The sequence below is a fragment of the Parasegetibacter sp. NRK P23 genome (assembly GCF_023721715.1).
GTDB lineage: Bacteria > Bacteroidota > Bacteroidia > Chitinophagales > Chitinophagaceae > Parasegetibacter.
Genome location: NZ_JAMDLG010000017.1, coordinates 1 through 57,671, shown reverse-complemented (window position 1 = coordinate 57,671; position 57,671 = coordinate 1). Strand labels below are relative to the sequence as shown.

General features: G+C 49.3%; 41 protein-coding genes and 1 tRNA gene (1 of these 42 running past the window's edge). 36 read left to right on the top strand and 6 right to left on the bottom strand.

Going from position 1 to position 57,671, the window contains the following annotated elements:
* Positions 1 to 243: the 5' portion of a sterol desaturase family protein gene (locus tag M4J38_RS18015; protein WP_251761200.1), read on the bottom strand. The gene continues 534 nt to the left of window position 1, outside the view; the window shows 243 of its 777 coding nt (coding positions 1-243); the start codon lies at positions 241 to 243; the stop codon falls past the left edge of the window.
* 63 nt (positions 244 to 306) lie between these two features.
* Complete coding sequence (locus M4J38_RS18010) at positions 307 to 891, bottom strand: Crp/Fnr family transcriptional regulator (RefSeq protein WP_251761199.1); 585 nt, start codon at positions 889 to 891, stop codon at positions 307 to 309.
* Between the two features lie 182 nt (positions 892 to 1,073).
* Between M4J38_RS18010 and M4J38_RS18005 the strand changes: the two genes are divergently transcribed.
* From M4J38_RS18005 to M4J38_RS17950, 12 genes are all read left to right on the top strand, one after another.
* Positions 1,074 to 1,661, top strand: a complete 588-nt coding sequence (locus tag M4J38_RS18005) for an RNA polymerase sigma-70 factor (RefSeq protein ID WP_251761198.1) — start codon at positions 1,074 to 1,076, stop codon at positions 1,659 to 1,661.
* 64 nt (positions 1,662 to 1,725) lie between these two features.
* Positions 1,726 to 2,937, top strand: coding sequence for a FecR family protein (locus M4J38_RS18000; RefSeq protein WP_251761197.1), 1,212 nt, complete (start codon positions 1,726 to 1,728; stop codon positions 2,935 to 2,937).
* A 223-nt stretch (positions 2,938 to 3,160) separates the two neighbouring features.
* Positions 3,161 to 6,460, top strand: coding sequence for a SusC/RagA family TonB-linked outer membrane protein (locus M4J38_RS17995; RefSeq protein ID WP_251761196.1), 3,300 nt, complete (start codon positions 3,161 to 3,163; stop codon positions 6,458 to 6,460).
* 10 nt (positions 6,461 to 6,470) lie between these two features.
* Entirely contained in the window at positions 6,471 to 7,913 is a 1,443-nt protein-coding gene (locus M4J38_RS17990) for a RagB/SusD family nutrient uptake outer membrane protein (RefSeq protein WP_251761195.1), read from the top strand.
* 22 nt (positions 7,914 to 7,935) lie between these two features.
* Entirely contained in the window at positions 7,936 to 8,712 is a 777-nt protein-coding gene (locus M4J38_RS17985; protein WP_251761194.1) for a hypothetical protein, read from the top strand.
* A gap of 31 nt (positions 8,713 to 8,743) precedes the next feature.
* Positions 8,744 to 9,673, top strand: a complete 930-nt coding sequence (locus tag M4J38_RS17980; protein WP_251761193.1) for an ABC transporter ATP-binding protein — start codon at positions 8,744 to 8,746, stop codon at positions 9,671 to 9,673.
* Complete coding sequence (locus tag M4J38_RS17975) at positions 9,673 to 11,997, top strand: Gldg family protein (RefSeq protein ID WP_251761192.1); 2,325 nt, start codon at positions 9,673 to 9,675, stop codon at positions 11,995 to 11,997. The genes M4J38_RS17980 and M4J38_RS17975 overlap by 1 nt, the downstream gene beginning before the upstream one ends.
* 30 nt (positions 11,998 to 12,027) lie before the next feature.
* Positions 12,028 to 13,341 carry a DNA mismatch repair protein gene (locus M4J38_RS17970; protein WP_251761191.1) on the top strand — a complete coding sequence of 438 codons (1,314 nt, stop codon included), beginning with the start codon at positions 12,028 to 12,030 and terminating at the stop codon, positions 13,339 to 13,341.
* Positions 13,338 to 14,657 (top strand): DNA mismatch repair protein, encoded by a 1,320-nt coding sequence (locus tag M4J38_RS17965; protein ID WP_251761190.1) that lies wholly within the window; start codon positions 13,338 to 13,340, stop codon positions 14,655 to 14,657. Before M4J38_RS17970 ends, M4J38_RS17965 begins: the two co-directional genes overlap by 4 nt.
* A 65-nt stretch (positions 14,658 to 14,722) precedes the next feature.
* Entirely contained in the window at positions 14,723 to 16,204 is a 1,482-nt protein-coding gene (locus tag M4J38_RS17960; RefSeq protein ID WP_251761189.1) for a S41 family peptidase, read from the top strand.
* Between the two features lie 85 nt (positions 16,205 to 16,289).
* Complete coding sequence (locus tag M4J38_RS17955; RefSeq protein WP_251761188.1) at positions 16,290 to 17,294, top strand: aldo/keto reductase; 1,005 nt, start codon at positions 16,290 to 16,292, stop codon at positions 17,292 to 17,294.
* Between the two features lie 10 nt (positions 17,295 to 17,304).
* Positions 17,305 to 18,192 carry an AraC family transcriptional regulator gene (locus M4J38_RS17950; protein WP_251761187.1) on the top strand — a complete coding sequence of 296 codons (888 nt, stop codon included), beginning with the start codon at positions 17,305 to 17,307 and terminating at the stop codon, positions 18,190 to 18,192.
* Between the two features lie 70 nt (positions 18,193 to 18,262).
* Here the strand turns inward: M4J38_RS17950 and M4J38_RS17945 are convergent, their stop codons facing one another.
* The 3 genes from M4J38_RS17945 to M4J38_RS17935 all read right to left on the bottom strand — a co-directional run bounded on the left by M4J38_RS17945 (position 18,263) and on the right by M4J38_RS17935 (position 19,947).
* Positions 18,263 to 18,742 (bottom strand): DinB family protein, encoded by a 480-nt coding sequence (locus M4J38_RS17945; RefSeq protein ID WP_251761186.1) that lies wholly within the window; start codon positions 18,740 to 18,742, stop codon positions 18,263 to 18,265.
* Between the two features lie 32 nt (positions 18,743 to 18,774).
* Positions 18,775 to 19,278: a hypothetical protein gene (locus tag M4J38_RS17940; protein WP_251761185.1), complete on the bottom strand. Its 504-nt coding sequence runs from the start codon at positions 19,276 to 19,278 to the stop codon at positions 18,775 to 18,777.
* 597 nt (positions 19,279 to 19,875) lie between these two features.
* A tRNA-Glu gene (locus M4J38_RS17935) sits at positions 19,876 to 19,947 on the bottom strand.
* 175 nt (positions 19,948 to 20,122) lie between these two features.
* Between M4J38_RS17935 and gap the strand changes: the two genes are divergently transcribed.
* The 22 genes from gap to M4J38_RS17825 all read left to right on the top strand — a co-directional run bounded on the left by gap (position 20,123) and on the right by M4J38_RS17825 (position 51,860).
* Positions 20,123 to 21,136: a type I glyceraldehyde-3-phosphate dehydrogenase gene (gene gap, locus M4J38_RS17930; RefSeq protein ID WP_251761184.1), complete on the top strand. Its 1,014-nt coding sequence runs from the start codon at positions 20,123 to 20,125 to the stop codon at positions 21,134 to 21,136.
* 74 nt (positions 21,137 to 21,210) lie between these two features.
* Positions 21,211 to 22,410 carry a phosphoglycerate kinase gene (pgk, locus tag M4J38_RS17925; RefSeq protein WP_251761183.1) on the top strand — a complete coding sequence of 400 codons (1,200 nt, stop codon included), beginning with the start codon at positions 21,211 to 21,213 and terminating at the stop codon, positions 22,408 to 22,410.
* 317 nt (positions 22,411 to 22,727) lie between these two features.
* Positions 22,728 to 24,011, top strand: coding sequence for a DUF3472 domain-containing protein (locus M4J38_RS17920; protein ID WP_251761182.1), 1,284 nt, complete (start codon positions 22,728 to 22,730; stop codon positions 24,009 to 24,011).
* Positions 24,012 to 24,584: 573 nt separating this feature from the next.
* Complete coding sequence (locus M4J38_RS17915) at positions 24,585 to 25,586, top strand: type I glyceraldehyde-3-phosphate dehydrogenase (protein ID WP_251761181.1); 1,002 nt, start codon at positions 24,585 to 24,587, stop codon at positions 25,584 to 25,586.
* A gap of 32 nt (positions 25,587 to 25,618) precedes the next feature.
* Positions 25,619 to 26,209, top strand: a complete 591-nt coding sequence (locus M4J38_RS17910) for a LemA family protein (protein ID WP_251761180.1) — start codon at positions 25,619 to 25,621, stop codon at positions 26,207 to 26,209.
* A gap of 14 nt (positions 26,210 to 26,223) precedes the next feature.
* On the top strand, positions 26,224 to 26,685 hold the full coding sequence (locus tag M4J38_RS17905; protein ID WP_251761179.1) for a TPM domain-containing protein: 462 nt from the start codon (positions 26,224 to 26,226) through the stop codon (positions 26,683 to 26,685).
* A 5-nt stretch (positions 26,686 to 26,690) separates the two neighbouring features.
* Positions 26,691 to 27,476, top strand: coding sequence for a YgcG family protein (locus M4J38_RS17900; protein ID WP_251761178.1), 786 nt, complete (start codon positions 26,691 to 26,693; stop codon positions 27,474 to 27,476).
* 69 nt (positions 27,477 to 27,545) lie between these two features.
* On the top strand, positions 27,546 to 27,890 hold the full coding sequence (locus tag M4J38_RS17895) for a PadR family transcriptional regulator (RefSeq protein WP_251761177.1): 345 nt from the start codon (positions 27,546 to 27,548) through the stop codon (positions 27,888 to 27,890).
* Between the two features lie 14 nt (positions 27,891 to 27,904).
* The gene (glpK, locus tag M4J38_RS17890; protein WP_251761176.1) at positions 27,905 to 29,395 is read left to right on the top strand and encodes a glycerol kinase GlpK; all 1,491 of its coding nucleotides are present in this window, start codon (positions 27,905 to 27,907) and stop codon (positions 29,393 to 29,395) included.
* Positions 29,396 to 29,411: 16 nt separating this feature from the next.
* Positions 29,412 to 30,749: an MATE family efflux transporter gene (locus M4J38_RS17885; RefSeq protein ID WP_251761175.1), complete on the top strand. Its 1,338-nt coding sequence runs from the start codon at positions 29,412 to 29,414 to the stop codon at positions 30,747 to 30,749.
* Positions 30,750 to 31,557: 808 nt separating this feature from the next.
* Positions 31,558 to 34,782, top strand: a complete 3,225-nt coding sequence (locus tag M4J38_RS17880) for a SusC/RagA family TonB-linked outer membrane protein (RefSeq protein ID WP_251761174.1) — start codon at positions 31,558 to 31,560, stop codon at positions 34,780 to 34,782.
* 11 nt (positions 34,783 to 34,793) lie between these two features.
* Positions 34,794 to 36,368 carry a SusD/RagB family nutrient-binding outer membrane lipoprotein gene (locus tag M4J38_RS17875; RefSeq protein ID WP_251761173.1) on the top strand — a complete coding sequence of 525 codons (1,575 nt, stop codon included), beginning with the start codon at positions 34,794 to 34,796 and terminating at the stop codon, positions 36,366 to 36,368.
* An 18-nt stretch (positions 36,369 to 36,386) separates the two neighbouring features.
* Complete coding sequence (locus M4J38_RS17870; RefSeq protein WP_251761172.1) at positions 36,387 to 37,994, top strand: DUF5689 domain-containing protein; 1,608 nt, start codon at positions 36,387 to 36,389, stop codon at positions 37,992 to 37,994.
* A gap of 270 nt (positions 37,995 to 38,264) precedes the next feature.
* Positions 38,265 to 39,857: a glycerol-3-phosphate dehydrogenase/oxidase gene (locus M4J38_RS17865; RefSeq protein WP_251761171.1), complete on the top strand. Its 1,593-nt coding sequence runs from the start codon at positions 38,265 to 38,267 to the stop codon at positions 39,855 to 39,857.
* Positions 39,854 to 41,182: a glycerol-3-phosphate transporter gene (glpT, locus tag M4J38_RS17860; RefSeq protein WP_251761170.1), complete on the top strand. Its 1,329-nt coding sequence runs from the start codon at positions 39,854 to 39,856 to the stop codon at positions 41,180 to 41,182. Before M4J38_RS17865 ends, glpT begins: the two co-directional genes overlap by 4 nt.
* Positions 41,183 to 41,224: 42 nt before the next feature.
* Positions 41,225 to 44,437, top strand: coding sequence for a SusC/RagA family TonB-linked outer membrane protein (locus tag M4J38_RS17855; protein ID WP_251761169.1), 3,213 nt, complete (start codon positions 41,225 to 41,227; stop codon positions 44,435 to 44,437).
* A gap of 10 nt (positions 44,438 to 44,447) precedes the next feature.
* The gene (locus M4J38_RS17850; protein ID WP_251761168.1) at positions 44,448 to 45,977 is read left to right on the top strand and encodes a SusD/RagB family nutrient-binding outer membrane lipoprotein; all 1,530 of its coding nucleotides are present in this window, start codon (positions 44,448 to 44,450) and stop codon (positions 45,975 to 45,977) included.
* A 28-nt stretch (positions 45,978 to 46,005) separates the two neighbouring features.
* Positions 46,006 to 47,532 (top strand): DUF5689 domain-containing protein, encoded by a 1,527-nt coding sequence (locus M4J38_RS17845; RefSeq protein WP_251761167.1) that lies wholly within the window; start codon positions 46,006 to 46,008, stop codon positions 47,530 to 47,532.
* Between the two features lie 76 nt (positions 47,533 to 47,608).
* On the top strand, positions 47,609 to 48,805 hold the full coding sequence (locus M4J38_RS17840) for a phosphatidylserine/phosphatidylglycerophosphate/cardiolipin synthase family protein (RefSeq protein ID WP_251761166.1): 1,197 nt from the start codon (positions 47,609 to 47,611) through the stop codon (positions 48,803 to 48,805).
* Positions 48,806 to 48,817: 12 nt separating this feature from the next.
* Positions 48,818 to 50,272 carry a calcineurin-like phosphoesterase family protein gene (locus M4J38_RS17835; RefSeq protein WP_251761165.1) on the top strand — a complete coding sequence of 485 codons (1,455 nt, stop codon included), beginning with the start codon at positions 48,818 to 48,820 and terminating at the stop codon, positions 50,270 to 50,272.
* 5 nt (positions 50,273 to 50,277) lie between these two features.
* The gene (locus tag M4J38_RS17830; RefSeq protein WP_251761164.1) at positions 50,278 to 50,949 is read left to right on the top strand and encodes a GDSL-type esterase/lipase family protein; all 672 of its coding nucleotides are present in this window, start codon (positions 50,278 to 50,280) and stop codon (positions 50,947 to 50,949) included.
* Positions 50,946 to 51,860: a glycerophosphodiester phosphodiesterase gene (locus M4J38_RS17825; protein WP_251761163.1), complete on the top strand. Its 915-nt coding sequence runs from the start codon at positions 50,946 to 50,948 to the stop codon at positions 51,858 to 51,860. Before M4J38_RS17830 ends, M4J38_RS17825 begins: the two co-directional genes overlap by 4 nt.
* A gap of 502 nt (positions 51,861 to 52,362) precedes the next feature.
* Here M4J38_RS17825 and M4J38_RS17820 read toward each other — a convergent pair.
* Entirely contained in the window at positions 52,363 to 54,858 is a 2,496-nt protein-coding gene (locus M4J38_RS17820; RefSeq protein ID WP_251761162.1) for a M1 family metallopeptidase, read from the bottom strand.
* Between the two features lie 125 nt (positions 54,859 to 54,983).
* On the opposite strand from M4J38_RS17820, the gene M4J38_RS17815 reads away from it, so the two are divergent.
* A complete protein-coding gene (locus tag M4J38_RS17815) occupies positions 54,984 to 56,462 on the top strand; it encodes a DUF4476 domain-containing protein (RefSeq protein WP_251761161.1) in 1,479 nt (492 codons plus the stop codon).
* A gap of 5 nt (positions 56,463 to 56,467) precedes the next feature.
* Positions 56,468 to 57,217: a tRNA pseudouridine(38-40) synthase TruA gene (gene truA, locus M4J38_RS17810; RefSeq protein WP_251761160.1), complete on the top strand. Its 750-nt coding sequence runs from the start codon at positions 56,468 to 56,470 to the stop codon at positions 57,215 to 57,217.
* Positions 57,218 to 57,671 lie beyond the last annotated feature (454 nt).

Here is a 57,671-nt window from a genome sequence, read left to right as displayed (position 1 = left end):
GGACCGCAATGGCGTGAAAAGGACGATGCACGAAATAAGTGCGAACACCAGACTGGAAGTGGAGGAATGCAGCAGTTCCCTTATAAAATCTTTTTTACCCGCCTTCCTGTTTTGGATTTTGTATTTGCTGGCAGAGGAGGAGAGCAGGATGTAAAAGAAAAGGAAAGGAATTCCTGCGATGATAAGGTATCTTACCAGGGTGAAACTGAAAATGGTGGCCAGCGTTTTGACAAGTTGTTCCATACAATACATTTATTCGGAACAAAACTAGCAAGGGGCTTGCGAAGCAAAGTTTACAAAGGATAATTAATGCGCATGCCTGCGCGCGATCCGCTTCCTGATGCGGCTGAGGGAAACCGGTGTAATGCCCAGTAAGGTGGCCACGTGTTTGTCGGGAACACGCTGCAACAGGTCCGGCTTGTCATGGATCAGTTGCAGGTATCTTTCTTCCGGCGATTTCAACAGGAACGATTCTATCCGTTCAAGCGACTGCGCAAGCATGTCCAGCACGAAATGGTACCGCGCTTTTTCAAACGCCGGTTGGTTGCCCAATTGTTGTTCTATCAGGCCATAATCCACTTCAAACAGGGTGGTGCGTTCGAGCGCATGGTAAGTAAAGCGGGATGGCTGGTGCAGGAGAATGGTATCGTAAGAGGCTAATATCTGGTTTTCCCACCTGAGCAGTACCGTTATTTCCATGCCATTTTCGTTGACGTGAAAAGAACGCATCAACCCTTCCCGGATATAGGCGAGACGCGAGCTTGATTCACCCTCACGTATATAGATTTCGCCGGGTTCAAGCGTGGTTTGCCGGGTCGCGGCCGCTACTTTTTGAAGGTCGGTGGCGTCAATTCCTTCGAAAATCTGAAGATAAAATGCTGTTTTTTCCACGTCAGGTATTGGTGGTGATCAAGGTTGATGGCATCTGGGACCATGCATTCGGAAGCGTGAAAATAGGACAAATCATTGAACCGTTTCCAGGTAAAAATCTATATCCTGCGGAAATGCAATTACATTTTCGCAGCTTGATTTTTTAATTACTTTTACGCCTCAACCAAAATCGGGCCGCCAGTTTGTCGCGAGAACCTTCTTATATTGAACAGGAACTTCTGCAGGGATTGACTTCGGGAGATGCCATGGCTTATTCTTATATGTTCAAAGAATATTACCATGCGCTGTGCTATTACTCCGCCAGGATTGTGGGTGAATCCGGTCATGCGGAAGATATCGTGCAGGATGTTTTTGAGAAGCTCTGGCATAAGCAAATTGCTTTTGAAAACCTCCGGCACCTGAAAGATTACCTGTACAAATCCACTCGCAACGCATCGCTGAATTTCCTGAAGGGTATGCAGCACAGCCAGGAAAGGCAGGCCATCTTTTTGCATGAACAGGAGGAAACCACCGCTCCGGACAACCTGGAACTGATCCGTATGGAAGTACTTAGGGAGGTTTGTCGTGAGATAGATAACCTGCCGGAGCAGTGCGCGAAGATTGTACGCATGAGTTATATAGATGGTTTAAAGAACGAAGAGATCGCGGCGCAACTCTCCATCTCCGTGCAAACGGTAAAGAACCAGAAAAGCCGTGGAATGAAACTGCTGCGCGTTAGGCTTTCTCCAGCCATACTGGTGCTGTTTACCCTTTTTACGAATCAGCAATAATTTTTTTTCATTTCTTTTGGTACGCCATGGGTACCGCGTTGTAATAATTAAAACAACCGTCCGGATGGCTCCATTTTCTAACGACCCATTTTACATCGCATCCCTTATTACCCGCGCACGCAGGGAAGAAATAACTCCTGAGGAGCGTGCCCGGCTGGAAGTATGGATCGCGGAAAATGATGCGCACCGCCAGTTGTGGGACGAACTGAATGATCCTGACATGCACCGGCAACACCTGCAGGCAATGGCAGGTTTCAATGAAACCGCAGCGCTCGAACGCTTTTGGGCGGATAAGTCGGAGAAACAACCTGTAGCACCGGTTCGTCAACTCCGTGCCTGGAAATGGGCTGCCGCCGCAGTTATAGTAGTCATCAGCGTTTCTGCCTATTTTTTCCTGCGCGATGCGCGTCATGAGCGGGGGCTTGCCGGGAATGGACCTCGTATAGAAGAGGTGCTTCCTGGTAAAACCGGCGCCATCCTTACACTGGCGGATGGCAGCCAGCTTGTACTGGACAGTATGTCTGACGGAACCATCGCCACGCAAAACGGAACCGCTATTACCTTACGCGACAATGAACTCGTGTACGATGCCGCCACGGCTTCAGGCGATGTGGTGAGCAATACCATAACAACGCCCAAAGGCAGACAGTACCACCTTACACTGCCTGATGGAACGGGTGTTTGGCTGAACGCGGCCTCCTCTATCGAATACCCCGTTGCGTTTAAGGGGCAGGAGCGAAGGGTCCGTATTACCGGAGAAGTGTATTTTGATGTAACCAAAAGAAGCTGGCAGCCTTTTGTGGTGCAAACCAGCGAGATGACGGTGGAGGTACTGGGCACATCTTTTAACATTAATGCCTATGCGAATGAACGGGCCGTGCAGACTACATTGCTTACGGGTGCGGTAAAGCTCACCCCAATACTGAATAGCGAGAAAAAGATACCATATAAAGTGCTGGTGCCGGGGCAAACCGCGGTTTTAAATAAGCCCGGTGACGGTGTGCATCCTTCCCTCGTCGTTGCGGATACCATCGACCAGGCAAAAATAACCGCCTGGAAAAACGGCCTGTTCAATTTTGACGGGGAAGACCTGTACAGCATTATGCGACAACTCGAAAGATGGTACAATATAGAAGTACGCTATCTGGGCAAACCGGAAAACGTCATTTTCAAAGGGAAAATGCACCGGGATACTAATCTCTCCGATGTGTTGAAAGTGCTGGAAGCAATGGATGTTAGGTTTGAGTGGAGAGACAATATTCTTTACGTAAAATAACAGCTATGAATACATGCTAAAACAAAGCCGGAAGCGCTTGCAACACTTCCGGCGGATGTTCAAGTAACGTAAAAACACCATCAGGTAAAGACTGCTTTTGATCACTTAAACAATTCGCCCCCGGTGAAGGGGCGGCTATTACTGCGAATGTATGCACAAATTTTTTAATTGCATACGGATACCCGCCGGGTATACCCGTAGCTCAACCAAAACCCTGTTAGTCATGAAGCTAACATTCTTCCTCCTTACCGTGGCATTTTTACAGGTATCGGCCAGGGGGCTTTCCCAGCCCATCAGTTTTAACGGTAAAAACGTTACACTCGAAAAAGTGTTTGCTGCGGTGGAAGCCCAGACCGGTTATGTTTTTATGTACAAGGCCACTTCAATGGTTGGATCGAAGCCGGTAACCATTCAGGCAAACGGCCTCGAACTGGAAGCGTTTCTTCAAAAGGTATTCGAGCATCAGCCGCTTACTTACAGGATCATCGACAAAAATATCCTCGTTTCGAAGAAAGAGCAGCCGCCTGTTGTAACCGTTGCTCCGGCAACCGATCAGGTGCAGGAGAAAAAAATAGATATGTATGTGTATGCTGATGGTTATACACCATTGGGCAGCGCAACGGTCAGCAACCTTACTACCGGGAAAAATTTCCTGACCTCAGGCGCCGGTTTTGTACAGGTGCCTGTGAACGAGGGAGACCAGTTAAGGATCAGCTTTATTGGTTATGTGGATTATAACCTGAAAATAACCCGGGAGATAATTATGAACAGTGCGTACAGGGTTGAAATGGTGTTGTCCCAAAATAAACTCGATGAAGTGCAGGTAACCGTGCTGGGCACCACCAACAAAAGAACGGGTACGGCTAACATCGCTACCGTGAAAGCGAGCGATATTGAAAGGCAGCCTGTGGTGAATGTGCTGGATGCGCTGGTAGGTCGTATCCCTGGTTTACGCATCAGTTCATCCGCCAATACCGCCGGTACAAGAAAAGTGGAATTGCGCGGGCGAAATGTGCTGAACGAAAACATGTTTACCGACCCCTTATATGTAGTGGATGGACTGCCGATCGCTACGCTGTCCGTCAATCCCTATGGAGCCTCCACACCGGTGAACGGTGGTTACTCGCTGACCGAACACCCGTTGTATATGATCAATCCGCTGGACATTGAAAGTGTGGATGTACTGAAAGATGCAGATGCCACCGCACTCTATGGGTCAAGAGGCGCCAACGGGGTGATCCTTATTACCACGAGAAGAGGGAAGCCGGGACCAACGAGGTTCAACGTCAACTATTCCAAAATATTCTCCGGCGTACAGCGCTTCATGCCGATGATGAACACCGAACAATACCTGGCGGTTAGAAAAGAAGCTTTCTTCAACGAAGCGGCATTGCCGACGGGCGACAATGCCCCTGATCTGACGATATGGGACCAGCAGGCTTATACCGACTGGCAGCGGACTTTCTTTACCAATCAACGGTCGGATGATGTGCAAATGAGCGTGGAAGGTGGACTTTTGCAGAATACCTACCGGGTAAGCGTAGGCTACACTTCCACCACCGAAATGTACAACCAGGGCAGGGGAAATAACCGCTTAACGGTGGGATTGGCTTTCAACCACCGCAGCCCGAACGGTAAACTCCTTGTTGACTTGTCTTCCAACAGCACTTATTCCAACAATGAAACCGCCGCAACACTCGACTTCTTCTCCCTGTCGCCAAACGCACCATGGATATACGATGAAAGCGGCGCCTATAATTTTGAACCTTACAGAACACCTTTTGGTTCCAATTATCCCTTCAGGGACATTAAAAACTGGGGCGAAAACCAGACACTGAAGAACCAGACGAATGTGGGGCTTACTTATGAAATATTCAAGGATCTTAATGCCGGCGTTCGCGTGAGCGGTGAGTTCTTTTCAAATAAATCCGGCAGCTTTATTCCGAAGGCAGGCAAGGATCCTTTGTTTTTTCCATTGAGCATGGCGTTTTATGGTAACGGAAACGGTAAGAGTCTGCTGGTACAGCCGAAGATTAACTATATCAAATTGTTGGGTGGCGCCCGCATTTCCGCTTCACTGGCTGGGGATTACAGTTACAGCGACCAGGATGCGGTAACCGTTATCGGATATCTGTATTCTAATGATAATCTGATCCGAAGTCATTCCAATGCGCAGCTGGTGCAGAACCTGAACAATTACGCTGAGTTGAAAGTAGCTTCAATGCTCGCTACCATTTCTTTCGACTGGGAAAACAAATACATCGTAAACCTCAACGGCCGGAGAGATGGATCATCGCGCTTCGGCAGCGGAAAACGCTTCGGAAATTTCGGCTCCGCGGGTGTGGCCTGGGTACTTTCCAATGAAGAATGGTTCCAGAAGGCGGGACTGAAATGGCTGAGCTTCGCCAAATTGAGAGCAACATACGGTGTAATGGGAAACGCCAATATCGGCGACTACCAATACCTCTCCCGCTGGTCCAATATGCCAACCGGTTCCATCAGCGTTCTGCCTGATTATGATGACCAGACGATTTATACACTGGTACAACCAGTGAACCAGCAATACAGCTGGGCCAGCGCCAGCAAATTTGAAACAGGTGCGAGAGTAGGCTTGTTCAACGGTATCGTGAACGTGGAGGGAAACTTCTACAGGAACCGCGACGGACGACAGCTTACCGATATCACCACCCCTTTATTTACCGGTTTTCCTTCTGTTGTGGGCAACTGGCCCGCGGTTATCCAGAACCAGGGCGTGGAAATGATGGTGGATGGCGCGATCCTGAACAACAATACATGGGGAATTTCAGCGCGCTTCCAGGTGAGCCGGAACAAAAATACGCTGGTGGCATTCGATGGGCTGGACGACTCACCTTACCGCGATATGTACCGGATAGGCGAATCCGTGACCGCCCGTTCTTATACCCACTACATCGGAATCAATCCACTCAAGGGAGTTCCGGTATTTGAGGACCATAACGGTGACGGATATCATCAGCAGGGCTTCACTACCATAAACTATCCTGACCCGGAACTGGACGACCGTTACAAGGTGATCGACCTTAACCCCAAATATTTCGGAGGCTTTGGTTTCCGTGTTGATTTTAAAAAGTCGTTGTCCCTCGACGCGCAGTTTAGCTTTGAGAATGTCCTGGTGGCCGATAACCTCAATAACCTTGGATATGGTAACATGACCAATACGGTATTGTATGATGAAATTGAAAGCAGGCATTGGACGCAGCCAGGCGATAAAGCGCTGTACGCGAAATACTCCACCATCAACAACGGCGGATTCTTCGGATCAGATGCTTATTATGCGAATGGGTCTTATATGAGCCTGGACAACCTCAGTTTGTCCTACATGCTTCCCGCAAAATGGCTCGCCAAAATCAAAATGACACAGGGGATATTCTCGATCAATTCTTCCAAAATATTTAAACTCTCTCACTACCGGGTAAATGACATAGAGTTGGGCAACGTGCCGCAAATCAGAAGGATCGCCGCTAACCTGAGATTCAGCTTCTAAATTAAAACGCATGAAAAAAATCGCTTTCAACATAGCCCTGGCGGGAACTATTTTCCTGGGTACAGGGTGCAACAAGATGCTGGATATTAAGGATCCGGTAAATTCCATCACCTCCGGCCAGGTCTTTCAAACGGACGACCAGGCGGCGATCGCGCTGAATGGATTGTACTCGTACCTGATCAATGGCGGAGAACAGGAAGCTGCGGCACCCTTCGGTACCGACCTGTACAGCGCCGGAGGCATCACGATCGCCTCGGCCCACTTAGCGGATGAACTTTACCATCCTTCACTCAGCGGACAATATGAGTATTTCGCGGAGTCGGCAGCCAGGTTAACACTACAAAACCCCGGCTATTCCGTAAAACTGTGGAGAACCGCTTACAAGGGCATCTTCAACGCCAACGCGCTGATCGAAGGAGTGAATGCTTCCACTTCAAAGGAACTTACGGAAGCCGCGAGGAAACGGGTACTGGGGGAAGCGCTTGCTGTAAGGGCGATGAGTTATTTCTACCTCGTAAACCTTTTTGGCGCTGTTCCGATTGCCACGTCGATCGACTTCAATACTACCCAATTGCTCCCTTCTGCTCCGGTCGCTCAGGTATATGACCGGATTATCCGCGACCTGGAAGACGCGGCGGGGTATCTTGCTGAAAATTATGAGGGCAACAATACGGAGCGGATACGCATCAATAAGTGGTATGTAAAAGCTATGCTGGCCAGGGTGTACCTGTTCACTAAAAACTATGAACTTGCCCATCGTAACGCCGATGAAGTGATCGGGCAAACCCAGTTGTTCGGCCTCGAAGCGCCGGCTAATGTGTTCTCTACCACCAGCAGGGAAGTGATTTTCCAACTGAAGCAGAACAACAATTCATTTATTACGGGCAACGCAACGCCGGAAGGGTATGCCCTCACCGGTAAATACCTCACCCCCATGCTGCTGAACGCATTTGAACCCGACGACAGCCGCAAGGCCGCATGGACCTACGAGATCGTCGCTACGCCATTTATCCCCGGAGGCTTTTCCCCGGCGAAGTATAAACTCAATGCCAGGAACTATACCGTGGATGGGTACAGGTCGGAATATTATGTGGTGATGCGGCTTGCCGAAATGTACCTGGTACGCGCCGAAGCCAACCTGCTGAACAATGGCAGCAAAAACAACAGCATAGACGATCTGAATGAGATCAGGCAGCGTTCCGGGCTGGAGCCGCTTCCGTATTCCCTTACTGCTCAGCAGGCGAAGGACGCGGTGGCGCAGGAAAGGCGGGTAGAACTTTTTGCGGAATGGGGGCACCGCTGGCTCGACCTGAAACGAACAGGTAAAGCCACTGAAGTACTGTCGCAAATAGGCTACAAGCAGCCCTGGAGTACGCACCAGTCGCTTTATCCCATCCCCACGGAAGAAATCAAATGGGCCAATCAGTTAGCTCAGAACGATGGCTACCAATAAACATCACGGTAAAAAAAGAAATATGTTCCAGACAATCTATAAGAAAGTGTTTGTTACCCTCCGTCTCAGCACGGTGGTGGTGTGGGCGGTCTTCGGCCTCGTATCCTGTAAAAAGGAAATGCGCGAAGAAATTTACCCGGCATCCCTCACGATCGTGAATGCGGTAAACGACAACAGCTCTTTTTTCAGCGCTTATTTCGGAGAAACCAGGCCAAAGATTTTCAACCGGCTCGCTTACATCAAAAGTGGGGACGCCATGGAATATGGCACCAACAAAACAACGCAACCTGTGCGTATTTTCAGGAACTACGATACCATGAACTTTGACCGACCCTTCCTGCAAACGCAGGTAAACCTTGAACCAGGCGGCATCTTTACCCATTTCATCTATGGAAGCACCGCGAAACCCCTGCAGAAAACCATCAAAGAAAACCTGCCCGCGCGCAGCATAAACGACAGTGTCGTCAACCTCCGCATCATCAACCTCTTTGATACCAGACCAGTGGATGTGGTGCAAATCGAACCTGTGGCTGGTACTATGGTGTCAGACCTCGCTTACGAACAACTGTCAGATTTTATAAAAGTACCGGCCAACGCCGCGGTGGGCAGTTTCCGCTTTGAGGTGAGGGATCATGCTACAGGTGTGGTAATCGCCAGTATTGCTGAAACAAACATTTTACCGGGCACCAGAACGCCGAACCCCCAGTGGTTGTTCAAGGCGCGTACCATGCTCGTGACTGGTTCCTGGACAGGGCCCGGTAATATCAATGCCAGGGCCACCACCATCGGTCATTTCTGAATCTGAGTTTTCATTTTTTAAGTAATACCATATGCACGCAATACTGAAGGTGGAGAACCTATCGCATAAGTATGCCAGTTCCTGGGCTATCCGGGAAATTAATTTCGAGATCAATGCCACCGGTGTGGTAGGGCTGCTTGGCTCTAACGGCGCTGGGAAGTCTACAACTATGAACATCATTTGCGGTACCCTGCTGCAGACGGAAGGGGATGTGCGCATCAATGGGTTGAGCATGAAAGACGATCCTATCGCTTACAAGAAACAGATCGGTTTTCTGCCGCAGCAGGCACCGCTCTACCTCGACTTCACCGTGCAGGAATACCTGGAGTATGCCGCCCAGTTGAGGTTGATAGAAAAGCATGCGATTAAACAGGCGGTGGAAGAGGTGCTGGAAAAAACATCCATTACGCAGATGCGCAACCGGCTCATCAAAAACCTGTCCGGCGGGTTCCGGCAACGGGTAGGCATCGCGCAGGCCATCATCAATAAGCCACGCGTAGTGATCCTGGATGAACCCACCAATGGCCTCGACCCCAATCAGATCATCGAAGCCCGTAAGCTGATCAAGGAAATCGCGAAGGATCGAGCGGTGTTGTTGTCCTCACACGTATTGTCGGAAATCAACCTGCTTGCGCGGGAGATCGTGATGATCGAATCGGGACAGGTTGTATTTTCTGATACCCTGGATGCTTTCAACAATATTCTGCAGCCCAATACCATGGTGGTGCGGATGTTGAACATGCCCGAACCTGACGAACTCCTTGCCATTGCTGATGTGCAACGGGTAGAACTGCTGTCCGACCACAAATGCAGGATCCATTTCCAGCCCAATGAGGACCTGGCCGAAAGAATCGTCAGGAAAAGCGCGGAAAAAAACTGGCGCCTCACCGCTATCCATGCGGAATCTTCCGGCATCGACGATGTGTTCAAACAATTATCATCTTCTTCAACCTTACAGTAATGAAAGTTATACTGAATATAGCAAGGGCCGAATTAAGGTATTTTTTCTTTTCGCCCATCGCGTGGTTTGTCCTGATCCTTTTTCTGATGTCGAGCGCTGGTATCATCATGGGTAACCTGGCCTCAACGGCGTTGGAACAGGAAGCGATGCTGGAGCTGAGGGGCGATGCTTTCGAAGGATTCCTGAATGCACCGCTCACGCGCCAGGTGATCGGGAAAAGTATCGTAACCATCCTCATGATTTTTTTCCTGTTCATTCCCTTGCTGACCATGGGGGTGATCAACCGGGAGTATGCCGGGGGCACCATGCGGCTGTTGCAGTCTTCACCGGTCACCAACCGGCAGATCGTGCTCGGAAAGTTTCTCGGGGTGTACAGTTTCGTGTGTATGATGATCCTGCTTTTCGTGGCTGTTGTGGCCGTGCTGACCTTTTCCGTCAAGAATGTTGAGTTCCTTCATATCGGCGCCATGATCCTGGGTTTCTTCCTGCTGGCCGCCATGTATGTGGCCGTCGGCATGTTCATTTCCAGTCTTACCAGTTACCCCATTGTTGCCGGACTGGGGATATTTGTGGTGCTCACGCTCTTCTCGGCCATCGGCGCGCTGTTCCAGGGCACGGATTATGTGCGGGATGTTACGTACTTCCTTTCCAGTTCAGGCCGTGCCGAAACCATATTGTCCGGTTTGATCAGTACCCGGGATATCCTCTACTTCATATCCATCACCAGCTTTTTCATTGTCTGCACCATATTCAGGACAAAGTCCACCACCGAATCAAAACCATGGCGCGTATCGGCCGCAAGGTACCTCGGGGCTTTGACGATTACCGTGTTGATTCTTGTAGGCTCCTCTATTCACGGATACATCGGCTACCTGGATGTGACAAGGGGTAAGATCAACACCCTTCACCCAAACACCCGGGAGGTATTCGGCAAGCTGGATGGCTCTCCCCTGAAAATCACTTTATACACCAACCTGCTCGGCAATAACCTGTACCAGGGATTGCCGGAAATGCGGAACAAATACCTTTGGGATTTCTGGGCCAGGTACAGGCGGTTCTATCCCAACATGGAATTCGACTACGTGTATTATTATGATGTGCGTAGCGGCGACAGCAGTGTTTACAAGGCTTACCCGGGCAAAACGCTGGAGCAGATCGCGGAGAAATATGCCGAGGTGAATGGTGCCGATATGTCGATCTACAAAAAACCAGAGGAGATCAGGCGTATGATAGACCTGGAAGGCGAAGATAAAAGTCTGATCATGCAGGTGGAATACAAAGGGAAGAAAACTTTTCTCAGAACCTACCTTGACCCTGAAATCTTCCCCAGTGAACGCAATATATCCGGCAGCCTTTTACGGTTGATGAATGATACTACGCCCACTTTTAAATTTCTTGCGGGGCACTTCGAACGTTCGCCTTTTAAATTCGGAGAAAGGGAATACGGTAATCATACCGTGAACAAGATGTCAAGGAACGCCCTGATTAACCTGGGCCTGAACTTCGATACCATTACCCGTGCGGAATCTGTAAAGTTCGATCCGAATGAAGTATTGGTGATCTCTGATCCTAAAACCATACTGGACAATGCTCTGGTAGACAGCGTAAAGCGCTACGTCGATCAGGGCGGGAACGCCATTTTGTATACTGAACCAGGCAAACAATTCATCATGAATCCCATCCTGAACCACCTTGGGGTAAATGCCGAAGAAGGTACTATTGTACAGGTGAACCCGCACGACCTGCCACACAAATTCCTGGGGCTGATAACAAAAAAAGGAACGGACCTGGCCGATGAAGAACCTTTTTTCTTCTACAGGAACGGTGTCATCAAAAACTGTTTCACCAATATTGCCGGTGCCAGTTTGCTGACCTGCTCCGATACCTCCGGTTTTAAAGCAGAGCAACTCACCACATTGGAAAGCAATACAAAGACCTGGGTGGAAAGAGGCGTATTGGTGGTGGACTCCGCGGCCCCGACATTCAATACATCGGAAGGTGACTACAGGATAGAAGCGCCATACACCGTTGGATTGCAGCTCACCAGGAAAAAGGATGACCGGCTCCAGAAAATCATCATCTCCAGTGATGCAGACCTGATGTCGTCCGTCAAATCAAACGGAAAGGATTACGGTAACGCGTTCTACAGTTTCACCATAGACAATAAGTTCCCGGTATACCATCATTTTCCCGTACCGACAGACATCTGGCTTACCATCGGAAAAGCGCCGGCAAAAGTGTTGAAATGGGTACTGCAATATTGTATCCCGGCCTTGTTGCTGGTGACAGGGATTATACTGCTGATCCGTAGAAAACGAAAATAACACCGGCACTTATTTTTTAAAATTCAGCATATGTATTTGCAGACAGATGTACAGACGATGGAGGATTTGCGCTTGTTCTCAAAAGGAGACATACAAGGCATTTACGATATATACAACAACGCCTACACCCGCGGAGGGCAGGCCATTTTGGAAACGATGTTCCGGAAGCCCTTGAATGATAGGGCTGCCATACAACAACGGATCAATACGATTTCCGCCTTCGTAAAAACAAAAGCTTCTTTTCCTTTCGACGGAACCATGCTGGACGCTGTGGAGAAATACATCAGCTTTGATGACAACCAGGAGGGAGGCGCAAAAATAACGTTAAGCGAAAAAGAGACGCATGCCGGTGTGGCAGCGGTTGTACAACTGTTTCATGCCATGCGGGCATACATGTCCACAGATGCCCTTTGCAAGCTGAAGGAGCTCGAAGTTGACCGGCAGGCGGTGCATGCTTTACTACAGGATCCGGTTTTCACCCCGGTGTTGCAGGAACGGCCCGATGCACGGCTCTCCTTCGCTGCCGTAACTGCTTTTGATGTATTGATCAGGAGAAAAGAAAAGCAAAAGGTAATAAGGCTGTTGCAGTTTGTCTACCAGATTGACGTGTACATTTCCGTGGCGCAGGTGGCCCGGCAATACGGACTGGTGTTCCCGGAAGTACAAGCCAAAGGAGCCGGTGTGTTGCAGGTGGAAGGTGTGTACCATCCACTCCTGAAAAACGCTGTAGCCAATACCCTTGAAATGGGGCCATCCCGTAACCTGGTATTCCTCACCGGGGCCAATATGGCGGGGAAGTCTACCTTTCTGCGTTCCTTCAGCACAGCGGTGTACATTGCCCACATGGGTTTTCCGGTGGCCGCTGCTGCTATGAAGTTCTCCGTGCTGGACGGTATTTATACCACCATCAACCTGCCGGACAACCTGGGGATTGGCGCCAGCCATTTTTACGCGGAAGTATTGCGGGTAAAAAAAATAGGACAGGAACTCAGTACGGGAAAATCGCTTTTTGTTTTGTTCGATGAACTGTTTCGCGGCACGAACGTGAAAGATGCACTGGAAGGCACCATCGCCGTTTGCGGCGCCTTCACGAACCGGAAAGATAGTAAGTTCATCATTTCATCGCATATCATAGAAGCCGCTGAGGCATTGAAACAAAAGCCAGGCACCGCGTTTTATTTTCTCCCCACCATCATGAAGGGGAATGTACCCGAATACACCTACACCTTACAGGAAGGCGTTACCAACGACAAACACGGTATGCTCATCATCAACAATGAAGGGGTCCTGGAAATTTTAAAGCAGGGAAACAAAACAGGTAAAAGCCTAAACAAGCAATCATGAGTTTTAAGATAGATCGCCAATCGGTAGAAGAGCTGAACCTGATGGGAAAGTTCCGGCAGGGCTCGGTGTATGCGCTTTTTAACAAGGTCAGAACACGCATAGGGGAGAAGCTGATGGATGAAATGTTTGCCCATCCGCTTACCAGTGCGCCGGACATTAACCGGCGAACAGCCATATTCCGCTTCTATGAGCAAGAGGGGATTGCGTTTCCATTCGAAGCGGATCAGGTGGCACTCATGCGTGAATTCATTGATGCCGGGGGAGGGAAATCGCAGGCCATGACAATGGTAGATACCTGTGTAATGAAGCTGCTGGCCGGTATTACCAAAGACAATCGTTACAAAAATACCCTGCTTCAACTACAGGCTACTATTGTGACCCTGAAGCAGTGCTTCGCGTTGTTGCAGTTGTTGAAACGAAATGACAGTCCATTAGAGGACCGGGTGTCGGGTTTACTGGGCATTATGCGGCACGATGGTCTCCGGAAGGTGCTGGACAGTGATATCTACAAGCCAATGTCGGCGGGAACCGTTGCGGCATATCATCACCTGCTGCGCAACGTGCTACAGGGGGAAATGAAAGATGTGCTGCGGTTCATCGCGGAAACTGATGTCTACATCGCCGTAAGCCAGGTGTCCCGTGAAAAAGGGTTTTGTTACGCGCAGGCGTTGGATAAAGACCAGAACCTGCTCCATGCCAGCGATCTCCGGCATCCCTGTATTGCCAAAGCTGTAGGGAATGACATCATGATGCGGGAAGGCAGCAATGTTGTTTTCCTCACCGGCGCCAACATGGCTGGCAAATCCACCTGGATGAAGTCTATAGGTATTGCCATGTACATGGCGCATATTGGTTTCCCCGTGGCGGCCGCTGAAATGGTTTTTTCAGTACGTGAAGGTATTTTTTCCAGCATCAATGTGGCCGACAACATCGCTATGGGGTACAGTCATTTCTACGCGGAAGTGGTAAGGGTAAAAGAAGCCGCGCTGGCAGCGGCCACGGGCGAAAGCCTGTTGCTGATGTTTGATGAACTGTTTAAAGGAACGAATGTTAAGGATGCTTTTGACGGCACCTTGGCGGTTACCAGGGGCTTCGCGGAATATACCAATTGCCTTTTCATTGTATCCACGCATATCATTGAAGTCGGAGAAGAACTGAACGATCTGCCGAACGTACAGTTTTGTTTCATGCCCACCATCCTGGAAGGAAAAATACCCAAGTACACCTATGCTTTACAACAAGGCATCACCGAAGACCGTCAGGGTATGATGATCATCCACAATGAAGGCATCATAGACCTTATCAATACAATTTAAAACCGTTCACCCAACCTTACCACAGCCCTACCTGCGGCAGTAAGTTTATAAAAAAAGCTATAGCTATGAAGCGATTTTTTGCATCCGCGCTTTTGATGTTCCTGTTCACTACACCTGTGCTGGCGCAACAACAACCCTTTAAAGGGTTTACCAGGCAGGACCTGAAAGATGATTTCACCTATGCTGTTGACCTGTTGAAGCGGCAGCACCCCAATCCATACAAATTTACTGACACGGTAACGTTTAACCGGAAGATGGATTCCCTGATGAAAAGGTTTGACAATGATCCCTCACTGCTGAGTGCCCTGCGTTACGCTCCCATACAATTGTTCAATGACGTACACCTCAAACTGGATTACAATGAGGACCAGGTGGCGGATATTTTTTACGCGATGAACCATTTTCCACTGGCCACGACCAATTTTGGCAACAGGCTCATTGTTAACGCCCGTGGCGCTGCCATACCTTTCGGCGCGGAAATTTTGAGCATCAACAAAATCCCCTCGGGTAAACTCCTGAGTGAGATCGGTTATGCCACTTACAGCGATGGTTTTATTGGAACCGGGGTGGACCGGACCGGTAATAACCTGAGTTTGTTCCTTAGCCTGGTATTTCCCGATGCCACCAGCTACGAGGTGGTATACAAGGATTTTGGCGCCAGGAACCCCGTTACCGTGCAACTCAAAGCCGTGGACGCCAAAACGGGTTACCACCACCGCAACCTCGGCCAGCTTCCTTTCAACACCTTCCTGAAGCGGGCCTATGTGACCAAAGAATACCTTGACGGGGAATCCACCGCGATATTGACCGTCCTTACTTTTATGCTCCAGGAAAATGTGATGTACAAAGAACTGAGCAGCTTTTTTGAAGAGGTGAAGAAGCGGAACATCGGGAACGTGATCATCGATATCCGTTCCAACGGCGGCGGCAACCCGAACATGTCCGCGTTGTTGTATTCGTTTGTGGCATTGAAGCCTTTCGACAATGTATTCAATTACCGGACGAAGAACATCAAAATGCACGATCCCGAAAATATGTTGAATGGCAACGGTGCAAAAATGACGGATGAAGAACAAGCCCAAACCGAAAATTTCTTAAAGCAGCGTTTCGATTACGACAGCGCGGCGGGCTTCTTTTATGGCAACGCCCGCCTTAATGAAGGTTCTGTAGCCAACTATCCCCCGGATAAGAATAATTTTAAAGGTAGCGTGTATGTGTTGATCAGTGGTGGCACGGTAAGTGCCGCCACTTACTTTGCCGCACTGGTGAAGAACAACAAACGCGGTTTGCTCGTTGGCACGGAAACCGGTAGCGGAGAAGCTTCTACCACCGCAGCCTGGTTCAGCACCTATACATTGCCCAAAACAAAATGCAGGCTCACGGTGCCTATGAGTGAAATCTATTTTATGAAAGCTAAAAACGACAACGGAAGAGGGTGTATTCCTGACCGGGAACTCAGTTTTGAAGCATACCAGCGCTATATCCGTGCTGATAAAGATCCGGAAATACAATACACCCTTGACCTGATCCGGGCTGGAACACGGTAGTGGCTTTATTGATTCGCCTTGTTTTGCATACAAACTTCAGGGATTTGCATACATCCGCGCAATTCGGCCTGCCGACCTTTGGTGCATGAAAATAAAACAAATCGCATTGGGCAGCCAGGGATTGGTGGTACCAATGATCGGCCTGGGTTGTATGGGCATGACAGGCTTTGAAGAAGGACACATGTATGGTCCTGCCGATGAGCAGGAAGCCATCGCGACCATTCATTGTTCACTTGAACTGGGCGGCAATTTTTTGGATACCGCAGACTTGTACGGGCCGCTGAAAAACGAGCAACTCATTGCAAAGGCGATCAGTGGTAAACGCGATCAGTATATTTTGGCCACCAAGTTTGGGTGGGAAATTGATGACAACAACAAAGTAACCTGGGCCATCAATGGCAAAAAGGATTATGTAAAGAAAGCTTTAGAGCGTTCGCTCAGAAACCTCAATACCGATTACATCGATCTATACTACCTGCATCGCCTGGATAAAAATACACCGATCGAGGAAACTGTTGAAGCGATGGCTGATTTGGTGAAAGAAGGCAAAATAGGATATATCGGTCTGTCGGAAGTGTCGGCTGAAACGGTGAAGCGGGCGCATGCCGTGCATCCTGTCACTGCGATACAAAGCGAGTACTCCTTATTTGAACGCACCGTGGAAGAGCGTGGCGTGTTGGCTACATTAAAAGAACTGGGCATCGGATTTGTGGCTTACTCGCCTTTGGGCCGTGGATTTTTATCGGGACAGATCAAAAACATCAATGACCTTCCGGAGAACGATTTCCGCAGGGCCATCCCGCGTTTCCAGGGTGAAATGTTCGATAAGAATATTGAATTGGTTAAGGCAATCGAAGCCATGGCTGAAGCAAAGCACGTCACGTCTTCTCAACTGGCGTTGGCCTGGATCATGAGCAAGGGTATTTTACCGATCCCTGGAACGAAACGCAGAAAGTACCTGGAGCAAAACCTCGCCTCAACTTCCATTGTGTTAACGGATGCGGACCTTTCGCAACTGGAAAGCATCGTGCCGTTGGGTACGGACACGGGTGCGCCTTATGATGAATTCAGCATGGGCTTAATTGATTAACTTTCCGGTTATGAACGCCATCAACTCTCTATCAGAATTTCACCGGCTGCTGTCTTTGCCCGAACCCCGCCACCCATTAGTGAGCGTGATCAATCTGGCGGAAAGTGTTTTTTTAGAAGACGACATCTGGAAAGGTTTCGTTAACCGCTTTTATTGCGTGGCCCTTAAACGGGAAGCCAAAGGCAAGATCAGGTACGGGCAGCAGCATTACGATTATGATAAAGGCGTACTGAGTTTTACGGCGCCCAACCAGGTGCAGCAACTGGACCTGCAAAATATGGAATGCGGGTCCGGTTACCTGCTCATCTTTCACCCCGACTTCCTGTTGCAGCATACGCTGGCGGGCAACATCCATCACTACGGTTTTTTCGACTACGCGGTGAATGAAGCGCTGCACCTGTCGGCTGAGGAAGAAGAGGACCTGATCACGATCCTCCATAAAATTGACAAGGAATGCCGGCATATTGATAAGCACACCCAGGAGATCATCCTGACGCATATTGAGAGCCTGCTGAAATACGCCAACCGTTTCTACGAGCGACAATTTCTGACACGAAAGAACAACAATTCAGCTTTGCTGACCAGGTTCGAACAACTGATCAATGACTACTTTAACAGTGATGCTCAAGGTTTGCTTACCGTGCAGCATATCGCCGCGCAGCTGAATTTGTCGCCGAACTACCTGAGCGACTTGCTACGGGTGCACACCGGGAAAAACACACAGCAGCATATTCATGAAAAACTGATTGAAAAGGCCAAGGAAAAACTTTCCACCACCAGTCTTTCGGTCAGTGAGATCGCTTATGCTCTCGGCTTTGAACATGCGCAATCATTCAGCACACTTTTCAAAAAGAAGACGAATTTATCGCCGCTGGAATTTCGGCAGGGATTTAACTGATGCCTGTATCGGTTTATCAGGCAATAGTACATAGGTTTGTATCTTATGGATGGCCGTTTGTTTTCCAGGCTCACTGATGGGAATCCGCAACTATTTTTTTAAGCAGTACGATTTGGGCCAGATGGTAATAGCTGTGTTCAATCACGGCCTCCATGTTTCTTTGATAGGTTCCGTATTTTTCATCGAAGAAAGGCTGGCTCAACTTGTCTGCTGTCATCTTTTCAATAGCGTCCGCAAGTTTTTCCGCATTGCTGAGAAGTGTCACTACGAGGTGCTGCCAATCCTGTTCAGCCTGGATAGGGGGAAGGTCAAAACTGTATTTGTCGCTGATGGTGAGTTTACCGGTCTCAAATGCGTCCAGGATTCCGGCCATGTAATAGTTGATGTGGTAGGTGAGGGCGGCAATAGTATTGAAGTTGCCTGTTTTCTGCGTTGCCTGCATCCAATTCAGGTCCTGGAGTTGTTCACGGTAATTGGTGTTTGCGATGAAATGTCCATTCAGGAAGACTTCGCGAAGGCGGTTAGCAACGGTGGTGGAGGTGCCTGACATAGTGATGTGGCTGGTGTTTCTTCAAGGGATTTTTAGTTCTGGTTATTGGTATTCCTTTTATAAACATATTCATGCCGGTTTATCCATTCTTTAGCTCCTTCGAACAGTACGTCTTTTCTTATTCTACAGGTTTGTTTACCAATAATGTAAGTGTGCCTGAAAGTTGCGTCTTTGTTGTCATTGCCATCTTTCCCTCTTTCTTCTGTAATAATTTCAATATCGCCATTGGATAGTTTTCTTCTTGATTTTACCTGCTCGTTGCCAATATAATCGCCGTTAGTGGATATGGTGATGGTATCGATGGAGTTCGCACTTTTTTCATTGGGATAGATGTTGTACAGCAGGAACCGGTTGGTGTTGTTTATCCTTTTAAAACTCATATCAGCGGGCATTGTATATGGTTTTCCGGTGGAATAATCCAGGTAGGTAAGGGAACCCTGCCAGTTCCCGGTAATGCCTTCAAAGGTTTTAATTAATGTTTTAAAATTGGTTTGTGCGTTGCCAGTAGCTGCTATAAGTATGGCTAAAACTGCCATATATATCCTTAGCATTTTCATTTTGTTTGTTTATCGTTTGTGGAGGTGTTCACGGGACTAAAGGATTTCTGTGAATAATATTCGTTATGGGAAAACTGATCTGGAATTGGATTTTTGTATTGCTAGTAGTAGATTTCACTACATGTGTTCCCCTGAAATGCAATTAAACTTTCAATTCTTTAACCAATAACATCTTTTTCTCCAGGCTTTCAATCATTCGGTCAGATATAAAGTCCAGCATAAGATGGATATTGTCATTCCTTCCAGTCTATTTCATAATCAAATCCGCGGGTCTGTATTTTCTGGTACCATTTTTTAAATAGATTGGGCCTATCCTGATTTTTCCATCCTGAAGGGGCAGTGTTTCTCCTGCAATAAAGTGCTGAATATCATTCTTAAAATGAGCGGGGATGTCTTCAGGGAAAATAGTTTCCTTTCTGCATAATGTGTGCAGGAAACCAAGCTGTTTTTCTATCTTTTGGTATGACGTGTTCATGGTACCGTAACTTAAACGCTACAATTCAAATTTAAGCAATCGGCCCCAACAAATTACCCTAAACAAAAAAGGACCACCTTTTCAGATGATCCTTTTTTTCGTAGCGCGTACGGGAATCGAACCCGTCATTCCTCCGTGAAAGGGAGGCGTCTTAGCCGCTTGACCAACGCGCCATTAGCGATTTGGGAGTGCAAAAATAGGATACGTTTTCAATTCGCCAAAAATATTTGAGATTTTTTTTCATCTTTCTTTTGCAATCGCTTTCAAATGTTTCGGGAGATGGCTTTTTTATTAGGTGGAAAATGGTAACTTCGCCAACGATTTTTCAACGTATAAACCAATATAATCATGAGCAAAGTAAAAGTTGCGATCAACGGTTTCGGAAGAATAGGAAGACTGGCTTACCGTCAGATCTACAACATGGAAGGTATTGATGTTGTTGCCATCAACGACCTTACCAGTCCGAAAGTGCTGGCGCACCTCCTCAAATACGATACAGCCCAGGGCCGTTTCGACGCAGATGTTACCAACTCCGACAGCTCCATCTCCGTAAACGGTGATGAGATCAAAATATACGCACAGAAAGATCCCGCACAAATTCCCTGGGGACAGCACGATGTTGATGTAGTGCTGGAATGTACCGGGTTCTTCACCGATAAAGACAAAGCCGCCGCGCACCTGACCGCCGGCGCTAAACGCGTGGTGATTTCCGCCCCCGCTACCGGTGACCTGAAGACCATCGTTTTCAACGTGAACCACAGCATCCTCGATGGTTCTGAAACCATCATTTCCTGCGCTTCCTGCACCACCAACTGTTTGGCGCCAATGGCCAAAGTACTGAACGACCAGTTCGGTATCGAAGCAGGCAGCATGACCACCATCCACGCTTATACCAACGACCAGAATACACTGGACGCGCCACACGCGAAAGGCGATCTTCGTCGCGCACGTGCTGCCGCAGCCAACATCGTTCCCAACTCTACAGGTGCCGCCAAAGCTATCGGCCTGGTACTGCCCGAACTGAAAGGTAAACTGGACGGCGGCGCACAACGCGTTCCCACCATCACCGGTTCCGTAACAGAACTTACCGCCATCCTCGGCAAAAAAGTAACCGCGGAAGAAGTGAACGCAGCCATGAAAGCCGCTTCCAACGAAAGCTTCGGTTACACTGAAGACGAAATCGTGAGCAGCGACGTGATCGGCACCACCTTCGGATCCCTGTTTGATGGTACTCAAACCAAAGTGGTGACCGTAGGCGATAAGCAACTGGTGAAAACAGTTTCCTGGTACGACAACGAAATGAGCTATGTTTCCCAACTCGTGCGCACCGTGAAATTCTTCGCCGGACTCATCAGCAAATAATGCAATAGAAAATTAACATAGAAAACCGTAGCGCTCCTACGGTTTTTTGTTTTTCAATCCCAAAATATTCTACCATGAGCCAATTCTCCCAACATAATTTCTCCGGACAAAAAGCATTGATCCGCGTTGATTTCAACGTGCCACTGGATAAAGCCACACAAGCCATCACCGATGATACGCGCATGAAGGCTGCCATTCCCACCATTCAGAAAATTCTGAAAGACGGTGGCAGCGTGATCCTGATGAGCCATCTCGGTCGCCCGAAAGAAGGACCCGAAGAAAAATATTCCCTGAAACATCTTGTAAAGCACCTCAGCGAACTGCTCGGTGGCACAACAGTATTGTTCGCAAACGACTGTATTGGCGAGCAGGCCTATCTTACCGCCGATATGATGAAGCCGGGTGAGGTATTGCTGCTTGAAAACCTGCGTTTTTACAAAGAAGAAGAGAAAGGCGATGCCTCTTTCGCGGAGAAACTCAGCAAACTGGGCGATGTATATGTGAACGATGCTTTCGGTACCGCGCACCGGGCCCATGCCTCCACCGCGGTAATCGCGCAGTTCTTCCCCAAAGAAAAAAGGATGTTCGGTTTCGTGATGGAAGGTGAAGTGAACAGCGCCGAAAAAGTGCTCCATGCGGCTGAAAAGCCATTTACCGCTATCATCGGCGGCGCTAAAGTCTCCGATAAAATACTCATCATCGAGAACCTGCTCGAACGTGCTACCGACATCATCATCGGCGGCGGAATGGCCTACACTTTCATGAAGGCCCAGGGCGGGAAAATCGGTAAATCGCTTTGTGAAGACGACCGCCTGCAAACCGCGTCCGACCTCCTGGAGAACGCGAAGGCCAAAGGCGTGAACATCCATCTGCCCGCAGACTCCGTGATTGCCGATAATTTCGCTGCCGACGCCAACACGCAAACCGCGGCCAGCAATGAAATTCCTGATGGCTGGATGGGGCTTGATGTTGGTCCCGAAGCCGCAAAAGCTTTCGCTGAAGTGATCCTTCGTTCCAAAACCATTCTCTGGAATGGTCCGATGGGCGTGTTTGAAATGGAAAAGTTCCAGAAAGGTACCAAAGCCATTGCAGATGCAGTGGCCGAAGCCACCGAAAAAGGTGCTTTCTCCCTGGTGGGTGGCGGCGATTCCGTTGCGGCCGTGAACCAGTTCGGTTATACTGAAAAAGTAAGTTATGTGTCCACCGGTGGTGGCGCTATGCTGGAATATTTTGAAGGGAAGGAATTGCCGGGTATTGCGGCTGTGAAAGCGTAGTGTACAGCAGGTGATATTTTTTGAGGTCCCTCCGGCGTTTTCCGGGGGGATTTTTTTTCACGCGATTGCTTTTTTCACGCGAAGACGCAAGGGAGCAAGGACGCAAAGAGCTGTTGGTATTTTGAGCGCATTTTTGAATTGAGGGCCGTCTCGTTGAGGCGGTTTTTTTATGCATATTCGAGGAGAATAGCAATACATATCTTACAGCGCATCATCCAAAATTCATCATCCAAAAATTCAAAATTAAATTCACGCAAACGGTTGCCGCCAAATCCTATCCATCTTTTGCCCATATTTGTTCCCTTCAAACCCTTTGCATGAAACGCTTTTGTATATTGTCTGTCGTTTTGGGCCTGTTCGCCGTTCTTCCCATGGCGGCGAACGCCCATTTTTTTGCTGACTCCATTGTTGTGCCGTTGGGAGGAAATACCTGGGCCACCAACGCGAAGCAACAGCGGGGCCTTATTTCCAATAATGGCATAAAAGGCTGGAGCGACGACGCGGTTGTATTCAATACCTATGTCAGGATCAACACTGCTGGGGAACTTTCCATCCAGCTGAACGGAAACACATCTGCTGAATCCCGTTTACGCATTACCGTGAATAATTCGGCAAAAGAAATTGAATGGAAAGCGGGAATGCAAAAAGTAGATGCGGGATACTGGAAACTCACCAGGCCAGGGTATTATGCCATCAGTTTACAGGGACTTAAAAAGAAGGGTGATGCCTATCCTTCATTGGCTGCTTACACTTTATCCGGCACCGCGGCTCAAACTGCGCCCGATTATGTATCCACCAACGAGGGAAATTATTTTTACTGGGGAAGAAGAGGGCCATCGGTGCACCTCAGTTACCCTTTTCCTGATTCCATCAAGGCCGAATACTTTTACAACGAAGTAACCGTGAAGCCCGGTAATGATGTGATTGGCTCTTACTATATGGCCAATGGCTTCGGAGAAGGATATTTCGGGATGCAGGTGAACAGCGCTACGGAACGCAGAATACTGTTTTCCGTATGGAGTCCGTTCCAGACCGATGATCCGAAGGCGATCCCGGAAGACCAGAAAATTGTATTGCTAAAGAAAGGAGAGGGTGTGCATACCGGCGAATTCGGCAACGAAGGATCCGGCGGACAAAGCTACCTCCGCTACAACTGGATCACCGGCAATACTTATAAGTTCCTGCTTAAAGGTGTTCCCGATGGACCGGAACACACGATATATACCGCATGGTTTTTCGCGCCTGAAAAAAACAACTGGCAACTCATCGCGTCATTCCGTCGCCCGAAGAAAAGTACTTACCTGACCCGGTTCCATTCTTTCCTCGAGAATTTTAGTCCCGACCAGGGCGATAAAGAAAGAAAAGTCGAATTCAACAACCAATGGATCCGCGACAACAAGGGCCAATGGCACGAACTCACCCATGCCCGCTTTACCGGCGACAACACTGCCCGCAAAGGATACAGGATGGACTATGGCGGCGGGGTGGCAGGAAATGTTTTTTTCCTGAGAAACTGTGGTTTTTTCACGGATAACACCGCGTTGGATGCCTCGTTTTCGAGGAAGGCAGGAGGGAAGAAGCCGGTGGGGTTGCCGGAGTAGGTGAGTAGGAATTTCTCGCGAAGACGCAAGGGAGCAAGGACGCAAAGCCTTAATTATTGGGCGGAATTTCGTTAGGCGGAATTTTTTTGTTTCTCGCAGCGGCGCGGAGGCGCAACGTGAGACGCTGAATTGGTATCCTCCTGATTATTGGCAATAGCAAACAACCATTTTTCCCGGATCACATAAAAACTATAGCTCCTTCAATAGGCTGCCAAAAATAAATATTCAAACAAATCAGGACTCCGCAATACATCAGCTCTCCGCGTCGCTGCGAGAAAAATAAAAACAGCCCAATGGTACCGTTGCGATAAATCAACAAGTCCTCAAACAGCAACCTGCCCCACCCACTCAAGGCTTTGCGTCTCCGCGTTGCGAGGAACGGAGCAACCGCGAGAAAATGCTCCCACAGCCACCCGCCCCTCAACCACTCCTTGCGTCCTTGCTCCTTTGCGTCATTGCGTGAAAAAAAACCATCGCGTGCAACGAAACAATAATGCACCAACAAAAATTCTTCCCCTGAAACCACCCCGCAATACCCTAACTTTGCGCCCTTAACCTGCCATTATTTTAACCATGAAGATCGCCATCAATGGAATGGGCCGCATCGGGCGCCTCCTGTTCCGTCGTTTGATTGAAGAACCAGGCATTGAACTTGTTGCCATCAACGATATTATGCCCCGGGAAAACCTGCTCTATCTCCTGAAATACGATTCCGTTTACGGTACTTCGCCGCTGGATATGCTCGCGCTGAACGAAACACTCGTCATCAACGCAAAACCAATCGAACTGCTCAGTGAACCGGATGCTTTAAAGCTGCCCTGGAAAAGCCTGGGTGTAGACCTCGTGATAGAATGTTCCGGTGTGTACACAAAAAAGGAGAAAGCCGCCCTGCACCTGGAAGCGGGGGCAAAACACGTGCTGCTTTCCACCACCGGAGATACGGATGTGCCACTGCTCATACACGGCTACAACCACGATGAATGGCGGCCGGAAGACAAAATCGTTTCCCCCGGTGGCTGCATGACCAATAGTTCCACACCAGTACTCGATATCCTGGAATCCGCGATCGGGATTGAGTCGGTACAACTCAATTTCCTGCATTCCTACACTTCCCGTCAGCAGCTTGTGGATGCTCCGCACCACGATTTCAGGAGGGGCAGGGCCGCCGCCGAATCCATTATCCCAGTGGAGATAGACCAGGCCGCTACGCTGGAAAGGCTGATCCCCTCCCTGAAGGGGAAGATTGCCGCCGTTTCCACCCGCGTGCCCGTTGCGAATGGCGCTATGGCCGATATCAGCGTGGTGCTCAAGAACAAAATCTCCAGGGAACAGATCCACGCCATCTTTGAAGAAGAGGCGAATGCCAAATACAAAGGCGTGCTGGCCGTGAACCATGAACAACTCGTTTCCCTCGATTTCAAAGGGAACACCCATTCCTGTGTGGTGGACGCCACACTCACTTCCATCGTGGGCAACCACCTTAAACTTATCGTGTGGTTTGATAACGAATACGGTTTCACCAGCCGGATGATCGACTGGGTACGCACCATTGGCGGAATGAACGCTTTAGCTTAACTTTAAACCCTCACCATCAAATCTTTCAGAAAATGAAGACTAAATCATTGGTTCTAATTGGAATAGCTGCTGTTTTATTGATCCTGGCCGGATGTGGTTGCAACGGATACAATTCCCTGGTGCAGCAGGATGAAGTGGTAAAAAATAAATGGGCAAACGTACAGAGCGACTACCAGCGTCGTGCTGACCTCATTCCCAATCTCGTGAATACAGTGAAAGGAGAAGCGGATTTTGAAAAGACCACCTTGCAAAATGTGATTGATGCAAGAGCAAGGGCAACGCAAATGAGGGTTGATCCCGCTGATCTTACACCTGAGAAATTAAAAGAGTTCCAGGCGGCACAGGGACAACTGTCCCAAGCGCTCGGCAGGTTGCTGATGGTAACTGAAAACTATCCTAACCTCAGGGCCAACGATGCGTTCCGCAACCTGCAGGCTCAGTTGGAAGGAACAGAGAACAGGATCAAAGTGGCAAGAAATGATTTCAACGAAGCGGTAAGGGCTTACAATACGAAGGCGCGTTCTTTCCCCACAAATATATTCGCGGGCATGTTCGGCTTCACACCCAAAGAAGGATTCGCTGCGGAAGCCGGAAGTGAAAGAGCGCCTGAAGTTAAATTCTGATAAATACATCGCCTGTGTCGCTATTCTCTTTTTCAAAGAAGAAAGAACTTATTCCCGCATCGGAACAACAACCGATCCTGGAAGCCATTAAATGGGCCGAACAGAAAACCAGCGGTGAAGTGCGCGTGTACATTGAATCGCATTGCCGTTTCGTGAACCCGATCGATCGTGCCCTGGAAGTGTTCCACGGATTGAAAATGCACGAAACAAAAGACCGCAACGCGGTGCTGGTGTACATCGCATTGAAGGACCACCAGTTAGCTGTTTACGGCGATAAAGGCATTCATGAGAAAGTAGGAGACGACTACTGGCGCAGGGAAGTGGACAAAATGATCGCCGCTTTCAATGGCGAAAACATCGCGAACGGCATTGCCGCCGTAGTAACCGATATCGGGGATGCCCTGCACACGCACTTCCCTTATGACAGCGACACCGATAAAAATGAACTGCCCGACGAAATCGTCTTCGGGCACTGATCCTTATGATGAAGAAACTCCTGCTGATATGTTTGCTCTGCTGGATGGGAACCGCCGCGCTCCTGGCGCAGGATATTCCTAAAAGGCCCACCCCACCCAGGTTGGTGAACGACCTGGCGCAGGTGATGACGCCCGACCAGGTGGCCACACTGGAAGCGAAACTCGTAGCCTACGACGATAGTACCTCTAACCAGATCGCTATCGTGACCGTGAAAAGTCTCGGCGGATACGAAATTGAAGAGTACGCATTGAAGATTCTCCGCGACTGGGGCGTGGGCAACAAAGCCACCAACAACGGAATCGTGATCGTCGCGGCTATTGATGACCGTAAGATCAGGATCGAAACGGGCTACGGGCTGGAAGGCGCTGTACCCGATATCACCGCCAAACAGATCATCGACAACGATATCACCCCCGCGTTCCGGGAAGGAAATTTTTACCGGGGGTTCGACCATGCGGCTGAATCCATTATGAAGGCTGCCGCCGGGGAGTACAAGGCACCCGCCGAATACAGGGACCGGAAGCGCACGAAAGAACGCGGCATAGGTGGCGGAGCCATCGTATTGGCGGTAATCATCATTATCATCAGCCTGATCTCCAGGGGAGGTGGCGGCGGCGGTATGATGTCGCGCCGTGGATACCGTGGCTGGAACGGGCCCGTGTTCATGGACTGGGGTGGTTTTGGCGGCGGCGGACGAAGTGGCGGTGGCGGCTGGTCAGGCGGTGGCGGAGGATTCGGCGGCTTCGGCGGAGGAAGTGGTGGCGGTGGCGGAGCCAGCGGCTCGTGGTAATTAAGTTTTTGTAACGCAGCAGTTGTTCCCGTAAAACCACGTAAGTTGGAACGGGAAAAAAAATAATAAATGTCGGAGAACCCAAACTATTTCCTGACCCGTTGGCAATCTCAGCTCAAAAAGGGATTGTTCGAATACATTATCATGCTGTTGCTCCAGAAGAAAGAACGGTACGGTTATGAACTCATCAGCGATATAAAGGGCCAGTTCGATATGGATATAGCGGACGGCACCATTTACCCGTTGCTGAACCGGTTGAAAAAAGAAAAGATCGTGGAATCGCGTTGGGTGGAAATGGAAGAAGGTATTCCCCGTAAATACTACCAGCTTACCGACCTGGGTAAGCAGCAACTGGAAGAAATGTACGGCTATCTCGGCGAACTCATGCGCGCCATCAGTGAACTCAAAAGTTAATCCCCTGTTGCACTATGGAAAAATATATTCTTTCTCTGGATCTGGCTTCTTCCACCGCGGGCGCAACCCTGGTGAACAGGGATGGTAAGGTACTGGCCCGTGTACAGAAGGATTTTGAAAAGTATTACCCGCGCCCCGACTGGATCGAATTCGATCCGGGAGAGCTCTGGTACTCCCAACTGGATGCCGCGCGCGAAGTAATCAAAGATGCCGCCATCGCACCTGAAAATATCGCCGCCATCGGTATCGCCAACCAACGTGAAACCACCATCGTATGGGACCGTGAAACAGGCAAACCCATTTACAACGCCATTGCCTGGCAAGACAAACGAAGCGCTGAAATATGCGACCAGTTGCACTACCAGGGCATGAGTGAAATGATCCGCGAGAAAACAGGACTCATCCTCGACGCTTATTTCTCCGCCAGCAAAATACAATGGATCATCAACGAAGTACCCGGCGCCAAACGAAAGGCGGAAGAAGGAAAACTGGCATTCGGAACCATAGACTCCTGGCTGGTATGGAAACTGACGGGCGGCAAACAACACATCACCGATGTAACGAATGCTTCGCGCACCTTGCTGTTTAATATTCATACCCAGCAATGGGACCAGGAACTTTGCAGGCTCTTCTCCATCCCCATGCTCATGCTCCCCAAAGTGGTGGATTGCGATGAAGTGGTGGCTGAAACAGAACCTAATTTACTGGGCGCCGCTATCCCCATCGCGGGCATCGCCGGCGACCAGCACGCGTCGTTGTTCGGACACGCGTGTTTTGAACCTGGCAGCATCAAGAATACATACGGCTCCGGCTGCTTTCTGCTCATGAATACGGGGGAACAACCGATTTTATCCAGGAACAACCTCGTAACGACGATCGCCTGGAAGATCGGAGGAAAAACAACCTATGCCCTGGAAGCAAGTGTGTTCGGCGGAAGTTCCACCTTCCGCTGGCTCCGGGATGGATTGGGCATCATCGATACCACCGCCGAAGTGGAACAACTCGCGCAAACCGAGACCGATAACGGCGGTGTCTATTTTGTACCCGCTTTCAGCGGACTGGGGTCCCCTTACTGGGATCCCTATGCGAAAGGCATGATCATCGGCATCAGCAGGGGCACGACGGCCGGGCATATCGCACGCGCCAGCCTGGAAGGCGTGGCGCTGGGGATTTGTGACGCGGTGGCCGCACTTGAAAAAGAGAATGGCTATGCCGTTACGGAACTAAAGGTGGATGGCTCTTCTGTGGCGTACGACCTGTTGTTGCAACTACAGACCAATCTCTTGCAACGCCCCGTGGTAAAACCGGGATTCGTTTCGCAAAGTGCCCTGGGCGCGGCTTATCTCGCAGGACTCGCCGTAGGCGTTTGGGAGCATATAGACACCATCAAAGCTTTTTACTCCGTCGAAAAAAAATACGTCCCGGCTGAAAACGGCCCCGATCTCCAGAACATACACCGTTACTGGAAGAAAGCAATCGCCAGGGTACAGCGCTGGGAGTTTTAGTTACCTTTGCTGCCTTATGAAAAAAGAGGCGGTAAGAACGTTACAGGTGGCTGGTCCACTGATATTGGGTAATCTCACGCAGATTGCGCTGGGACTTATCGACTCCGCTATGGTGGGCGCCATCAGTTACAAACAACTTGCGGCCTCCTCCCTTGTTACCAATATGCTTGGTATTCCTTATGTGCTCGGCATAGGCATCACCGTTTCCATTTCTCCTTTGGTGGCCATCCACAACGGCCGTGGCGATCACCGCAAAGTAGCGCACTACGCTTACAATGGTTTCTGGCTCTGCGCCCTTACCGGGGTACTCATCGCGTTGTGCGTGGTACTGGGCCGGAATATCGTGTACAGCATGGGGCAGGATCCCGAAGTAGCCGCGCTGGCGGAACCTTATCTCGCCATCATGGGCTGGAGCATTATTCCGATGATGATGTTCCTCGCGCTCAAACAATTCACCGATGGCCTCGAATATACACGCCTGGCCATGGCGCTTTCCCTTTTCTCGCTTCCGCTGGATACTTTTCTGAACTGGGTATTCATCTTCGGAAAACTGGGCATGCCGCGCCTGGAACTGGTAGGCGCCGGACTAACCACCTTATTTTCAAGAACGGTCATCTTTGTTGTATTGCTCTGGGTGATCTTAAAAAAGAAAAGGTTCAGTGTGTATGGCAAATGGCGGCGGTTTGAATGGGTACTGAAACTGCGTTCCTGGTGGGAATTGCTGAAGATTGGCGTGCCTTCCAGTTTACAATACGGCATGGAGGCGGGCGCATTCTCTGTTTCAGGCATCATGATCGGATGGCTGGGCGCCACACAGCAGGCCGCGCACCAGATCGCGCTGAACTGCGCTTCCGCCACGTTCATGGTATCGGTAGGCTTATCGCAGGCGGGAAGTATCCGCGTCAGCGGAAGTTATGGGCGTAATGATTTTTCAGGCTTGCGGCGCATTGGTTTCAGCACACTTTACACCGCACTTATATATGGTGTGGCCTGCGGCATCTTCTTCATTCTTTTCAGAAACCTGTTGCCCCACGCGTTCAATAGCAATGCAGAAGTCGTGGACACCGCGGCTTTCTTATTGTTGTTCGCGGCGCTCTTTCAGATATCGGATTCCACACAATCTATTGGAGTAGGACTGCTCCGGGGTGTGCGTGATGTGAAGGTGCCCACCTTACTGGTGACCATCGCCTATTGGGTGCTGGGTATACCAACGGGGTATTACCTGGCCTTCAAAGCGGGGATGGGCGCCACGGGTATATGGATCGGCTTCGTGATCGGGCTGAGTTTCTCTTCAGTATTGTTGAATTCGAGGTTCAATAAGATTTCCCGGAAATTATTGTTCAGCCAGGCTTGATTCCCTTCTACTGCTGTATTAATTATTCGTTTACTTTTTGGTAACGATCTGTTAATGTTACGAAACCGAGGTGTATCGCTTTCCGATGTACCTTGCATACGCATATTTTAAGGCGCCCGATATAGTATAAAGAAGGGACGCCGATTGCTTATGAAGTGGAATAACACATATAAGGCAGGTTTTCTTTTTTCCCGGTTTCATCCGTTGGGGAAAACGGAATATTTCTGTTTGCGTTTATTCATTATAGTTAGTTCAATTTTTAATATTACACCGTTCATTTCAGGAATGACACGTCGGAGTGGACATTCATCCAGTTCGCATTCAGCCAAAGAAAATTTGCACCCGGAACATTACGTTTTGGTTAACAACCTTCGTTTGATGGTATCCGATTTATGTGCCGGTGTATCTTTGCGGCGTTATGGCTTTTCTGATTGGACCCTTGCTGATTTGAAAGCGGCGAAAGTTCGTTCTTCCTCAAAAAAAGGACCCGTACTTTTTGCCCCGGAATATACCGGGATCCCCGGCGTTCAGTTCCATAGCATATATCATAACAGTAAATTCCGGTGGGAGGCGCACCTGCCGGCTGTAATGAATATGACTGTGTAAATCCAACTTATTCCTGTTTTTGTAGCTGGCAAGCTGCCCGGCATCCCGCGAAAATGGCTGCCCTGGATAGCTATGTCCGTTATGGAACTGATAAGGAACTGAAGTATATGGAACCTATTCATCCGCTTTCAACACCTTCACTGGCTATGAAGGGAATGAGAAGATAGCCTGTACCATCTTTAACAAACCCAGAATGTTGTTTATGAAAATTTCTACGACCGTTTCAGGGAAGAAAAAACCGGTGCTTCGGCTACTCGGAACCGTTCTTCTTCTGATGCTGAACATGATGCTGTTCGCCCAGCAAAAGAAGGTTACCGGTAAGGTAACCAACCCCGCCGATGGAAAACCGCTCCAGGATGTGAACATCCAGGTGAAAGGGACCAGCAGGGGGATGACGACCAATGCAAAAGGAGAATTTACGCTCACTGTAGCGGAGAACGATGTACTTGTAGTATCCGCTATCGGGTTCCAGACCAGGGAAATCCGTGTGGGCAACCAGAACAATATTGCAATCCAATTGGTGAGTGCCGCCAATGAGTTGCAGAACGTGGTGGTGACTTCACTTGGTATTAAAAGAGAAGCGCGTTCCCTTGGGTACGCCGTTACCAAAGTGGACAGTACCCAGCTTACGGATGCCGTTTCTTCCAACTGGACCGACGCGCTCTCCGGAAAAGTAGCGGGATTGAACCTGATCCGCTCTGGTAGCGGACCCGCCGGTTCAAACAAAATTATCCTCCGTGGAGAGAACAACCTCACCGGAGACAACGAAGCATTGATCGTATTGGATGGCGTGGTCATCAGCAACAGTGGTGGCCGCCGTTCCGCGAACAGTTCCGATAACGTATATGGAACCGGCAGCGATAACATGCCCGCGGATTACGGCAGTGTACTGAACGACCTGAACGCGGAAGATATTGAAAGCGTTACGGTGCTGAAAGGGCCGGGCGCTGCTGCGCTTTACGGGCAAAGAGGCGCGAATGGCGCGCTCATCATCACCACCAAATCCGGGAAGTCTAAAAAGAAAGGACATTTTAATGTACGCTTCAATTCTAACGGTTCCTTGGAATCCGTGAACCGCTGGCCAGATCTTCAGTATGAGTATGGCCAAGGGCTCGATGGAGCGGCACACTACTCTTATGGTTCCAGTGTGGATGGTGCAAGTACAAGTGGTACGAGTTCAGCATACGGTCCTCGCTTCGACGGACAAATGTTTTTCCAATACGATCCGGTGACGCAAGCCGTAGGCAAAGAAAGAACGCCCTGGGTGCCTTATGATAACCTGAACACGTTCTTTGAAACCGGTCGTAACCTGACCAATTCACTGACCATAGATGGAAAGATCAGCACCACTACCATGCGGCTTTCACTGACCACGCAAAACAATACCTGGATCATACCCAATACAGGATTTGAACGCAGGTCCATCAACCTGTCCACTACAACGGATGTTACGAAAAAGCTGAAGTGGACGAACAAAGTGAATTACAGCCACCGTAACAGCGATAACCTGCCCGGTGCGGGATATGGCAACCAGTCGCTGATGTACTGGTACATTTTCTGGCAACCCAATGCCGACCACAACTGGCTCAAAAACTACTGGGCAAACGGCAGCAGGTATACGCTGATAAAATATCCTTACAGCTCTTTCCCCGAGAACCCTTACGCGGTCGTGAACGAGTTCATCAACCGCAGTAAAAGGAATAATATTACCGCCAACTCACAGGCCTTGTACCAGTTCAATAAGGATCTGAGTCTGCTGGTGCGTTACAGTATTGATTTCGCGAACGATAAACGCGCGCAGGAGCGTCCTTATGATGCCGGAACACGTTTGCCGCAGGGATCTTTCCGTACGCAGAACATCTACGCGCAGGAAACCACGGTTGATTTCCTTGCCCGGTACAACAAAGATGTGAATGAAGATCTGAACCTCAACATCACGGTGGGAGGAAGTACGTTGAAAAACCGTTACAATAAAATTGATTTGCGTGCGGATGGGTTAAAATATCCGGGAATATATTCACTTGATAATAACCTTTATCCCATAGTTTCTATCCCGGATACCAACAGGTATACCTTCAACAGCTTCTATGGAATGTTTACGGCAGGTTTCCGCGATTATTTGTACGCGGAAGTTTCTACCCGGCAGGATTGGGCCAGTGTGTTGGCGAGTCCGTACAGAAAGGCCAATGTGGGATTTTTCTATCCCTCTTTAAGTATGAGTTTTATAGCTTCTCAGTTGCTGAATCTTCCAAAATCCGTCAACTACGCGAAATTGAGGGCCTCTGTCGCTAAAGTGGGCAGTGGCAGTACGTCTCCTTACCTGACGGCATACAGGTATTCACCGATTACCAATGTGCTTTACCCGGATAGCGTGTTTGCCAACCCTTCCGTGTTGCCTAACTATGACCTGAAACCGCTGTTTACCACTTCACTAGAGGTAGGCGCTGAAGTGAAGATGTTCAACAACCGCCTTGGATTTGATGTTGCGCTATACCACCAGACAGCAAGAGGACAAATATTGTCAAGGGTAATTGATCGGTCTTCCGGGCACAATGCTGTTACGATTAACGCGGGACGTGTAGACAACAAAGGCGTTGAAGTTGCCCTGAACGGCACGCTTATCCAGGCCAAAGGTAGAAAAGGCTTTGGATGGATGGCGTATGCGACCTTCTCCAGCAATAGAAACGAGATCATTTCCATGCCGGATAGCTCGGTAGTATTGCGTACCGGTCCCGTGGGTGGTGGGCAGATCGTGGCGCGGCCAGGCGGAAGCATGGGCGATTTATTCGGAAGGGGATACCAGCGTGCGCCCGATGGGCAGGTGATTTACGATGCCACTACAGGCTTAGCTAAAATCACGGAAGATGTGGTGTATCTCGGAAACACCATGCCGAAATACAGAGCCAGTATTGGCAACGATTTTAAGATCGGACAGTTTTTACTGAAAACCTTGTTTGATGCACAGGTAGGTGCGGTGGCGCACTCGCTGTTGAACTACAAATTGGTGGAACAGGGCAAATTGAAATCCACGCTTCCGGGCCGCTATGCCGGTATCATCGGGAACGGCGTGGTACAGAACCACGACGGAAGCTACCGGAAGAATGATGTGGTGGCTTATGATATTGATGAATATTACCGCTCGCACATGGGAACCGACAATGCTGAGGGAAGCACCTTCAGTACCGATTTCATCAAGTTCAGGGAAGCTTCGCTGAACTACCGCTTCACACCTAAGTTCCTGAAGAAAGTAGGATTGGCCAACGCGCAACTGGGTATTTACGGACGTAACCTCTTCGTATGGTCGCCCTGGCCCATGTTCGATCCTGAATTTGGAACACTGAGCGGAACAGACATCGTTACCGGTTTCGAAATCGCACAGTTCCCTTCCACCCGTTCCTACGGATTTAACCTCTCACTTGGATTTTAAAACAGTTGACAATGAAAAAGCAATTATATACAGTGGTCCTTTTATTGGCGGGTATAACTGGTTTAACATCCTGCGATAAAGATTTTGTAAAAGAGAACACTGATCCGGTGGCGCCACTTACCACAACTGCGGACAGACTTCTCGCGCCTGCACTGGTAAATTCCATGTGGCCGGGCATGTCGCGCAACAGGAACTTTAACAACGAGCTCATGCAGGTGACCGTGAACATGAGTGACGCGGATGCCACTGTTTTCAGGTATACTTTCAGAAGCACTTTTTCTGATTACCTGTGGAACGCATGGTATGTTCAGCTGACCAATTTCAAAGACATCTACGACAAAGCCGGTCAGGAAGGCGCGTTGAACGAATCTTATCAGGGAATTGCATTGATAGGACAGGCATGGCTTTTCTCCATGCTCACGGATACTTATGGTGATATACCTTATTTTGAATCCAACAAAGGAGATGCCACCAAAGGTGGTATTCTGGAACCCGCTTTCGACGCCCAGAAAGATATCTACCTTGATCTCTTCAAAAAGCTGGAAGAAGCGAATACCCTGCTCAGCAAAGGAACGACCATTACGATCAACAGTGATCCTGTTTTCAAAGGTGATATCGCCAAATGGAGGAAATTCGGTAACACCCTGTATATGCGGCTCCTGCTGCGTGTGGCGGGAAAAGCTGAAGTGGCACAGCAATGTATTGGTAAAATCAAGGAAATCGCAGAAACGAATACAGAAAACTATCCAACGATGCAAAGCAATGCCGATGCGGCTTTCATCCGTTGGACCGGTGGCGCCAGTACCACGGATCCCTATACATCGCCTTATGTAACCGGCGTTCGTTCGCAGGATTTCAGATCCCCGGCTATCGGTAAGTTTTTCATCGATCATCTCCGCGACTGGAGTGATCCCCGGCTTACCACATCCGGAGCTTACAGTGATGGAGGGGCCAACAGATGGGGGATCGCGCAGGGGTCCAATGGTTATGCCGGTGTGCCCAGTGGGTACGCGGTTGGCGCGGGAGAAAGTAAACAATCGTACTTCTATTCTAACGACCAGGCGCTAAGCACAGGAACCTATGGTGCAAGATCGTTGCAACAGCACCCGCTCACGGGTATCCTGATGAATTACGCCGAACTGCAGTTCATCCTGGCGGAAGCTGCGGTGAAAGGATGGATATCCGGCTCCGCTGAAAACTATTACAAAGCGGGTATCGCGGCGTCTATCAATTACTGGGTACCCACTTTTTCCGGTGCCGCCAATTCTACTGAATTGAACACGTACATCGCCAACGCCGACCTCACCTGGAATGAAGGAGGAAATATGGAAGCCAAAATGGAACAGATTCACTTGCAGAAATATTACGCCCTCTTTCTGGTAGACATGCAACAATGGTTTGAATACCGCCGCACTGGCCATCCCATCCTTCCCAAAGGCCCCGGTCTTATGAATGGTGGTGTAATGCCCGCCAGAATGACCTACCCGGTATATGTGCAATCGGCTAACCCAAGCAACTACAAAAAAGCAGTGGCCGCACAGGGACCCGATCTTATTTCTACCAATGTTTGGTGGCAAAAACCTTAAGCGATTAAAAAAGTTACAATGAAAAAATCAATCATATACGCTCTCCTGCTGGTGGCCACGGCCCTTTCATCAGGATGTAAAAAAGACAATTACCCCGGTGGTATGGTGGCTCCCATTCTTCCGCTTTACGATCTGAGGAACCTGCACAAGGGGGAAGATGTTTTGCTGAATGAAGAGACCATGTACGGTTCCACCGCTATTACAGGCGTCGTGATCTCTGATCATTCCGGCAAGAACCTGCCCGAAGGGCTGCTGATTATCCAGGATAAAAGAAGGTTATCACTGCTTCGTGGTATGGCCATCCAGATCGGCGCTGCCGCCGCTGATTATGTTCCCGGCGATTCCGTAGTGATGGACGTTACAGGAACAACACTTACAAGAAAAGATGGTATTCTCCAGATAGTGGGATTGCAGCCATCGGCCATTACAAAAGCAGGCAGCAATATTACTATTCCGCCAAACAGGGTTGGAAGTAATCTGATCCTGAACAAACCCAACGATTTTGAATGCACGCTCGTGGCGATTGTGAAAGCGGGATTCGATCCTGTGCCTCAGGCGACAGAACCTTACCTCGGCGATAAGATCATGAACGACGGCTTCGGCAACCTTGCCCTGCGTACAATACCCACCGCAACCTTTGCAAATACAACCGGACTGAATTTCAGCGCGAACTATTACGGCATCGTATTCAATACACAAGATGAAAAAGGAACCTTAACGCCGCACCAACGGATCCGTACCCTGAACGATGTGGTGCCGCTCAGCTCCACGCCGGATATCGCCGCCATCATTATCTCCGGTTACATGGCCGATGCGGAAGGGGGAGACGGAAATTATGAATACATGCAGTTCCTCGCCACAAAGGATATTGATTTTGCTGAAACACCCTTCTCCGTGGTAGTAACCAGCAACGCCGGAACCTCAAGCCCTACCGGTGTGTTCCCCATTAAAGGATGGGCCACCGGAGCCGATGCGGTTTCCGGCACTACGGCGCGTACCTTTAAATTCAACCTCACACAGGGAACCGTTTCCAAAGGAGAATTTTTCTATGTGGGCGGGTCTTCTAAGATGATCAACGGGGCAAGCTCCACTTCCATCGCCCAGGCAAAATGGATCCGCTCCTTTAACTATACCACCGCCGATGGAGACGGTTTCGGACTCAGAACCTCCGGGTTGTTCGCCAACAGCGGAAACGCCTCCGGGTTCGCAGTATTCGAAGGAATAAACGTAGACGTAAACTCCGCTCCCATAGATGTGATCTTCATCGGGGCAGGAGGTAGTATTTACCAGGCGGATCCGGCTGCAGGATATAAAATCGCCAATACAGACTTCTACGATAAAGTGGACCCGATTTCACTGACTTCGCAGCCCTACTACAGAAGTGGCACCAACGCGCTGAGCTTTAACTACCAGACACCCTCCGACCAGGGATTCTGGAACAAACTCGGAGGTGTGTACGATGCCAACCTGGGCAAATGGATCAAAGCAAGGTCACAGTTTAACCTGGACCTTTCCAAAACATCGAAGCTGGAAGATATCGAAGGCATCACGATGGTGAACATTCTAGATGCCGTAACCGGCGCATTGATCAGAACAGAACAAATCGAGCCTACCAAACTGAAATAGAAGAGAAACCTCATATTGTAAACAAGAGGGTGCATCAGAAATGGTGCACCCTTTTTATGTGGAGTTAAACACCAACTTTCCGCCCGTTAAATCACTGTTTCTTTCAAGTACAGCCTGTCAAATCCCAAAGAGACACCAATACAATCGCTCTCCTACAACTTGATCGAAATCAATTAATATCGTAAAAGTAGGTATATCGGAAAACGATGTACATTGCATTGAGATATTTTACTACTTTCGATACATAAGCCGGATATAATATCTACGCCAATGAACCGGAACTCAAGTATAGAAAAGATGCGCGAAGCCATCACCTGGGACCTTGTGGTTACAGGTGGCGGGGCCACGGGACTGGGAACGGCACTGGAAGCCGCCGCGCGCGGGTACAAAGTGTTGCTTCTCGAACAGTCCGATTTCGCCAAATCCACCTCCAGTAAAAGTACCAAACTGGTACACGGAGGAGTGCGCTACCTGGCGCAGGGCGATGTGGCCCTTGTAAGGGAAGCAAGCATCGAAAGGGGATTGCTGGTGAAAAATGCGCCCCATCTCGTAAAGAATCTCTCCTTTATTATACCCGTTTACACCTGGTGGGACAGGATTAAATACACCATAGGCCTGAAGTTATACGACTGGATCGCCGGGAAGTTGAGTCTCGGCGCCTCGGTATTCGTAGGGCCCGAAAAGGTGGTTTCCCGTTTGCCCAACATTGTTCGGGAAAAACTGAAAGGCGGCGTATTGTACCACGACGGGCAGTTCGACGATGCCCGGCTGGCCCTGAACCTTGCGCAAACCATTGAAGAGAAGGGCGGCGTAGTGGTGAATTATGTGAAAGTTACTTCGCTCCGCAAAGATGCGCAGGGTAAGGTGAACGGGGTAGAGGCCCGAGACCTGGAATCAGGGGAATTGTTCCGGCTGAAAGCGAGGGCCGTGGTGAACGCGACCGGTGTTTTTGTAGATGATATATTGAAGATGGACCAGCCCGGCGTAAAGAAAAGCACAACGGCCAGCCAGGGGGTACATGTGGTGCTCGACAAAATGTTCCTGCCCGGAAATGAAGCGCTTATGATCCCGGAAACGCCGGATGGGCGCGTGTTGTTCGCGGTACCCTGGCACGGTAAACTGGTTGTGGGTACGACGGATACCCCGGTGGAAACGGCCACCCTGGAGCCGGTGGCATTGGAGCAGGAGATACAATTTATCCTGGATACCGCGGGTCAATACCTGGTGCAGAAACCGAAACGCTCAGATGTATTGAGTGTGTTCGCGGGCCTTCGGCCCTTAGCCGCTCCGCAGGGAGAGGGCCAAAAGACCAAAGAAATTTCACGCAGTCATAAGATTATAGTTTCTCCTTCAGGACTGTTTACCATACTCGGGGGGAAATGGACCACGTACCGCAAGATGGGGGAAGACCTGGTTGATAAAGTAGAGTCGGTAGCGGGATGGGGAAAAACTGTTTCCGCAACCCGTCATTTACCGGTGCATGGTTACCAGGAAAAAACGGATTGGAACGATCCGCTTTATTACTATGGTTCCGATGCGGAACAGGTGCGCGGATTAATGCAAGCACACGGCGGGTGGATCAGCGAGAAACTGAAGATCAGCGTAGCGCAGGTGGTATGGGCGGTAGAGCAGGAGATGGCGCGTTCCGTGGAAGATGTGCTGGCGCGCCGAACCCGGGCCATCCTGCTGGATGCGCGGGAAGCTTTGCGCATAGCCCCGGCCGTGACTGATGTAATGGCCACATTGCTGGGAAAAGACGCCGCCTGGAAACAAACACAGTTGGCTGATTTCAGCAATGTAGTGGAATATTATTTACCTGAACATTATAAACCCAAGAAGCAAGACCAGCCTGCCATAGTATGAAAATGACCTCTTTTTTCGCGCCCGCGGCGCACAAACCATTGCTGCCAGCCAATGAGATAGACAAGGAATACAAAGCGCTCCGCCTGAAAGTGTTCCTCGGTATTTTCATCGGGTATGCGGGCTATTACCTTGTAAGAAAGAATTTCTCTATGGCCATGCCTAATCTGGTGGAGAAGGGTTTCTCTAAAGGTGAGCTTGGCGTGGCGCTTTCCGGTGTTTCCATTGCTTACGGATTGAGCAAGTTCCTGATGGGCAATGTATCCGACAGGAGCAATGCGCGGAAGTTTCTCTCCATCGGCCTGTTCCTTTCCGCGCTGACCATGATCGCCATGGGATTGGTGCCTTTCTTCACCGGCTCCATCGCTGTGATGTTCAGTGTACTCTTCATCAACGGTTGGTTCCAGGGCATGGGATGGCCCCCTTGCGGCAGGGTAATGGTGCATTGGTTTTCATTAAGAGAGCGCGGCGGAAAAATGGCGATATGGAACGTGGCGCATAATGTTGGGGGCGGACTGGTTGGTCCGTTAACCGCATTGGGACTTGCCATCTTCGCCGACTGGCACAGCGTTTTTTATTTTCCCGGCCTTATTGCCCTCCTGATTGCCCTGGTGGCTTTCTGGCTGGTGAGGGATACGCCGCAATCCTGCGGGCTGCCACCTATCGAACAATACAAAAATGATTATGCGCCGGATTATTCTGAATCACATGAGAAGGAACTCAGCGCCAAAAAGATATTCCTTGATTACGTACTCGTGAACAGGCTGCTGTGGTACATCGCGTTCGCCAATGCCTTCGTGTACCTGGTGCGGTATGGTGTACTGGACTGGGCGCCCACTTATCTCAAAGAGGCCAAGGGATTCTCTTTAGGAGAAACCGGATGGGCCTATTTCGCTTATGAATATGCGGGCATTCCCGGCACATTGCTGTGTGGATGGTTGAGCGATAAAGTATTTCGCGGAAAACGTGCGCCGGCCACGATCCTGTATATGCTACTGGTGTTGGTGGCTGTATTGGTGTATTGGAAAAACCCTGCGGGCAACCCCATGGTTGATCACATCGCGTTGGTGGCCATCGGCTTCCTGATTTACGGACCGGTGATGCTGATTGGTGTGCACGCGCTGGAACTTGTTCCCAAAAAAGCCGCAGGAACAGCCGCCGGGCTTACGGGACTTTTCGGGTATCTCGGCGGCGCCTTGTTCGCCAACGCGGCCATGGGCTATGTAGTGGACGCGTGGGGATGGGATGGCGGTTTTATGGTGCTCATCGCAGCCTGTGTATTGGCCATCCTTTTCACGGGCATGGCCCTTAGAAGGGAAAGAAAATAATAGAAGGAACCAAAACAATCTTTAATAACCCAAGTGTTGCTTATGAAAATCTCAACGATTGCTGCAGGAAGAAAACTGCCGGTACCGAAATTGCTCGGTATTGTTGTCCTGCTCCTGGTGAACATGGCTTTGTTCGCCCAGCAAAAAAAGATCACCGGAACGGTGACGAATCCCAACGACAATAAGCCCATCCCCGATGTGAACGTCCAGGTGAAGGGTACCAGCAGGGGAACCACATCTAACGAAAAAGGGGAATTCTCCATCAATGCAGCGGAAAACGAAACCCTTGTTTTTTCCGCCATCGGCTTCCAGGTGAGAGAAGTAAAGGTGGGAAAACAGGACCGGCTCACGGTGCAATTGCTCGGTACAGCCAACGAACTGGAAAATGTAGTAGTGACCGCCCTCGGTATTAAGCGGGAAGAAAGAGCGCTGGGCTATGCCACCACCACCGTGCAGGGAGAGCAACTGACCAATGCGATGGCCAGCAACTGGACCGACGCCCTTTCAGGTAAAGTGGCCGGGCTGAATCTTGTGCGCTCCAACAGTGGTCCCACCGGTTCCAACAAAATCATCCTTCGCGGTGAAAACAACCTCACCGGCGACAACGAAGCGTTGCTGGTGGTAGACGGTGTGATCATGAACCAGGGTAGCGGCAGAAGAACGGCCATTTCAGGAGAAAGCGCCTATGGTACCAGCAGCGACAACATGCCCGCCGACTACGGAAGCGGCATCAACGATATCAACCCCGAAGACATTGAAAGCGTGACCGTATTGAAAGGTCCAGGCGCTGCCGCGCTATATGGCCAGCGTGCCGCAAATGGCGCCATCATCATCACCACCAAATCGGGCGCAAGCAAAAAGAAAGGGTGGGGCGTAACACTCAATTCCAACGCCAATATTGAACAGGTGAACCGCTGGCCCGATTTTCAATGGGAATATGGTCAGGGGCTGAACGGCGCCAACTACTATTCCCTCGGCACCTCGGAAGACGGTCCTTCCACCAGCGGAACTTCTTCCGCCTACGGACCACGTTTCGACGGACAACTCTTCTACCAATGGGATCCCGTAACCCAAACCAGGGGAACAGTAAGAACACCCTGGGTACCCTATAAGAATAAACTGAAGAAGTATTTCGAAACCGGCAAAACACTGACCAATACCGTTAGTGTGGAAGGCGGTACGGAAAAAACTTCCGCCAGGTTCTCCTTCACCAACGTCACCAACAACTGGATCACACCCAACACCGGTTACAACAGGAACACCGTGGCCCTTTCCGTGAACACGAAAGTGAACGAGAAATTGCAGATCGCCGCTAAAGTAAACTACAACAACAAATGGAGCGATAACCTGCCCGGCGCTGGATACGGCAACCAGTCCATCATGTATTGGTTCATCTTCTGGCAACCCAATGCCGATATGGATTGGCTGAGGAATTACTGGAGAAACGGCCAGACGGGAAGACAAATCGCTTACCCCTTCAGCACCTTCCCCGAGAACCCTTTCGCCATCGCATACGAATTCATCAACCGTTCCAACCGCCATGCTTTCAATGGCAATGTGCAGGCCACGTATAACTTTACCCCTGAACTTAGCCTGATGGTAAGAACGGGCATGGACTTCAGCTACGAGGCGCGTGCCCAGGAAAGACCTTACGATGCCGGTTCCCGGTTGCCGAAAGGAAGCTTCCGTACCCAAAACATCTTCTCACAGGAAGCCACAACCGATTTCCTGCTGAAATACGCCAAGAAAATCAACAGCGATTTCGATTTCTCGATCACCGGTGGCGGAAGCGCCACGCGCAACAACTACAATAAGGATGAACTGCGGGCTGACTCCCTTACTTCTCCCGGCATCTATACGTTCGCCAACAGCGCGGGGCAATTGATTACACTGCCTTATCAGAGCGAATACGCCATCAACAGCTTCTACGGTATCCTGACCGCGGGTTTCAGAAACTACCTGTTCCTGGACCTCACCGGCAGACAGGACTGGACGAGCGTACTCGCAACACCGGCCAGAACCGAGAACGCCGGGTTCTTCTACCCATCGGCCAACCTTAGTTTTGTGCTGTCGGATCTCGTGACAATGCCCGCCTCCATCGATTTCGCCAAGCTCCGTTTCTCCGCTTCTGGCGTGGGCAGCGGGGGCACGAGAGAATACCTCACTTCCTTCTATTATGTATCACCTGGAAGTCAGTTCGCCGGCGGATTGACTAACCCCTCCGTATTGGCCAATCCCAATCTGAAACCACTCAAAACGATCACGTATGAAGTGGGCGCTAATGTGAAATTGTTTAAAAACCGGCTCGGCTTCGATGTTGCGCTGTATGAAGGCAATACAAAGAACCAGATACTTTCGCGCGTGGTAGACAGGGCCAGCGGGTACGCCACCGCCTATTTCAACGCGGGTCGTGTGAACAACAGGGGCTTTGAACTCGCGATCAATGCAACACCCGTGAACATCAAAAACGGGTTGCGCTGGAACACCAATTTCGTTTTCTCCTCCAACAGCAATAAAGTGGCGGAATTACTCGACAGTTCAGTCGTATTAAGAACAGGGCCCGTTGCCGGCGGACAGATCGTGGCGAAAGTAGGAGGCAGCATGGGCGATTTGTACGGAAGAGGTTATGTGCGTTCCCCCGATGGACAGATCGTGTACGATGAAACCACCGGCTACGCTAAAATCAGCGAAGACGTGCAGTACCTCGGGAATACCATTCCCCGTTATAAATTCGGTTTCAGCAATGATCTTTCTTATAAAAATTTCAGGCTGAACTTCCTGTTCGACGCGCAGATGGGCGCTGTGGCCCACTCGCTGATGCACTACAAACTGGCGGAACAGGGGAAAACAACCAATACCATCCCCGGCCGCTATAACGGCATCATCGGTAACGGAGTAGTATTAGGCACAGATGGTAAATATGTGCCGAATACCACCATCGCCACGAACATCGATGAATACTACCGTTCCCACTGGGGCATAGACAATGGCGAAGGAAGCACCTTCTCCACGGATTTTGTCAAGTTCCGCGAAGCACGCCTCGACTATTCGCTGAAAGCGAAGGCGCTGAAAAAACTTGGATTACAGCGTGCCACCTTCGGCGTATATGGCCGGAACCTGTTCATCTGGTCGCCCTGGCCCATGTTCGATCCTGAATTCGGTACGCTCGCGGGCACCGATATCGTGCAGGGCTTTGAAACAGCGCAGTTCCCTTCTACCAGAACCATCGGCGCCAACTTAGTAATCGGATTCTAAAATGATGACCATGAAAAAAATACTTCAACATATAACCGCCACACTGCTGCTCGGAAGTGTAACGCTCAGTTCCTGTACAAAAGATTTTACAGCGAAGAACACCAATCCGAACGCCGTGCCTGAAGCGCTGCCGCAGCAATTGTTACAGCCTTCCGTCGTGAATACGATGACCTATAATATGATCCGCAACCGGAACTTCAACAACGAACTCATGCAGGTGACCGTAGACATGGGCGATGCGGAAGGACGCGTTTTCCGGTACGATTTCAGGTCAAACCTCTCGGATTATTTCTACAATGGCCTGTATTCGCAGCTTACGGATATCAAAGACATCTACAAAGTAGCGAACACCGCGCCCAACAGTAATTCATCTTACCGGGCCATTTCGCTTATCCTCCAAAGCTGGATCTATGCCAACCTCACGGATACCTTTGGAGACATTCCTTATTTTGAATCGAACCAGGGAAAAGACAGCCTGAACTTCGAACCGAAATTCGATGAACAGAAAACCATCTACCTGGATATCTTCAGCAAACTGGAGCAGGCGAATGAATTGCTGAAAGGAGATACTGCCATTGTGGGCGCAAGTGATCCCATTTACGGCGGCAACCTTTTCCGCTGGAGAAAATTCTGCAACTCCCTGTACCTGCGGTTATTGCTGCGTATTTCACATAAGGCTGATGTCGCCGATGCCTGCATCACCAAGATCAGGGAAATACTGGAGACCAACGCCGCGAACTACCCGGTGATTGCCAGCAATGAAGAATCCGCCATTGTGCAATGGATCGGCGGCGGCGCACTCAACTCTCCATTGCTTACCGTTCGGGAGCAGGATTTCCGGCAGCCCGCCATCGCGAGCTTCTTCATCGATAACCTGGTAAACTGGCGTGATCCACGCATTGATCCCGTTTGGGGAACCAGTGGCGTGAACAGGTGGCGCATAGCGGCGTTCCAGGGTTCTTTCCAGGGCGTGCCCAGCGGCTACCATCCCAATGAAAATCCGGAAAAGAAATCCTACTTCTATTCTACGAACCAAACCGTTTCCGGTAACGCAGCGCCTACTTTAATGAACGATCCCATGACGGGCATCATCATGAACTACGCTGAAGTGCAGTTCATCCGCGCAGAAGCGGCCTTACGGGGATGGACAACCGCATCACCAGCCGCGCATTATAACCTGGGGGCCGAAGCCGCCATCAAATACTGGGTGCCCACCTGGAACGTGGCCATCCAGAGTTTCCTGGAAGCCGCGGATATTCAGTGGAACGATGCGGAATCTTTTGAAGAGAAACTGGCGAAGATTCATTTGCAGAAATATTATGCGCTGTTCCTGGTAGACTACCAGCAATGGTTTGAATACAGGAGAACAGGGTATCCCGTTCTGCCGAAAGGCGCGGGATTGCAGAACGGCGGCATCATGCCCGGAAGGATGAACTATCCGGTGTATGTGCAGTCCACGAATCCAACCAATTACCGGATCGCCGTGGACCGCCAGGGCGCGGATAATATGTCTACACTAGTATGGTGGCAGCGGCCTTAGTTATGGCAACAATTAAAAAACATTAAGTATGAAAAAGCTACTCTATATATCACTGGTACTGGCGCTTGCCGCGGTAACAGGTTGCGATAAGAACGGCAATTACGGTGGTGGAAAGGTGAGTCCGTACATTGCCATCTATGATGTGCGCGGTATTTACAAAGGTGAGGACGTCAAATTGACCACACAAAACATGTTCGGCGCCACCAAACTGGCGGCCGTGGTAGTATCGGATCATTCCGGGAACAACCTGCCGGAAGGCCTGGTGTTCGTGCAGGATGCGCGTCGCCTGGATGCGTTGCGCGGTATCGCCTTGAAGATCGGCAGCGAAGCGGCCGGGTACGTACCCGGAGATTCCCTGCATGTGGAACTGAACGGCGCTACCCTCACCAATGAAGGTGGCCTGCTGATGGTGACCGATATTCCCAAAGGCGGCATCACCAAAGTGTCTTCCGGAAATACACTGCCGGTGGTAAGGGTACCCATCAACAAAATACTGGAGCATCCAGATTGGTATGAGGGAACTTTGTCGGTGATCGTGAAAGGAAGTTTTAACCCACTGCCTGCGCCAACCGATGTATTCTCCGGACAAAAAATGCTGAACGATGGTTTCGGCGATATCACACTGAATACGTTGCCAGGCTCGGCCATCGCGAACAATGTATTGCCTTTCAGCGCCAATTATTATGGTATTGTACTGAACACTTTTAATGCGTCGGGCGATACCATTCCCGAGTTCAGGGTGCGCAAGGCGGATGATATTGTGGTGCTGAGTTCAGAAATAAACATTGTGCCCATGGTGATCTCAGGGTTCCTGAACGATGCCAACGGCAGCGATAACAATTACGAATACATCCAGTTGCTCGCTACGCGCGATATTGATTTTTCCGTTACACCGTATTCCGTGGTTACAGTAAACAATGCGGGAACCGCCACGCCAACGGGCATCCCGGTGAATGGATGGGCAACGGGCGGCCTGCGCACCTATAAGTTTAACCTTACAACAGGGTTCGCGGCTAAAGGAACTTATTTCTATATCGGAGGCTCTACGAAAGTGATCAATGGCAGTGGCTCCACGAACATCAGCTCCGCGAATTGGGTCCGTTCCTTCCATTATGGAAATACGGATGGGGATGGATTCGGTACCAAAACCACGAACCTGCTGGCCAACAGCGGCAACGCATCGGGGATCGCTGTTTTTGCGGGAACTACCGTGACAAAAGATACCAAACCACTAGATGTGCTTTTTGTAGGCGCGAACGGCAGCATATACTCCGCGGGTCCGCCACAAGTAGGGTTCAGGGTGGGAGATACGGATTATTATGATGTGCGGAACCCGATTACGCTGGAGGATCAACCTTATTACAGGGCCGGGTCCAATACGCTGAACCTGGTGTATGGCGGTATTTCCACCGGTTTCTTCAACCTGTTGGGCGGAGAATACAATCCCGTACTCGGCAAATGGGTGAAGGCCAGGTCGCAGGTGATACTTCCGCTCAGTGCCACTTCCACACTCACGGATATCGAAACGGAAGGAGCCACGAAACTGAAAGAATAACATGATTATATAGGGCGGTACGGACTTTTCAACAAGCATCCGTACCGCCTTTTTTTATTCTTCACAATTTGATCATATGAAGAATTACTGTACAGCGATCGCGCTGATCGTTGCTGTTTTTTTGTTGTCCTGTTCAAAAGGAGCAGGGGAAGGAACCACGGAAGAACAGCAGGAAACATTAGTTCCCGTGGCATTAACATTGCCCGGCGTTTATTTTACGGAACCGGCAAAAGTAGCTGCGGGGCAGTCGTCTTATACCATCATCGATAAGCTCATACAATTGGTGAAAGCTACTCCTGCAAAGGATTCTATTCACTTGTGCATCTACCTGATGGATTATCCGGCACTGGAAGATGAACTGGTGAAAGCCCATCAGAGAGGCGTTGTGGTGAAAATTATTTTAGATAAAAGCAGGGAAGAATCCATTCAGATGAACAGCATGTTGATACCACGTTTATCCAGTCGGTTGTCAGCCCCTTCGGAAGTAGTAGCCACCGTAAGTGATGCGGGAAGCACGGCCATTAACCACAACAAGTTCATGCTGGTTTCATCGGCGGTTACCAGTAATGGAAAAAGAAATAATATTGTGTTCCAGACATCGCACAACTGGAACATCAGTGAAACGAAAAAGATGCAGGATGCGCTGGTGTTTTCGAATGAAGGTGTATACCATGCATTCAGGAATTACTGGAGCCAGTTGAAACAGCGCGCTACAGCAGGAATGAGCCAGTTCTGGTACGAGGAATTTCAGGATGAGGGCGCGGGCATAACGGCTTTCTTTCTTCCCAAACGAAGAAATGGCAGCGCTTACGGCGATGATACGATCATAGAAATATTGAATAAAATAACCACACCGGCAACTGCCACGATACGGATAGGTATGAGCGATTGGGTGAAGTCGAGGATAAACGTGGCTGAGAAACTGCTTGACCTCCGTAAAAAAGGAGCGAAGGTGGAACTGGTGGTGAAGTCGTCCATCGATATAGAAGTTCAGCAGGTGTTGAAAGAACTGGTGAACGCTGGTGGATCGGTGAAAATGTACAACATGACACAACCCGGGCAGAAAGTGAATATCCATGCCAAATTCATGCTGATAGAAGGAAGCTGGTCAGGGGCCAGTGCGAAAGTGCTCGTAACCGGTTCTCATAATTTTACCACTAATGCGTTGCGCAACAACAATGAAATACTGCTGCAATGGGTGAACGCTCCGCTGTACGACAGCTACATTCAATATTTCAATGAACTTAAAACAATTCCCGGCATAAACTTCTAAGCAACCCGCACAATGAAAAGAAGATCGTTTATCATCCGCTCCCTCTTACTTACCGGGGGCGTATTGCTCACAGGCTATCAGTTTGTTTCCGCCAACGTTAAAAAGGCGGTGAAAAAGAACCCGAAATCTATTCTGAAGGAAAAGAAACGGGTAAAAGGAAAAGTGGTGAGCAATGGAAAAGGCATCTCCGGCGTAGTGGTGAGCGATGGATTCTCCGTGTTGAAAACGGATAAGAACGGTGCATTTGATTTTACCATGCATACCGATGCACGCTTCGTGTTTATTTCCACCCCATCGGGCCATGCGTTCCTCCAGGAGAAGGGGATTACCAAGCATTATGTTCCCGTAGGTGAAATAACGGACCAGGAAGTTGTTTTTTCACTGGAAAAACTACCGGTATCCGACGAAAAGCATTCTTTCCTTATTTGGGCCGATCCGCAAACAAAAACAAAAGCGGACGTAAAGAAGATGATGACGCAGACCGTTCCGGATGTGGTAAAACTGAAAAATGAAATGCCCGAAGGAACGCTGCTGCACGGCATTACCGTAGGCGATATTGTTTGGGATACCCTTGATATGTTCCCCGACTACGCCGGTGCCGTCGCTGAAATGGGTGTACCCTTCTTCCAATGTATGGGCAACCACGATATGGACCTGGAAAAGGGTGGAGATGAAACTTCGGATGTGACGTTCAATCAACACTTTGGCCCCTCCCATTATTCGTTCAACCGCGGGAAAGTGCACTATGTGGTGCTGGATAACGTGCGTTATCTCGGAAAGGCCCGCGAATACGATGGCCATATTTCCAACCAGCAACTGGCCTGGTTAAAAAAAGATCTTTCCTTCGTACCTAAAGACCACCTGCTGGTACTGTGTGCCCATATTCCTATCCTGAAAGCCACGAAAAACAAAGAGGTATTGCTGAACATCACGAAGGGTTATAAGATGCACCTGATGACCGGCCATACCCACATCAACCGGAACTCGATAGAAAGAGGGGTTTTTGAACACAACCACGGAACTGTTTGCGGCCCCTGGTGGGTGGGCAGAATCTGTGGCGATGGAACGCCCGGTGGATACGGCGTGTATGAAGTGGACGGGACGGAACTGAAGTGGTACTACAAATCAACCGGAATGCCCGCCGACCATCAATTAGAGTTGAAAACACAGCAAAGCCAGTCTGGCGAAAAAGAATTACTCGTAAACGTTTGGAACCACGATCCCGCCTGGAAAGTGGAATACTGGCTCGATAATAGTTACAAAGGAACCCTGCGGCAACAGGAAGGGATGGATCCTGAAACCGTTATGTTGTATCTTGGTAAGGAACTGCCGAAAACCCGGGGCTTCGTGGAGCCTAACAAAACGGAACACCTTTTCACCGCTGCGCTTCCTCAGAAAGCCGTCAGCGTGAAAGTGGTGGCCACCGACAGGTTCGGCAAAAAATATTCAGTTGAAAAAACGGTTTAAATTTTATGAAAAAGATTTGCTTCGCCCTCGCTACATTCGCCACTTTGAATGCATCTGCACAGGTCAAATGGGACAGCACCCACCGGCCCGCCAACTTTGAATTGAAAGTGGCTCAGTTCAAATCCTATCCCGATAGCAAAAAAGATATCGTGTTCCTGGGAAACAGCATCACCGATGGCTCCGACTGGAACGAACTGCTCAGTGAACCACGGGCAAAAAACAGGGGCATCAGCGGTGATATTACCTATGGTGTATTGGAAAGACTGGATGAAGTGATAGAAGGACAGCCGGCCAAAGTATTTATTTTAATCGGGGTCAATGATATCTCAAGGAATATCCCGGACAGCTGCATAATCGCCAACCACCGGAAAATGGTGGAGCGTATTAAGAAAGGAAGTCCGCGTACTAAAATATACCTGCAAACCATTCTTCCCGTAAACAACGACTTCACGAAGTTTCCCAATCATTACAATAAAGATGAGCATATCGCAGCAGTGAATGCTGCAATGAAACAACTGGCAGCCGAAGAAGGCGCCACACTCATCGACCTCAACACCGCGTTCCAGGACGAAAAGGGGAAACTGAAGAAAGAATTTACTTACGATGGATTACACCTCACCGCAGCAGGATACCTGCATTGGAGGAACATCCTCAAAGCCGGAAATTACCTGAAATGAAAAATGTATGTTTTGTTGGGATAGCGTTATTCACTACCGCTATTGCGTGTAAGACACCCAAAAGTAGCGTGGTTTCCTCCATTCCCTTTCCGTCTTTTTCCGCCGAAGGACACCGTGGTGCCAGAGGGCTGATGCCGGAAAATACCATCCCCGCCATGAAGAAAGCCATCGATATGGGGGTTACCACTTTGGAGATGGATGTGGTGATTTCAAAGGATAAAAAAGTAGTGGTGTCGCACGATACCTACTTCCACCAGGATTTTTGTCTTACGCCCGAAGGGAAGACCATGACGAAAGAAGATGCGTTCTCCCGGGCGCTCTATACCATGAATTATGACAGCATCATAAAATATGATGTGGGCTCGAAACCTCACCCCGGCTTCCCCCGCCAGGAGAAAATGGAGGTACACAAGCCTTTGCTGGAAGACCTGGTTACCGCTTCGGAAAGTTATGCCGCAGAAAAGGGGCACGCACCGCTCTGGTACAACATCGAAACCAAGACCCAGGCCGGAAAGGATGGAACCCACCACCCGTTGCCGGAGGAGTTCACCGATTTACTGGTGGCCGTCCTGAAAAAGAAAGGCATCGCCAACAGAACTGTGATCCAGTCATTCGATATCCGTACCATCCAGGTGGTGAATAGAAAATACCCGGGCATCAAAACGTCTTATCTCGTGGATGCGAAGGAGAAAAGAACCCTGAGCGAGCAATTAAAAACACTGGGGTTCACGCCGTTTATTTACAGCCCCAATTACAAAATGGTAACGGCGGCGCTCGTTAGTGAGTGCCATGCCTTAGGAATGAAGATTGTCCCATGGACGCCGAATACATTAGAGGAGATCAGGGCGTTGAAGACATTGGGGGTAGATGGGATTATTACGGATTATCCGGATTTGTTTGGGATGTTGTGATTTTTTCACGCGATTGCTTCGTACCTCGCAGGCGCAACGTTAGAGCACGATTCAATTTCCTTCTTATGATTTGGAAGATGTATGATTTGGGAAGGTGTATGTGGTTATTATGGAAGTAGATTAGTTGTTGGGATAACATATAGAAACGCTTAAAAAAGTTAGTACTCTTCCTCTATGGATCACCAGATTTCCTGAATTGAAATGAGCACATCTAATAACAAGGTTTCATTATAGTTAAACTAAAAAGGGATGTATCAAACTTTGTGATACATCCCTTTTTATTATTACAGGTCAGGCATAAAAGTAAATTAGTTCTTCTGCCAGCTTTCTGCAAAACTGCTTTCTCATGAATCCGTGGCGTCGCTGCGTCGTGGCGAGAGATAAAAACATATTTTCTTCATCCCTCTATAAGTAATCAGCCAAACAACCACTCCTTACTCCTTGCGTCCTTGTTCCCGCGAGGTACGAAGCAATCGCGTGAAATACTTCCTTCCTTTTGTCACTAAAACCCTTTCTTACCCGCAATCTTCCCGTTCACATAATCAATCTGTTCCTGAATCGCTGCAGCATCGGCTCCAGTTTTCAGTTTTTCTTTCTTGGTCACGATTGTTTTGAGGTATCCGTTCATCAAATTCTTCACAAAGTCTAAGGACTCGGGCAGCATATCCCTGAAAGCCACCACGGCATCTACGCCTTTTTTCACTTTAGCGGTTTCAGCAATGGTACCCAGGTAATCGCAGAAGCGGGGAGTGAGATCGAACTTTTGCTGGTTCGCGGGCATTCCGGCATAGGCTTTGGCCACAAAATCAAAATCAGCGGCAGTGCCGTATTTGATGAAGATGTCGGATACTACGGCGGCAAGTTTCCCTTTCGCGTCGCCACTTTGTTTTTTCGCTTCTTCTTTGGCCGCTTCCAGGTTCAGGAATTGCAGTCCTTCCAGGGCTTCTCCGGCAACAGAGTAAGATGAATCTTTCAGGGCTTTCCTGAACAGCCCTTCGTATTCTGATTTTTTAAGTCCGGCAAGAATAGAGAGGGCGGAAGCACGGACAGGCGCGGATTTATCTTCCACGGCCAGTTTAAAGATATCCTGTTCATAGGCTGCGGGATTCATTTTTTTCTCCTTCATTTCATCCAGCACATATTTGCGGAGTCCATAGAAAGGATCTTTCAACGCCTTAGCCAGTACTTCTTTCGACAGTTCAGAAGAGCGGTTCTGCAGGAAGTGATCGATGGCCTCTTTGCGGTCCATATAGTTTTTAGCGCTCATAAACTGGGCGCGGAAACCGGCATCACCTTTATTGTCTTTCTTTTCGCAGAGCAGCATTTTGTCGGCGTCCACGTTAATGTGTTCGGGCTTCGACTGGTAGCTGAAACTGAAGGTGTCGGCTTTGGCGGAGAGGTTCACCTGGTAACGTGTTGCCTTTCCTTTTTCATACACATCAATAGCGATGGGCAGGAAGAACAGCTTGTCTTTCTGAGTTTGCTGAACGATGACGCTCGCTTTTTTGGCATTATCATCATACACATAGCTGATGTCAAGTTTGGGATGACCAGCACCGAAATACCACTGGTTAAAGAACCAGTTCAGGTCCTTGCCGCTTACTTCTTCCATGGCGAGGCGCAACTGGTGTGCTTCCGCGGCCTTGAACTTGTTCGCGTTGAGGTAAGTGCTGAGGGAGCGGAAGAATGCGCTGTCTCCGATATAGTTCCGGAGCATGTGCAGGATGCGGCCGCCTTTGTTGTAGCTCACGGCATCAAACATGTCTTCTTTGTCGCGGTAGTAAAAGCGCACGAGGTCCTTTTGTTCGCTTTGGCTCAAGAGATAGCCCGTCATATCTTCCAGGTTATGGTCGTCGGCCTTGTCCTTACCGTATTTGTATTCGTACCATAAATATTCGCTGTAGTTGGCGAATGACTCATTCACGGTGAGGTTGCTCCAGCTTTCCGCCGTTACGAGATCACCGAACCAGTGGTGAAAAAGTTCGTGGGCGATGGTGCTTTCCCAACGGTTGCCATCCACCAGTTCGCGTCCGTTCTGCTGGGCGGATTCACCGTGCAGGGTGGCGGTGGTGTTTTCCATGGCGCCGCTTACATAATCGCGTGCCGTGATCTGCGCGTATTTCACCCAGGGATATTCCACACCCAGGATCCGTGAAAAAAACGCCATCATTTCGGGGGTATCACCGAATATCTTTTTGGCGAAGGGGGCGTATTCTGGTTCTAAATAATAGCTCACTTCTTTTCCTTTGTACACATCTTTCACCACGGCGTAATCACCTACACCCATAAAGAAGAGGTAAGGGGCGTGGGGTTGCTCCATTTTCCAGGTATCGGTGCGGGTGCCGTCGCTGTTCTTCTTCTGCGAAGCCAGTTTGCCGTTGGAAAGCGTGATGAACTTCGCCGGAACGGTCATGGCGATCTCCTGTGTCGTTTTCTGGTTGGGGCGGTCGATCGTGGGGCACCATACGCTGGTGGCTTCTGTTTCGCCCTGTGTCCAGATTTGCGTTGGCTTGTCCTCTTTCCCTTCCGGATTAATGAAATACAGGCCTTTTGCATCTGTGATGGCTGCGCTGCCTTTCGTTTTGAATTCGTTTGGTTTCGCGGTGTACTCTATATATAAGGTATAATCTTCGCCACCTTTGTAAGCTTTGTCCAGTTGAATGGAAAGTTCCAGACCATCGTATTCATACGTGGCTTTCTTTTTGCTGCTACCTTTCACGATGCTCACGGAATGGATGTCCATGCCTTTCGCGTCCAGCACAACTTTGTCGGATGTGTAAAAGTGGGGATGCAGCGTGATCCACACTTTTCCCTTCATTTGACTGGCGGGGAAATCGAAGCTGGCATCCAGTTTAGTGTGTACCAGGTCGTGCTCCAGCGTAGCGCTGGCACGGTACATTTTTTTCCAGGTATCGTTCTGTTGGTTCTCTTCAGGGCCCTGTGCCATGGCGCAAAAAGAGGTGGCCAGGAGGGCGCAGATAATCGGTAATCGTCTCATAATAATGCGTTAAAGTGCGCCGAATGTACTTAAAAATAGTCCACAAAACCTGCTGTAAATGTTAAATGGTAGCCGCATTTCAGATAGCTTTGTGGTAATTTCACTGCGAACGAAGGAATTTTTATATGAACAAACTCAACGGGATCATTCTTCTTACCGGGTTAACGTTGTCTGCAACGGCTCAGCAAAAGAATTTTCTTTACATACAAACCGATAACGGTCAACCTTTTTATGTTAAGAAGGGGGCGGAAGTACTCAGCTCAAGTGTGCATGGCCACCTGGTAGTGCCCGATCTGACGGATGCCGTGGTGGAATTTCGCATGGGTTTTCCGAAGGGAGAAGTACCCGAGCAGGCGTTCGCATACAGTTCCGGGGGAAAAGATCAGGGCGTGGTGCTGAAGAATTTCGGTGAAAAAGGGTGGGGTTTGTTTAACCTTCAAACCCTTGCGGTAACTTATTCCGGTAGTGCGGACGCTGTAAAGCAGGGCGGGAATATGGCAGAAGAGTCTGTTGAGGGCAAAACGGATACGCTGCCTGGGAATACTGGTGGAAAAATGGCGCGGCCTGGTGGATTTATCGACCGGTTGGCAATGGTGGTAGATGATCCTTCCATCCGGATAAAACCTGAAGTACCGGTGGTGAAGAAAGCGGCGGTGAAGCAGGAAGTGGTGCAGCAAGCGCAGCCAAAAGTTGATTCGGCGGTTTTAGTGAAAGAATCTTCGCTTCCTGATAAAGTAGCAGTTGAAAAGAATGAGGATGCAGTAGTGAAAACAGATCTGGCTGCAGAAAATAGTGTATCTGTTGATAGTGCACAAGTAGTGGTTCAATCTGATAAGGAACAGGTTAAAATACTGGAGAAGAAGGAGGAAAAAACGGAAGAGGTGAAAGTCACACCGGTTTCATTGAAAAGCAATGTGGTGAAAAAAAGCATGACTAAGCTGGATTCCGGCCATATGGGCATATTTATAGATGAGTATTCTGATGGGAAAAGAGATACCATTAAAGTTTTCATTCCACAGGATGGATTGGATGCGCCCGTTAAAGAAGAAGTAAAACAGACTTCAGCGAAGAAAGAAGCAGTGTCGTTCCTGGATTTCTCATTGAAAAATGGAGAAGGAACCGGTAAAAATAACGCGGACTCTACCGTTAAAATACAGGCTGAAACGGATTCCGCCAGTGCCAAAGGCGGTGATGCCGAAGATGTAATAGTTGATTCTGTTATGGCCATTGTAGATGCGGAAGCCACAACAGACAGTACCGTGCAGGAAATTGTTGACACGGCCGTTGTGATCGTGGATACCGCCATTGCAGTGAAACCCCTGGGTGCATCTGAGTCCGATATGCTCCAGCTCAGGAGAAAAATGGCGGCGGAAACAACCGAAGAGGATATGGTAGACGTGGCCCGGAAAGAGTTCCGTAGAAAAAAATACGCGGTGGCCCAGATCAGGCACCTGGCCGCTTTATTCCTGAAAGAGGAGGGACGCTATGCCTTCCTGGATGCCGCTTACGGTAATGTAACGGATAAGGAGCAGTTTTCTACACTGGAAGACCTGTTGAAAGAGACCTATTATATCAATCGATTCAAAGCCCTGGTGGGTAAGTAACGCAGATGGGCAGATATTTCGTGGAAGTAGCCTATAAGGGGACGCATTACAGCGGTTTCCAGGTGCAGGAGAATGCGGGATCCATCCAGGCTGAAGTGGAGAAAGCGCTTTCAACCCTGCATCGCCGGCCTTTTCAGCTTACAGGTTCCTCGAGAACCGATGCGGGTGTACATGCTCTGCAGAATTTCTTTCATTATGACGACCCGCTGCCACCCCATGACCAGGTGTTGTACAAGGTGAATGCTATTTTGCCCCGTGATATCGTGGTAAAGAATATACTAGCGGTGAACGAATCGTCGCATAGCCGGTTTCATGCGGTCTCAAGAGAATATCATTATCATATATATAGTAAGAAGAACCCTTTTCTGGACGACAGGGCTTACTTTTTCCCTTATCCGTTGGATATGGACAGGTTACAGGCCGCTGCAGCTTTGTTGAAAACACACCGGAACTTTCAGTCTTTTTCCAAGCGCAACACCCAGGTAAAAACCTTCCAGTGCGAGTTGTTTGAATCGGAGTGGATACAGGGAAATGATACCCTGTTGTACCGTGTGAAAGGGAGCAGGTTCCTCCGTGGAATGGTGCGTGGATTGGTTGGAACAATGTTACAGGTAGGAAGGGGAAAGATTGGATTGGAAGAATTGAATGAGATTATACTTTCTTTAGACTGCACCAAAGCGGATTTCTCTACGCCCGCACATGGTCTTTTCCTAATGGCAGTAGCTTATCCTGAAGGGTTCTTTAAAAATCCGTAGTAAGGTTAACTGTGCTGAAAGCCTTATCTGATAGGACTTTCAGTGTTTTGTACATTCAGCTACGGAAACTTTCTTTGAAAAAATACATCCTGAAATTTGGAAGGAAAAGAAATCCGCTTATCTTTGCCGCCCGGTTCTGAAAAACGAACCACGCTCTTCGAAAGATGGATGAAAAAAAAGGAAAGAAAATTCCGAAATAAATTTTGGAACTTGATTAAAACTTGCCTTATCTTTGCAATCCGCTTTTGAAAAAAGCACAGTAGTTCTTCTCTTACAGGCTTCAAAAAATCATCGAAAATTAAGGCTGAAAAAAAACTTCAAAATTAATTTTGGTTGAATGAAGAAAGCCGCTTACCTTTGCAACCCGATCGAAAGATATGGTGGTATAAAAGTGAGATAAGTGATTGATTATTAAGGAATAAAGATCTTTGAAATACTGGAAACAACAGCGCCA

What these genes read in the sequence shown, in the direction of transcription:
- M4J38_RS17825 (WP_251761163.1), top strand. Translation starts at nt 50,946, where the DNA reads ATGAAAAATGTATGTTTTGTTGGGATAGCGTTATTCACTACCGCTATT.
- M4J38_RS17980 (WP_251761193.1), top strand. Translation starts at nt 8,744, where the DNA reads ATGCACGCAATACTGAAGGTGGAGAACCTATCGCATAAGTATGCCAGT.
- M4J38_RS17955 (WP_251761188.1), top strand. Translation starts at nt 16,290, where the DNA reads ATGAAAATAAAACAAATCGCATTGGGCAGCCAGGGATTGGTGGTACCA.
- M4J38_RS17885 (WP_251761175.1), top strand. Translation starts at nt 29,412, where the DNA reads ATGAAAAAAGAGGCGGTAAGAACGTTACAGGTGGCTGGTCCACTGATA.
- glpT (WP_251761170.1), top strand. Translation starts at nt 39,854, where the DNA reads ATGAAAATGACCTCTTTTTTCGCGCCCGCGGCGCACAAACCATTGCTG.
- glpK (WP_251761176.1), top strand. Translation starts at nt 27,905, where the DNA reads ATGGAAAAATATATTCTTTCTCTGGATCTGGCTTCTTCCACCGCGGGC.
- M4J38_RS17945 (WP_251761186.1), bottom strand. Translation starts at nt 18,742, where the DNA reads ATGTCAGGCACCTCCACCACCGTTGCTAACCGCCTTCGCGAAGTCTTC.
- M4J38_RS17990 (WP_251761195.1), top strand. Translation starts at nt 6,471, where the DNA reads ATGAAAAAAATCGCTTTCAACATAGCCCTGGCGGGAACTATTTTCCTG.
- M4J38_RS17960 (WP_251761189.1), top strand. Translation starts at nt 14,723, where the DNA reads ATGAAGCGATTTTTTGCATCCGCGCTTTTGATGTTCCTGTTCACTACA.
- M4J38_RS17820 (WP_251761162.1), bottom strand. Translation starts at nt 54,858, where the DNA reads ATGAGACGATTACCGATTATCTGCGCCCTCCTGGCCACCTCTTTTTGC.
- M4J38_RS17830 (WP_251761164.1), top strand. Translation starts at nt 50,278, where the DNA reads ATGAAAAAGATTTGCTTCGCCCTCGCTACATTCGCCACTTTGAATGCA.
- M4J38_RS17855 (WP_251761169.1), top strand. Translation starts at nt 41,225, where the DNA reads ATGAAAATCTCAACGATTGCTGCAGGAAGAAAACTGCCGGTACCGAAA.
- M4J38_RS17920 (WP_251761182.1), top strand. Translation starts at nt 22,728, where the DNA reads ATGAAACGCTTTTGTATATTGTCTGTCGTTTTGGGCCTGTTCGCCGTT.
- M4J38_RS17975 (WP_251761192.1), top strand. Translation starts at nt 9,673, where the DNA reads ATGAAAGTTATACTGAATATAGCAAGGGCCGAATTAAGGTATTTTTTC.
- pgk (WP_251761183.1), top strand. Translation starts at nt 21,211, where the DNA reads ATGAGCCAATTCTCCCAACATAATTTCTCCGGACAAAAAGCATTGATC.
- M4J38_RS17865 (WP_251761171.1), top strand. Translation starts at nt 38,265, where the DNA reads ATGAACCGGAACTCAAGTATAGAAAAGATGCGCGAAGCCATCACCTGG.
- M4J38_RS17965 (WP_251761190.1), top strand. Translation starts at nt 13,338, where the DNA reads ATGAGTTTTAAGATAGATCGCCAATCGGTAGAAGAGCTGAACCTGATG.
- M4J38_RS18000 (WP_251761197.1), top strand. Translation starts at nt 1,726, where the DNA reads ATGGCTCCATTTTCTAACGACCCATTTTACATCGCATCCCTTATTACC.
- M4J38_RS17845 (WP_251761167.1), top strand. Translation starts at nt 46,006, where the DNA reads ATGAAAAAGCTACTCTATATATCACTGGTACTGGCGCTTGCCGCGGTA.
- M4J38_RS17900 (WP_251761178.1), top strand. Translation starts at nt 26,691, where the DNA reads ATGATGAAGAAACTCCTGCTGATATGTTTGCTCTGCTGGATGGGAACC.
- M4J38_RS17970 (WP_251761191.1), top strand. Translation starts at nt 12,028, where the DNA reads ATGTATTTGCAGACAGATGTACAGACGATGGAGGATTTGCGCTTGTTC.
- M4J38_RS17815 (WP_251761161.1), top strand. Translation starts at nt 54,984, where the DNA reads ATGAACAAACTCAACGGGATCATTCTTCTTACCGGGTTAACGTTGTCT.
- M4J38_RS17850 (WP_251761168.1), top strand. Translation starts at nt 44,448, where the DNA reads ATGAAAAAAATACTTCAACATATAACCGCCACACTGCTGCTCGGAAGT.
- M4J38_RS17915 (WP_251761181.1), top strand. Translation starts at nt 24,585, where the DNA reads ATGAAGATCGCCATCAATGGAATGGGCCGCATCGGGCGCCTCCTGTTC.
- M4J38_RS17910 (WP_251761180.1), top strand. Translation starts at nt 25,619, where the DNA reads ATGAAGACTAAATCATTGGTTCTAATTGGAATAGCTGCTGTTTTATTG.
- truA (WP_251761160.1), top strand. Translation starts at nt 56,468, where the DNA reads ATGGGCAGATATTTCGTGGAAGTAGCCTATAAGGGGACGCATTACAGC.
- M4J38_RS17875 (WP_251761173.1), top strand. Translation starts at nt 34,794, where the DNA reads ATGAAAAAGCAATTATATACAGTGGTCCTTTTATTGGCGGGTATAACT.
- M4J38_RS17840 (WP_251761166.1), top strand. Translation starts at nt 47,609, where the DNA reads ATGAAGAATTACTGTACAGCGATCGCGCTGATCGTTGCTGTTTTTTTG.
- M4J38_RS17870 (WP_251761172.1), top strand. Translation starts at nt 36,387, where the DNA reads ATGAAAAAATCAATCATATACGCTCTCCTGCTGGTGGCCACGGCCCTT.
- M4J38_RS17835 (WP_251761165.1), top strand. Translation starts at nt 48,818, where the DNA reads ATGAAAAGAAGATCGTTTATCATCCGCTCCCTCTTACTTACCGGGGGC.
- M4J38_RS17940 (WP_251761185.1), bottom strand. Translation starts at nt 19,278, where the DNA reads ATGGCAGTTTTAGCCATACTTATAGCAGCTACTGGCAACGCACAAACC.
- M4J38_RS17950 (WP_251761187.1), top strand. Translation starts at nt 17,305, where the DNA reads ATGAACGCCATCAACTCTCTATCAGAATTTCACCGGCTGCTGTCTTTG.
- M4J38_RS17985 (WP_251761194.1), top strand. Translation starts at nt 7,936, where the DNA reads ATGTTCCAGACAATCTATAAGAAAGTGTTTGTTACCCTCCGTCTCAGC.
- M4J38_RS17895 (WP_251761177.1), top strand. Translation starts at nt 27,546, where the DNA reads ATGTCGGAGAACCCAAACTATTTCCTGACCCGTTGGCAATCTCAGCTC.
- M4J38_RS17995 (WP_251761196.1), top strand. Translation starts at nt 3,161, where the DNA reads ATGAAGCTAACATTCTTCCTCCTTACCGTGGCATTTTTACAGGTATCG.
- gap (WP_251761184.1), top strand. Translation starts at nt 20,123, where the DNA reads ATGAGCAAAGTAAAAGTTGCGATCAACGGTTTCGGAAGAATAGGAAGA.
- M4J38_RS17880 (WP_251761174.1), top strand. Translation starts at nt 31,558, where the DNA reads ATGAAAATTTCTACGACCGTTTCAGGGAAGAAAAAACCGGTGCTTCGG.